This window comes from Sphingomonas sp., assembly GCF_013812825.1.
Lineage (GTDB): Bacteria > Pseudomonadota > Alphaproteobacteria > Sphingomonadales > Sphingomonadaceae > Sphingomicrobium.
The window spans coordinates 1-55,381 of the sequence record NZ_JACCSU010000027.1; the positions used below are offsets into that span (position 1 = coordinate 1).

The following is a 55,381-nucleotide window of genomic DNA, read 5'->3' on the forward strand; positions in this document are numbered from 1 at the left end:
CCCGCGGAGCCTCGCTCAACCCCCCCTCCGTCAGCACTTCGTGCTGCCACCTCCCCGTCCCGGGGAGGAGACTCCGGTCACGCCGCCTCGCGCTCGGGGGCCAAGTAGCTCACTAATTGCGACAGCCGCTCGCGCAGCTGGTGGCGCGGGACCACCATGTCGATCATCCCGTGGGCGAGCAGATATTCGGCGCGCTGGAAGCCGTCGGGAAGCTTTTCGCGGATGGTCTGCTCGATCACCCGCTGGCCGGCGAAGCCGATCAGCGCGCCCGGCTCGGCAAGCTGGACGTCGCCGAGCATCGCATAGGAAGCGGTGACTCCGCCGGTCGTCGGGTCGGTGAGGACGACGATGTACGGCAGGCCGGCCTCGCGCAGCTCGGCCAAGGCCACGGTCGTTCGCGGCATCTGCATCAGCGACAATATGCCTTCCTGCATGCGGGCCCCGCCGGCGGCGGTGAACAGCAGGTACGGGCATTTGCCGGCAATCGCGGCGTGCACTCCGGCGACGAACGCGGCGCCGACCGCGATGCCCATCGAACCGCCCATGAAGGCGAAATCCTGGACTCCGATGATCACCGGATGGTCGTCCAATGTCCCGCGCGCGTTGAGCAAGGCGTCGCGTTCATTGGTCGCTGCGCGGGCCGCCTTCAGCCGGTCGGTGTAGCGCTTGCTGTCCTTGAACCGCAGCGGGTCCTCGCGGACTTCGGGCGCCGGCAGCAGTTCGTAGCGTCCCTGGTCGAACAGATGCTCGAACCTGGCCTTGGCTCCGATCCGGTCGTGGTGGTCGCAGCGCGGGCAGACCCGAAGATTGTCCTCCCACTCCTTGAGGAAGACCATCGTCCCGCACTTGCCGCACTTGTGCCAGAGATTGTCGGTCGACTGCCGCTTGGGCAGGAATGGGATGCCTTTCCGGACCCGGCTCAGCCAGCTCATTGACGTCCTCGTTCCATAGCGCGGTTCCGCTAGGCGCAAGCGCCCGTCCTTACAAGGTGGCGGCGATGCTCCGGACTGCGGCGGACGGATCGTTCGCCTCGGTGATCGGGCGGCCGATGACGAGGATCGAGGCTCCGTCGTCGATCGCTGAGCGCGGGGTGACGATTCGCTTCTGGTCGGCGGAGTTAATCGCGTCTGGCCGGACTCCGGGAACGACGAAAAAGCCGGCGGGCCACGCCTTGCGCGCGGCCGCGACTTCCTCGCCCGAGCAGACGATGCCATCGAGGCCGGCGCTTTGCGCGAGCGCGGCGAGGCGCGCGACCTGTTCGGCCGGGCCGTCCCCGACTCCCGCGGCCGCGAGGTCCTTGTCGTCGAGGCTGGTGAGGACAGTGACCGCGACGACCTTGGTGTCGGGCGAAGCGGCGGCCTTGGCGTGTTCGAGCATCGCTTGGCCGCCGCCGGCATGGACGGTCAGGATCGCCGGCTCGAGCGGACGCAGCACCTGGACGGCCCTGGCGACGGTGTTGGGTATGTCATGCAGCTTCAGATCGAGGAAGATGGGCAGCCCGAATTCGCCGAGCTCGGTCACTCCGGATGGACCGTTGGCGGCGAAAAACTCGAGGCCGAGCTTGATTCCGCCGGCTACTCCGCGAACCGCGCGCGCAATCTCGCGCGCACGGGCAAGGTCGGCCGTGTCGATGGCGACGAAGATCGGGCTCATATCGCCGGGGATTCGTCCGCTGGCACGGGCGCCCGGTTCGTCGCAGGCGCGGTCTGCTGCCGTTCCTGCGCTTCGACGCGGCGCCGAAGCGTCCACAACCGCGCTCTTTCGATCAGGAAGGTGGGCAGGAATCCCAGCAGGAACATCGCCAGCAGCAGAACCGGGATCTTGATGTCGACCTGAATGTCGCCCCACAGGTTCAAGGGGACGTCGGTCCAGTTGCGGCTGGCGAACAAAGCGATGAGCACGGCGAGAAGCACCCAGAACAGGGTCTTCAGAAATTGCATCGGCATGGCTCCCGTGGCGCGCCTTTAGGCGAGCAGCGCTGCAATGGCCAGCGGCGGAGGCATTCGTCGTGCTCCAGCCGCCGTTCATCGCAGCTTGCACGGCACAGCGTTGAGCCGACCCAGCCTTGACTCCACAAGAGGTGCGGGGTGGGAGGTCGCTTGGAAAAGCAGCACAAGATCGGTCTTGGCGCATTCGCGCTGCTGCTCGGCGCGGTCTATTTGGCGGTGCCGTCGCAGCCGACGGCTCCCGCCGAGCCCGTTGCGACCGCCCAAGCCAATCGTCATCTGGCAGCGGTCACCCCGTCCGCCCGCCGCGACATCGATTATGCGGCGCTCGACGCACGGCTGAAGCGGATGGCCGAGAAGCCGGCGGTCGTCGGTCTCGCGGTCGGGGTCGTCGAGAATGGCCGAATCACGTTCCTCAGCGGCTATGGCGAGACTCTGGCCGGCTCGGGCGAAAAGGTCACTCCGGACACGGTGTTCCGCTGGGCGTCCGTGTCCAAGGGCGTCGCCGCGACGATGATCGCCAAGCTCGCCGAGGAGGACAAGCTCAGCTTCAATTCGCCGCTGGCGAAATACGCGAGCATCAGGCTGCCGGGCGGCGCCGAGTCGCGGGCGACCATCGGCGATCTGCTGAGCCACCGGCTCGGCCTTTACCGCAACGCCTACGACAACAAGCTCGAGGAAGGGCAGGACACGCGCTTCCTTCGCCAGACGCTCGGGCACCTCAATTTGATCTGCCCGCCCGGCACGTGCTGGAGCTACCAGAATGTCGCCTACGACGGCTCGTCGGAGATCGTCGAGCGGGTCACCGGCAAGCCATTTCGCGAAGCGGTCCGCGAGAAATTGTTCAATCCCATTGGAATGACCAGCGCCAGCGTCACCCGCGAGGGGCTGGTCAGCGCCAAAAGCTGGGCCCGGCCGCATAATGCGGGGCGCAAACCGCTCGAAGTCCTAGACACCTATTACCGGGTGCCGGCCGCCGGCGGAGTCAACAGCAACATCAAGGACCTGGCGCTGTGGATGCTCGCCCAGATGGGGCAGATGCCCGACGTCCTGTCGCCCCAGCTCTTGCACACGATCCACGCGCCGCTGGTCAAGACTCCCGGCGAGCGGCGGCGGTTGCGCAAGTTCCTCGAACGGCTCGGCCAGGCCGATTACGGATACGGCTGGCGGAGCTATGATTATGCCGGCCACCGGATCGTCGGCCACCGCGGCGGAGTCAGCGGCTACCGCTCGCTGATCCTGTTCGACCCGGACCGCAAGAGCGGGGTCGTGGCGATGTGGAACAGCAACACCAACCAGCCCGGCGGCCTCGAGTTCGAGGTGATGGACATGCTCTATCGGCTGCCATTCCGCGACTGGATGGAGCTCGGCAACGGGGCGCCTGGGGCGGCTCCCGACAATGACGACGAAGCCGCCAAGGACAGCGCGGCGATCGCGGCGGCGAGGACGACCGGAGCGCGCGGCTCAGCGTCTTTCCGTTCATCCCGCTGAATACAGGAACTTGTGTCCAGCGCGGCGGGTTCTGCCGGCACTGACCAGGAGAGCCCCAATGCCAGAATCGACCAAGCAGGACGCGATCGCACTGCTCAAGCAGGACCACCGCACCGTCGAGGAATTGTTCGCCCAGTTCGAGAAAGCGAGCGGCGGGGGCCGCAAGCAAAAGCTCGCCGAGCAGATCTGCCTCGAGCTGTCGGTCCACGCGACCATCGAGGAAGAGATTTTCTATCCGGCCTGCGAGGGCAAGGTCGAACAGGAGCTCCTGAAGGAAGCCTATGTCGAGCATGACGGAGCCAAGATGCTGATCGCCGAGATCCAGGCCGGCGACGGGCGGAGCGACGACTTTTTCGACGCCAAGGTCAAGGTGCTCCAGGAGCAGATCGAGCACCACGTCGAGGAAGAAGAGAAGCGCATGGAGGGCGTGTTCAGCCAGGCGCGCAAGGCCGGCCTCGACATGGACGGGCTCGGCGAGCAGCTGGCACAGCGCAAGGCCGAGCTGACTGAAACCTACAAGGCGACGGGCGTTCCCAAGCCCGAGCTGACGACGATGAACGAGACGCTCTGAACCGACAAAGCCGCCGATGACGACTAGCAGCTTCTGGTATGAGGACGTCGGGCTCGAAAAGAGGCCGCCGCTCGCTGCCGATGCGCAATGCGACCTGGTCGTCGTCGGCTCGGGGATCGCGGGAATGTCGAGCGCCTATGAGGCGGCGCGGTTCGGCTGGCGGGTGATTGTCATCGACCGCGCCGAGACCATCGGCGGAGTCATGACCCCGCGCACGACGGCGCACCTGGCCACCGAGCTCGACGATTATTATTATTATCTGATCAAGGCGCGCAGCGAGGACGACGCGCGACTCTATCACGAGAGCCAGGTCGCGGCGGTCAACCGAATCGAGACGATCTGCCGCGACGAGGGCATTGATGCCGACTTCGCCCGGCTCGAGGGCATCCTGGTCCCCGCCGAGCCGGCGCACATGCGCGACCTTCAGCAGGAATATGATGCGTGCCGAGCGATCGGGGTCGATGTCGAGTGGCTCGACCAGGCGCCGATCCCGCTGCCCGACGGAACGCGGGCGCTGCGCTTCCCCAACCAGGGCCGGTTCCACCCGCTCAAATATATTCGCGGGCTAATCGCCGCGGTCGAGGGCCGCGGTGGGAAAATCCACGGCGGCACCGTCTATGTCGACCATCAAGAGGAGGACGGCGGAGTCACCATCGAGACCGAGGCCGGCCATAAGATCCGCGCCAGGGCCGCGCTCTTCGCGACCAATTCGCCGGTCAACGACAAGGTGACCATCCACACCAAGCTGGTCCCCGACCGCACTTACGTGATCGCGGGGCCGGTGCCCAAGGGCTCGGTGCCCGACCTGCTGATCTGGGACACGCTCGAAGCCTATCATTACGTGCGCCTGCAGCCGCTCGGCGAGACGGAGGACCTGCTGATCGTCGGCGGCGAGGACCACCGAAGCGGCATGGCCAACGACATGGACGAGCGTTTCGCCCATCTCGAGACGTGGACGCGCGAGCGCTTCCCGTCATTCCAGGGTGCGCGTTATCGCTGGTCGGGCCAGGTGATGGAGCCGGTCGACTTCATGCCGTACACCGGCCGCAACCCCGGCAACCGCAACATCTACGTCCACACCGGCGACAGCGGCCAGGGGATGACCAACGGGGTCGCCGGAGCAATCAATTTCGCTGCCTTGCTGTTCGAGCAGAAGGCGCATTTTGCCGAGCTGTTGGACCCGGCGCGCAAGCCGGTGGCCGGCACCAGCCTTGCCGATTTCGTCAGCGGCCGCGCCGAGGACGTCGCCAATCTGTCGGAATATCTGACCGGCGGCGACGTCGCGTCCGTGGACGAGCTGAAACCGGGCGAGGGCGCGATCATCCGCCGTGGGACCGCCAAGATCGCCGCGTTCCGGCAGGACGACGGGACGGTCATCGAGCGTTCGGCGGTGTGCACCCACGTCGGCTGCATCGTCCACTGGAACGGGCTCGAGAAATGCTGGGACTGCCCGTGCCACGGCTCGCAGTTCCAGCCGGACGGGCAGGTGATCAACGGCCCGGCGATCCGCCCGCTTGCCGAGGCCGACTGATCGAGCCATCCCTGCTGCCCGGCAGGGGGACCTGAAAACAGGCCGGCAAGGCCGTGACAATCCGGTCAAAGCTGGGTGAATGGGCCGCTAACCAATCCTTTAGGTGATCTCGGCTAGAATGCGCTCGAACAAGTGAGAGTTGGATTGTGGGCCGAAGTCCTGGGCAAGTTCCGCGGAGACACCGCATCGAAGTGGCGCACGACGCGACTCTGGTGCTGTCCGACGGCTCCGAGCATTCGGTGAAAATCACCGACGTCTCCGCCGGCGGATTCCGCCTGCAGACCGACGAGACCATGCCGATCGGCGAGCATGTGTACCTGCGCGTACCCCATTACGGCGACTTTCCGGCGCAGATCCGCTGGGCGCTCGGCACTGACGCCGGCGGCCTGTTCCTCCAGCCCGTCGAGCTGCCGACCGGCTGACGGCGTTGCAGATTGCCGGGCGCTGCTCCAAGCTGACGGCCAATGCACTCCATTCGAGAAGTCGTGATCGTCGGTGGCGGCACCGCCGGCTGGATGGCCGCGGCGGCCTTGTCGCGCTTCCTCGGCAACGCCGGCACCCGCATCACCGTCGTCGAGTCGGACGAGATCGGCACCGTCGGGGTCGGCGAGGCGACCATCCCGCCGCTGATCGCCTACAACAGCATGCTCGGGATCAACGAGGACGAGTTCCTCGCGGCGACCCAGGGGACGTTCAAGCTCGGCATCGAGTTCGTCGATTGGGGCGACATCGGCGAGCGTTATTTCCACCCGTTCGGAGCGCACGGACAGGACGTCCGCGGAGTCAGTTTCCACCAGCTCTATCTGCGCGAGCGCAAGCGTCGCGAGCTTCCCGATATCGCCGAATGGTCGATGAGCGCGGTGGCCGCGGCGCTCGGCCGTTACGCCCGTCCCGGGCCGGATGCGCGCCTGCCGCTGTCGCAACTGTTCTACGCGTTCCATTTCGATGCCGGGCTCTACGCCCTGTTCCTGCGCAATTACGCGGAGCGCGGCGGGGTCCGCCGGATCGAAGGCAAAATCGTCGACACCCGGCTCGACGGCGCCTGCGGCCATGTCGAATCCGTTACCCTGGCCGACGGCACGACCATCGCCGGCGAGCTGTTCGTCGACTGTTCCGGCTTTCGCGGGCTGCTGATCGAGCAGGCGCTGGCGACCGGCTACGAGGACTGGACCAAATGGCTGCCGTGCGACCGGGCGATCGCCGTCCCGACGGCCTATCAGGGACAGCCCGACCCCTTCACGCGCTCGACGGCCCGCCCGGGCGGCTGGCAATGGCGGATCCCGCTGCAGCACCGAATGGGCAATGGCCTCGTCTATTCGAGCGAGCACCTGGCCGACGATGACGCGGCGCGTCTTCTGCTCGACAATCTCGAAGGCGAGCGGCTCGCCGAGCCCCGGCGACTGTCCTTCACCACCGGCCGGCGCAAGCTCGCCTGGAACCGCAACGTGGTGTCGCTGGGGCTGTCGAGTGGGTTTGTGGAGCCGCTCGAATCGACCAGCATCCATTTGATCCAGAGCGGCATCGCCAAGCTCATCGCCCTGTTCCCCGACCGCCGCTTCAACCCGATCGAGCGCGACGAGTACAACCGCCAGATGCAGGACGTGTTCGAGGATGTCCGCGACTTCATCATCCTCCATTACAAGGCCACTCGGCGCGAGGATTCCGGGCTGTGGAAATATTGCGCGGCGATGAACCTTCCCGACAGCCTCGAGTGGAAGATGGAACTGTGGCGCTCGAAGGGACGCCTGTTCCGCGAGGGCAAGGAGCTGTTCGCGACCGCCAGCTGGGTCGCGGTCATGCTCGGCCAGGGCATCGTTCCCGACGAGCACGAGCCGGCCGCGGACGGGCTCGAGGAGGAGCTGGTCGCCGACGCGCTCGACAAGATGCGATTGAGCTATCGGCGAATGGCCGAGCATATGCCGACCCACGGCGAGTTCATCGCCCGGTCGTGCGCAGCGCGATCTCTGGAGAAGCCGTAGCGCCGCGCTCCCGGGCCGCACTCAGGCTCGCCGTTGCACCGGCTCGGCGAGGATGTCTCCGCGCCTGGGAACGGAAGCGCTCGTCCGGCGCTAGTTCACCGAAGGAGATGGAAGATGTTCAGAAAACTGCTTTTTGCCGGTGGAATGGCCTACCTATGGCGCAAGTTCAGGGGTGGCTCGCGGTCGGACGATAACTCGATGATCGGCAGCCGCCGCGGCGGGCTGCGCTTCTAACAACCGGACAATTGGAAAACGGCCGCCGGCGCGCTAGCGCCGACGGCCGTTGCTTTTTGGGGTCAAGAAGTCAGGCGCCGATCAACACCGGTGTGCCGACCCCGGTCACCGTGAAGAGCTTCGCGGCGAATTTGGCCGGCAGCCGAATGCAGCCGTGGCTCGCGGGATGCCCCGGATTGTGCCCGGCGTGAAGCGCGATTCCGAAGCGGTCGATGCGCTGCATGAAGGGCATCGGCGCATTGTCGTACTTGCGGCTCCGGTGCATCTGCTTCTTCTCGAGCACGTTGAAAATGCCGGTCGGCGTCGGGTTCCTGTTGGTTCCGGTCGAGATCGTCGTCACGGCCACCAACGTCTCGCCCCGATAGAGGAAGGCGAGCTGATCGGAGAGGCTGACCACGACCCGTTCGGCGCCCGCGCTTTTCGGCACGTCGCGCCACAGATAGTTGCCGGGCTTCAGCCGCTTCGGGCCGAATCCCTCGATCATGTCGGCGCGGGCGATCGCCGCGGCGCTCGCCGCGGTCATCTTCGCCTCGTAGGTTTCGATCGCAGCCGCGGCGGGAGTAGAAGGAACTCCGAGGGCGAGCGCACCCGATGCGGCCAGCGCAAACGCTAGCTTCTTCATTTCACAGGCTCTTTTTCCTATTGACTTTTGCTGCATTAATGCACGCGACCCGAGTCGGGTTCCGTGAGTCGCGGTGGTTTCGGAGCCCTCGAGCGTCACCGAGGCCCTTTGTGTCGACCGAATCGGGGACGCTTACACGCGAGCGACTTCGTTCAGTCCGTGCTGACGAAGCTGTCGAGCACCTTCTTCCTTCCCGAGTGCTCGAAGTCGATTTCGAGCTTGTTGCCTTCTTGTCCGACGATGGTGCCGTAGCCGAACTTGCCGTGGAACACGCGCTGGCCGAGGCTCAAATCGTCGCGGCCCTTGTTGCCGAGGCTGACGGCCGACGCTCGGGCTTCGATGATGCGCTCCGGTTGACCACTGAAGTTCCCGCTGGATGCCGCGCGCTGCCAGCCGGGGCCGCGGGTCTGGCTGCGCTGCGGGCGGAGCGCGGCGACATGGGCGAAGGGGTCCGAGCGTTCGCTCCATTGCGCTCGCCAAAGGCTCTCCCCGCCGGTCATCGTCGTCTCTTCCTCGATATGCTCTTTTGGGAGCTCGGCGAGGAAGCGGCTGGGAAGCGAGCTCGTCCACTGGCCGTAGATTCGGCGGTTGGCGGCGTGGAGGATCGTCGCCTGCCGCCGGGCGCGGGTGATCGCGACATAGGCGAGGCGGCGCTCCTCCTCGAGTGAGGCGAGGCCGCCTTCGTCCATCGAGCGCTGCGAGGGGAACACGCCTTCCTCCCAGCCGGGCAGGAACAGGCGGTCGAACTCGAGCCCCTTGGCGGCGTGGATGGTCATGATCGTGACCTTCTCGCCCGCCCGCGCCTCGTCGTTGTCCATCACCAGGCTGACGTGCTCGAGGAACGCCCCGAGGCTTTCATATTCCTCCATCGCGCGCGCGAGCTCGGCGAGATTCTCGAGCCGGCCGGCCGCCTCGGCGGTGCGGTCGGCCTGGAGCATCGCCGTGTAGCCGCTCTCGTCGAGCAGGATCCGGGCGAGCTCGGGGTGGGGCAGCTTGCTCGCCTGGTCGCGCCAGCGGGCGATGTCGGCGACGAAATTGCCGAGCGAGCGGCGCGCCTGCGGGGTCAGCTCGTCGCTGTCGAGCATTTGCGCGGCGGCGAGCAGCAGCGGCTGCCGGCTCGCTCGCGCGAACGCGTGGATTCGGGCGACCGCCTTGTCGCCGAGGCCGCGCTTGGGCTGGTTGACGATGCGCTCGAACGCCAGATCGTCGGCCGGCTGGGCAATCAGCCGCAAGTAGGCGAGCGCGTCACGGATTTCGGCCCGCTCGTAGAAACGGAAGCCGCCGATGATCTGGTAGGGCAGGCCGATGGCGATGAAGCGCTCCTCGAACTCGCGGGTCTGGAACTGGGCGCGGACGAGGATCGCGACGTCGTCGAGCGACCCGCCCCCGCGCTGGTAGCCTTCGATCTCCTCGCCGACCCGGCGCGCTTCCTCGGGCCCGTCCCACACTCCGATCACCTTTACCGGCTCGCCGTCGCCGACATTGGTCCACAGCGTCTTGCCGAGCCGGCCGGCGTTGTGGGCGATCAGTCCGGCCGCGGCCGCGAGGATGTGGCTGGTCGAGCGGTAGTTCTGCTCGAGCCGGATGATCGCCGCGCCGGGGAAATCGCGGTCGAAGCGCAGGATGTTGGCGACCTCGGCGCCGCGCCACGAATAGATCGACTGGTCGTCGTCGCCGACGCAGCACAGGTTGCGGCGCGGGTCGGCGAGCAGCTTCAGCCACTCGTACTGCGCCTGGTTGGTGTCCTGATACTCGTCGACCAGGATGTATTTGAAGCGCTCGCGGTAGGCGGCGAGCACGTCGGCGTGGCGGCGCAGGATCACCAGCATGTGGAGCAGAAGGTCGCCGAAATCGCAGGCATTCAAGGTTTTCAGCCGTTCCTGGTAGGCCGCGTAGAGCTCGGCGCCGCGGCCGTTGGCGAAGATCTCGGACTCGCCGGGCTCGACTTGCGACGATGTCCAGCCGCGGTTCTTCCAGCGGTCGATCAACCCGGCCAGCTGGCGCGCCGGCCAGCGCTTCTCGTCGAGATTGGCCGCCTGGATCAGCTGCTTGAGGACGCGCAGCTGGTCGTCGGTATCGAGGATGGTCAAGTTGGACTTGAGGCCGACCAGCTCGGCGTGGCTGCGCAGCATCCGTGCCGCGACCGAGTGGAAGGTGCCGAGCCACGGCATGCCCTCGATCGCTCCGCCCGAGATCGCCGACACTCGCCCGCGCATTTCGCGCGCGGCCTTGTTGGTGAAGGTGACGGCGAGAATCTGGCTCGGCCAGGCGAGCCGCGTGGCGATGATGTGCGCGAGCCGGGCGGTGAGGGCGGCGGTCTTGCCGGTGCCGGCCCCGGCCAGCACCAGCACCGGGCCTTCAGTGGTCAGGACCGCTTCGCGCTGGGGCGGGTTGAGGCCGGCCAGATAGGGCGGTTCCGGAGCTGCGGCGGGAGATTCAGGCACTTGCGAGGAGGTAGGGGCGAGCGCCGATGGAGGCAATGGCGCCCCCGATTCGCGCAAAAGGGCGTGGGTTCCTGCTGTTGTTCCCGATATCCCCGTTATCCACAGGCTCGAGCCTCGATTATTCGCTTTGCGCGACTCGTGGCGCAGTGCATTGATCATCGCGTGATCGGGACGGCGGTCGCGGTCTCACCGGACGGTCTTCGGGCAAGAAAGTGCGGCAGTGACCTAAGTTCCGATCTCTGCCGGCAGGCAATGGGAAAGGTCTTCGGACCGGACCCGAGGCCAGGCCGGGAAGAGGCGCCGGAAGAGATGATCTTCCTTTTGCGCGACGCGGCTCCAACACTCTTCGGAGTGGGACGAGCAAAGCGGGACGCAGAAGTGATCATCCCAAGAAGGGCCGTGGAACATCGGAGTTGCTTTGCCTTCGGGCAAGGCATGAGCGGACCCAGGCCGAGCTTCCTTCGGGAAGCGAAGTTTGGGAAAGCGAGGCTCTCACGAGCCGCTGCGGTGGGAAGCGACGCCTGAGCTGGTGAGCCAGGATCGAGAGACGGTGAGGCTTCGGCCGATCTGGTTGCGAACACCGGCATATCCGTGCTCGGCGCAGTGGGGGCTGGCAGCAATGCCGGCCCCCATTTCTATGTGCGCAACGCGGCTAACCCACCTCGGGCCGGAACAGCTCGCTTGCGGCCAGCGCCGAAACAGCCCACGATGAGCAAGCTTGTGTGCTTGGCTGGAGAGGCCTGCATTGCTCCCTCTGTTGCTACAAATCGCGGCGAGTTCGGCAGCCGCCGTCACTGACGCTCAAAGCGAGGCTCGGCTTCTCAATCTCGGTGAGCTCATCACTTCGGATGATTACCCGGCCATTGCAATTGACCAGGAGCAGCAGGGTACCGCAACCGTTCGGCTGAGGGTCGACCGCAACGGCTATGTAGAGACATGCAAGGTGGTCGAATCGTCCGGTTCGCGAGCGCTCGATGAACAGACCTGCGCGGTCTACAGGGCGCGCGCTCAGTTTGAACCCGCACGCGACGCTCGGGGGCGGGCGCAAGCATCAAATTACACGCAAAGAGTAACCTGGAGGCTCGAGGGTGATCCGGCGATCCCGATGCCACGTCAACCCTGGATGACCCGCAGCACGCTTGCGGTCACCGCTGAAGGAAGTTTTGTAGATTGCAAGATCGAAGCGACCGGTTTGTCCGGCCCTCCCGACGTCTGCGAAACGCTCATGGCCCTCGGGAAGGGCGACGATAGCGAGCCGACCAAGCGCGAAGCGATCGCGAGCTTCTTGATATCCGATACGTATTTTTACCCCCTTTCGGCAGGCAAAGCGCCAACCCCGCCCCGACTGAGCGACGCAAATCAAGTGGGGCAGCAAGTCAGTGAAGTCACCATCGATCCGACGGGCCGCGTTAGCGACTGCAAGGGCGTTCGATACTCCGGCGCTGCCGGTCCCGAACGGGATGCATGCATCATGTTGAGAAGCGTGCGGTTTGCGCCAGCAAGCGGGGGCGCGAGCCTGACCGCCACAATCGTGTTGACAGGCTACGTGCGGACCAACAGCGTCACCTGATCAGGGGACGCCGCTGCCGGAGCCTTTGACGAACTGGAGGGTGATGGGGGCCGTCACGCGGCGAGGCCGCGCTTCCTAGCTTGATACCGCCAGGGCGGCGGTGCGTGCGCTCCGCCGCCCGTTCGCGCCTGAATACAACCGGGGCGGCGGTGCTTGCGCTCCGCCGCGCTTCCACGCCTGACAGACAACCGGGGCGGCGGTGCTTGCGCTCCGCCGCCCCGTGCCCCGCCCCCACGTAGCGGGCGGGGTGGTGCAGGTTTTAGGCTTCGTGCCCGTGCTTGAGGGCGCTGACCTGGTCGTGGCCCTTGCGGACCGACTGATAGGCGTTCTCGACCACCGCCCGGGTCTCGCCCGACAGGGAGCCTTCGCTGAGAGCGGTTTCGAACTTCTCCTTGAGATAGTCCTCGCCGCGCTCGGTCTCGTTGATCACGGCCTTTTCGTCGCGGCCGGTGACCGCCGCCTTGAGGTCGAGCCAGCGCTGATGGGTCTTGCCAAGGACGCTGCCGTCGTCCTCCGGATTGCCGCCGAGCCGGCGAACCTCGGCGCGAAGGTCCTCGACGACCCGCTGGCGCTCCCGCGCATTGTCGCGGAACAGCTGCTGGAGCCTCGAATTGTCGAGATTCGCGGCCGAATCCTCATAGCCGGTGACGCTGTCGATGAGTGTCGCGATCAAGGTGTTGAGGGTCGAGATTTCATCCTGGCGGGTGTTGTCGGTCATGGCAAATCGCTCCTGTTCACGTTGAGGTCGTGCGGTAGCAACGCTCGAGCCGCCGAGCCGATGCCTCAGCCGTCGAAATCGCTCGGTGACGGGCCGCTATTCGCGGTCATTCTGTCGACTTCTTCGAGCCGAAAGAGGGCGACGCCGCACGGGGACGATCCTCAAGAAGCGCGAGGATCCTCAATCCACATCGGATTCTTCCTTGCGGTCCACCTGGTGGCGGTGAGTCCATAGCCGCCAGACGTATCCGGCGGCGAGCACCACCAGCACCGCGTTGGACGCCGGACCGACCATCTGCTCGACCGCGGTGACATCGTTCTGCAGCCTGTAGCCGGCGCCGGCGAGGATCGCCGTCCAGCCCGCGGTGCCGACCAGGGAGGCGATGAAAAAGCTCTTGAAGCGCATCCGCAGCAATCCGGCCGGAACCGAGACCAGCGAGCGGACGGTCGGCAGCAGCCGGCCGAAGAAGACGAAGAAAGTCCCGTGCCTGGCGAACCATCGCTCGGCTCGCTCGACCTCGGGCCAGCTGATCGTCAGCCAGCGTCCGTAATGCATGATCAGCGGCTTGAGGCGATGCACTCCAAGAGCGCGGGCGGCGAGGTACCAGACGGTGTTGCCGAGCATTGCTCCGGCCGTGCCCGACGCGACCACCGGCACGAATCCGAGCTTGCCCTTGGCGGCGGCCATGCCGGCGATCGGCATGATTACCTCGGACGGGATCGGCGGGAAGATCGTCTCGAGGAACATCAGGAAGGCGACACCGAGATAGCCCGATTGCTCGATCAGCCGGATCACCCAGTCGCTCATGGCTCAATCCCGACCGCGTTCGGCCAGACGGCGCTCGACCGCCGCCCAGAACAGCCCGGGCGTATCACTGCCGTTCAGTGCATCGATGGCGACGATTCCGGTGGGCGAGGTGACGTTGATTTCCGTCAGCCATTTCGCGCCGATGACGTCGAGGCCGACGAACAGCAGGCCGCGCTTCCTGGCTTCGGGGCCAATCGCGGCGCAAATTTCCTCTTCGCGTGCCGTAAGCTGCGTCTTCGCCGCCTTGCCGCCGACCGCGAGGTTGGAGCGAATCTCGCCTTCTCCGGGAAGACGGTTGATCGCGCCCGCGACTTGGCCGTCGATCAGGACGATGCGCTTGTCGCCCTCGGCGATCTCCGGGAGAAAAGCCTGCACGACATGCGGTTCGCGATAGGCGCTGTTGAACAGTTCAATGAGGGAGGCGAGGTTCTGCGCCTCGCGGCCGATCCGGAAAATCGACCCACCGGCGAAGCCGTGCAGCGGCTTGACGACGATTTCGCCATGCTCGGCGAGGAATTTCCGGGTCAGTGACAGCGACCGGGTAATCAGGGTCGGCGGCATGAATTGCGCGAAGTCGAGCACCCACAGCTTCTCGGGTGCATTGCGGACGCTGGCCGGATCATTGACCACCAGCGTGTCGCCCTGGATGCGCTCGAGCAAATGGGTCGCCGAGATATAGCCGAGGTCGAAGGGTGGGTCCTGGCGCATCAGAACGACGTCGACGTCCCGGCCGAGATCGACGATTTCCGGCTCGCCAAAGCGGTAATGGCCGCCGGCAACGGGCTGGACCGTCACCGGGCGCGCCGTCGTCCGCAGGCGCCCGTCCGAGTAGCTCAAGCCCTCGGGCGCGTAATGGTAGAGTGCATGCCCGATCTGCTGCGCCTTGAGCATGATCGCGAAGGTCGAATCACCGACGATGTTGATCGCCTCGAGCGGGTCCATCTGAACTGCGACGCGAAGCGACATGGCCGCGCGCCTAGGCGAGCCGCCCGTCTTTGTCACGCCAAGGCTTTGTCACCCTTGCCAGACGTCGGCGAGGTGGCGCGGCCAGCGGCGCGGAACGATGAAGATGGCGTCGATCCGAAGCTCGTCGCCGTCGCGCATGTAGCGCGGGGCGAGCCGCTCCGCGGCGACGACGACCCGGCGCAACCGGTAGGCATCGAGCGAGAATGCCGCCGCGTCCTGGGTCGCTCGCGCCTTGACCTCGACGAACGCCAGGGTGCGGCCGCGCCGGGCGATGATGTCGACCTCGCCGCCGCGCACCCGGGCTCGGCGGGCCATGATCCGCCAGCCGTGCAGCCGGAGCCAGAAGGCAGCGATGGTCTCCGCGCCGCGGCCGCGCCTTTCGGCCGCAAGACGGCTCACCTGGCGGCCAATTGCAGAGCCCGCGCGTAGGCGCGTTTCCGGGGCACCCCGAGCCGCTCGGCAACCTCGGCCGCGGCGCGCGACGGCGACAGCCGGGCGAGCGCCTCGCCGAGCGCCGAATCGAGGTCGGACTGGCTTGCGCCTTCGGCCGCGGCGGGCGGGCCGACGACGATGACGATTTCGCCCCTGGGCGGCGCAGCGGCGTAGCGTTGCGCGAGCTCGGCCAGGGTTCCGGTCACGCATTCCTCGTGCAATTTGCTGATCTCGCGCGCGACCGCGGCCTCGCGAGCGCCGAGCTGGGCAGCCAGTGCCTCCAGGGTGGCGCCGAGGCGAGGCCCGCTCTCATAGATGACCAGCGTCGCCCGGACGCCCGCGACCTCGGCGATGGCGTCGCCGCGTGCCTTGGCCTTCGGCGGCAGGAACCCGAGGAACAGGAAGCGGTCGGTTGGAAGGCCGGCGAGCGTCAGCGCCGCGATCGCCGCGCAGGGACCTGGGACCGTGTGCACTGCATGGCCGGCGGCGCGGGCCGCGCGAACCAGCTTGTAGCCCGGGTCGGAGATCAGCGGCGTCCCGGCATCGCTGATCAGGGCGATCGCCTCGCCGCCGAGCCTGGCGACGATCGCCTCGCGCTCGGCTTCGCTCGTATGGTCTTGATAGACGGCCATCGGAGCCCTAGCGCCGGCGTGCGCGAGCAGCTTCGCGCTGACCCTCTTGTCCTCGGCGAGAATGCGGTCGGCGCGGCGCAATGTCTCGGCGGCGCGCGGCGACAAATCGGCAAGATTGCCGATCGGAGTGGCGACTACATACAGGCCGGGGGGCAGGCGCTCGTCCATAGGTTTTGCGCGAACAATCGCATCATCGTTGCCGGGGCTGCAAGCAAGCCATTGCCTGGCCACTGGAAATTGCTCTTTCCAAACGCTGAAAAAAGGCGCATTCTCTTGGAATTATCGGGTCTTAGGGGTCCCGGCAGATGGTCACAGCGTTCACCGCAATCATCCTCGCCGCGCTCGTCCAGAGCGCCGCCATCAACAGCCAGCGCGACAATTATCTCGGCTGCCTCGACAAGGCCGTTGCAGCCGCGACGGCGCAGAAGACCCCCTCGGCTGCGTTCGAGGCCCATCTTCGGCAGAGCTGTGCGGACGCCGAGGCGAAGTTCGAGGCCGCCCTCATCGCCTTCGACCTCAAGAACAAGGTGCCGCGCAAGCAGGCGCAGGCCGACGCGCAGGTCCAGGTCGACGATTTCATCTCCAACCTGGTCGGCCGCTACCGGGTGGTGACCCCCTCGCAATAGCGCTTCAGGCCAGCGCGACCTCGGCAAGGATCCGGTCGAGCACCAGCCGGCCAGCCGCAGTTGTCGCGATTCGCTCGCCGCTGCGGACAAGATGGCCGCTTCGGATCAGGCGATCCACTGCCCTCCAGTCGACGATCGAGTCGAGACCGAAGCGGTTCGCGATGGCGCCCGCGTCAATGCCTTCGGCCAGCCGCAGCCCCATCACCAAAGCCTCGTCGGCCGCCTCTGTGGAGGTCAGCGGCTCCTCGTCCGCGATTCCATGGCCGTTGCGGGCAATTGCGGAGAGGAAATTCTCGGGCTTGCGGTGGCGCGCCGTGCGCTGGCCCAGCCGGCGGCCGTGCGCGCCGGGGCCGACTCCGGAATAATCGCCGTAGCGCCAGTAAGTGAGGTTGTGGCGGCTTTCCTCGCCCGGCCGCGCGTGGTTGCTGATCTCATAGGCGGGAAGACCGGCTGCCAAGGTGCGCTCGGCGGTCAGCTCGTAGAGTGCAGCCGCACGCTCGCAATCGAGAGCTTCGAGCTGGCCGGCGGCGGCGAGCGCGGCGAAGCGGGTGCCCGGCTCGATGGTCAGCTGGTACAGCGACAGATGGCCGGTGCCGAGCGCCAGCGCCCGGTCGAGCGCCATGCGCCACCAGGTCTCGGTGTCGCCGGGCAGCGCGTAGATCAAATCGACGCTGACGCGCGCGAAGTGCTTGCGGGCGATGTCCAGCGCGTCCAGCCCCTCGTCGGCCGAGTGGGCGCGGCCAAGGAAGGCGAGGCGCTCATCGTCGAAGCTCTGCAGGCCGAGCGACAGGCGGTTGACGCCCGCCACCGCGAGATCCGCGAACCGCGCCGCCTCGACCGAATTGGGGTTGGCCTCGAGCGTGATCTCGAGGTCCTCCGTCGCCGGCCAATGCTCCCGCGCGGCGGTGATCAATGCCGCGACCGTGCTCGGCTCCATCAGCGAGGGCGTGCCGCCGCCGAAGAAGATCGAGGTCAGCCGGCGGCCGGGAAGCTGGCGCGCTTCGTGGGCGAGGTCGGCGAGCAAGGCGTCGTGCCATTGGTCCTGGTCGACGACCGAACGAACGTGGCTGTTGAAGTCGCAATAGGGGCATTTGCTGACGCAGAAAGGCCAGTGGACGTAGAGGGCGAGGGGATCGGGCTCCTCAGCCCGTTCGCCTCGAGCGAAGTCGAGAGGCGTTTCGCACAATCGGTCGGATCCCTCGACTTCGCTCGGGACGAACGCGGTCATTTCCTGAGCGCCGCCACGAATTTCTTGAACGCGCGCGCTCGGTGGCTGATGCGGTGCTTTTGGGCCGGGTCCATCTCGCCGAAGGTCTGCTCATGGCCGGCGGGGACGAACATCGGGTCGTAGCCGAAGCCCTGGTCGCCGCGCGGCGGCCAGACGAGCGCTCCGTCGACCCGGCCCTCGAAGCCTTCGATCTGGCCGTCGTTGGGCCAGGCGAGCGACAAGGCACAGGCGAAATGGGCGTCGCGGCTGGCATCCGGCCCGGCCTCCTCGAGTCTCGTCCAGACGCGTTCCATCGCTCGCATCCAGTCGCGACTGCCAGCCTCGTCCTCGGCCCAGCGCGCCGAGAAGATGCCGGGAAGGCCGTGCAATGCGTCGACAGCGAGGCCGCTGTCGTCGGCGAGCGCCGGAAGCCCGGACAAATCGGCCGCCTCGCGCGCCTTCAGGTCGGCATTGTCGAGGAAGGTGTTGCCGATCTCCTCGGGCTCGGGAAGGCCGAGCTCCTCGGCGCCGACGCAGCCGATGCCGAGCGGTCCGATCAGCTCGGCGATCTCGCGCAGCTTGCCGGGGTTGTGGGTGGCGATGACCAGCCGCTCGCCGATCGGCCTCATCGCGCCGCAGCCTTCAATTGCGCCTCGAAAATCTCCGTGCAGCCGATGCGGGCGAGACGCAGCAGCCGGAGCAGGCCTTCCTCGTCGTAGCATTCGCCCTCGGCGGTGACTTGGGCTTCGACGATCGAGCCGTCGGCGGTCAGCACGAAATTGCCGTCGCAGCCGGCGCCGCTGTCCTCGATGTAGTCGAGGTCGAGCACCGCGGTGCCATTGTGGATTCCGCAGCTGACCGCCGCGACCTGGGTCCGGATCGGGTCGGCGGCGATGCTTTTGGCGGCGAGCAGCTTGTCGACGGCAATGCGCAGCGCGACCCAGGCGCCCGAGATGGCCGCGGTGCGAGTGCCGCCATCGGCCTGGATGACATCGCAATCGACGATCACCTGGCGCTCGCCGAGCTTGGGGAGGTCGACCACGGCGCGCAGGCTTCGGCCGATCAGCCGCTGGATCTCCTGGGTCCGGCCCGACTGCTTGCCCTTGGCCGCCTCGCGGTTGCCGCGAGTGTGGGTGGCGCGCGGAAGCATTCCATATTCGGCCGTGACCCAACCCTGGCCCTTGCCGCGCAGGAACGGCGGCACCTTCTCCTCGACCGAAGCGGTGACCAGCACGCGCGTCTCGCCGAAGCTCACCAGGCACGAGCCTTCGGCGTGGCGCGTGAAGCCGGGCTCGAAGGCAAGCTCGCGCATCTGGTCGGGGGCGCGTCCGCTGGGGCGCATTCAGGACTCCTTGAACTCGGGTTGAGCGGCGCTCACTAGACCGGGCGGCGGGGCAATCCTAGATGCGGCTGGCAATGACCCAGCCCATCACCGAGCTCAGCGACCGAATGCGCTCGATCTTCGGCCTGGTGGTCGAGGCTTATCTCGAGCGCGGCCAGCCGGTTGGCTCGAAAGCGCTGGCCGGGAGCGTCAGCCTGTCGCCGGCCTCGATCCGTGGCGTGATGCAGGAGCTCGAGGAGCGCGGGTTGCTGACCCACCCGCACACGTCGGCGGGGCGGATCCCGACCGAAACCGGGCTGAGGCTGTTCGTCGACGGGATCATGCAGGCGTCACTCCCCGACGAGCGCGAGCGGGCGGCGATCGAGGCGCAGATCGCGCGCGACCAGCCGATCGAGCAGGCGCTTGCGGCCGCGTCGGCGGCGCTGTCCGGCCTGTCGTCCTGCGCCGGCGTGGTGATGGCTCCCAAGCAGGAGCTGCACCTGAAGCAATTGAGCTTCGTCGCCTTGTCGCCCGGGCGCGCTCTGGCGGTGCTGGTCGGCGCCGACGGAAGCGTCGAGAACCGCATCGTCACGCTCGATGCCGCGACCGACCCGGCGGCGCTCAACGAGGTCGCCAATTTCGTCAATGCCCGGCTGTCGGGCATGACTCTCGCCGAGGCGGAGGCGCGGCTGCGGGCCGAGATCGGCCAGCGCAAGGAAGCGCTCGACCGCGCCGCTGCCGAACTGATCGCCTCGGGGCTCGCGGCGTGGAGCGAGGACCATGCGCGGCGCCCGGTGCTGATCGTCCGCGGCCAGGCGAACTTGATCGACGAGCGCGCCGGCGAGGACCTGGAACGGGTGCGGCGGCTGCTCGACGAGCTCGAGGACCGCCAGGAAATCGCCCGTTTGCTCGAAGGCGCGCGCGACGCGCCCGGCTGCCGGATCTTCATCGGATCGGAGAACAGGATGTTCGCTCTGTCGGGCTCGTCGGTGATCGCCGCGCCCTATCGCGGGAGCCAGGGACAGGTGGTGGGAGTTGTCGGAGTGATCGGGCCGACCCGGTTGAACTATGCGCGGGTGGTCCCCATGGTGGATTTCACGGCCAAGGCGCTGACGAGATTGATGGCATGACGGATGGTATGACGAACGAGGATAAGCTGCAGGATTCCGAGCAGGCCGAGCGCGAGAAGGTGGCGGCCGAAGCCGAGGAAATCCGCAAGGAAACCGCCGAAGCGGCCCCCGAGCTTGCCGAGCACGACCGGATTGCGGAGCTCGAAAAGGCGCTCGAGGACGCGACCAGCAAGGCGCTCTATGCGGCCGCCGAGACGCAGAACGTGCGCCGCCGGCTCGAGGCCGAGAAGGTGCAGGCCGCGGCCTATGCGTCGAGCGCGTTCGCGCGCGACATGCTGGCGATCAAGGACCATCTCGACCGGGCGCTGGCCGCGGTTTCGGACGAGCTTCGCGACGACAATGTGGCGAGCAACTTCCTCGCGGGAATCGAGGCGACCGCGCGCGAGCTCGAAGCCGCGTTCGCCCGGCAGGGCATCGTCCGGATCCAGTCGATCGGCGAGAAGCTCGACCCGCACCGCCACCAGGCGATGATCGAGGTCGCCAGCGACAGCGCCGAGCCGGGGACCATCGTCGACGAGATGCAGGCCGGCTACATGCTCAAGGATCGGCTGCTTCGGCCGGCGCTGGTCGGAGTGGCGAAAGCACCCGAGTGATGCGCGGCGCCGCGGCGCTCGCCTGCCTGCTGGCGGCCGGAGCGTGCACCCAGGGCCAGGATCAGCGGCGCGAGCAGCGTCAGTCGGCGTCGGCCAAGGCTGCCAGCGCCGAGCAGCCGACATTGCCGGTCCTGCTGCGCTACCTGCCGCCGGAGCGGGGCGGGCCCGAGGCTTACCCGGAAGCGATTGTCAGCGGCGTCCTCGATCTTTCCGGACCGTGCGTGCGGCTCCAGGACGGGCACGGCCGAGTGACGACCGTGGTCAGCGCCCCCGGCGCGTATCTGCGGCAGGACGCCGCCGGGCTCTACATCCAGTCGGGCAGGGAACGCCTGCGGCACGGCTCGTCGGTCACCGGCGGCGGCGGCTGGTTCGACAATCTGCCGGCCGGTCCGGGGACGCTCGATCGGCCGATCCCCGCCCAATGCCGTTCGGGACCCTATGTGGTGGTCACCGACATCCAGCGCTACGACCCGTCCGACGATCCGCCGCCGCGCTCACCGCCACCGCCCGGGCCCTAAGCGCGAGCCGACCAGCGGTCAGAACGGGAAATACATCTGGATGGCGATGACTCCGACCACCCAGGTGATGAGGTTGAGCGGGATCCCGACCTTGACGAAGTCGAGGTAGTTGTAGCCGCCCATCTGGTAGACGATGACGTTGGTCTGGTAGCCGAAGGGAGTCGCGAAGGCCGCGCTGCCCGCCAGCATGATCGCGACGAGGAACGGGCGCGGACTGACGGCGAACGCTTCGGCCATCGACACGGCGATCGGAGTGAAGAGCACCGCCACGGTCGCGTTCGACAGGATTTCCGTGGCGAACAAGGTCGTTCCGTAGAGGATGACCAGCGCGAGCAGCGGGCTCATCCCGTCCATCGAGCCAAGCAGCAGGGCGGTCGCGGAACCAGCCAGGCCGGTTTCATCCAGAGCGATTCCGAGCACCACCATTCCGGCGATCAGCATCAGCACTTCGGGCCGAAGGCCGCTGTAGGCTTCGGTGGCGGTGATCACCCTGAGCAGGATCAGCAGCACCGCTCCGGCAAAGGCGCAAGCGGCGATCGGCGCGACGTTCAAGGCCGCCAGCGTGACCACCCCGACGAACACCAGCGAGGACGTCAGCGCCGCCCATGGCCGCAGCTCGACCTGCTTGGCGAACGGCTCCGCAGAACCGATCAGTCCACCGGCAAGCCCCGGCTCGCGGAAATTCTCGGCGGCGTGAGCGGCTTCGCTTGCGCTGGCTTTCGGCTCGCCATTGCCGGCCTTGACCAGCCGGGTGCTGAACAGCAGCAGGTAGAGACCGCCGGCGGCGGCGACCATCAGCCCGGCGGGCGTGATCTCGAAGATTCCGAACCGCGGCTGGCCGGCCACCATCGCCATGTCGTTGACCAGCAGGTTGGTGGATGTTCCGATGAGCGTGCAGCAGCCGCCCAGAACCGCCGCGTAGGATAGCGGGATCAGATAGCATTTTGGCGAGCGCCCAAGCGAATTGGCGACATCCCGAACGACGGGTGCGCTGAGCACGACGATCGGCGTGTTGTTGAGGAACGCCGAGGCGCCGCCGGCGAGGCCGATCAGGATCCACAGTCCCGCCGTACCGATCCGCTTGCACAAGGCGACCACCTTGCGAATGGCGGTATCGAGAAGCCCGGAAAGCTCCATCGCGTAGGCAATGACGAACAGCGAGGCGAGCGCGATGATGGCTGGGCTGGCGAACGCCGACTGCACTTCGACCGGACGGACGACGCCGGTCATGAGCAGGAACGCCGCGCCGGCCAGCGCAACGACGTCGGACCTCACCTTGTCCCAGATCAGCGCAGTGACGACGGCGGCGAGGACCAGCAGGGTGAGCGCCTGTTCGAAGGTCATCGGCTCAATTTCCGCTCCTGCGTCGCCTTCGCTTCCTATGGGCACTTTTGCAGTAGGGGCCAAGCGCCATGAGGCTCGCGCAACAGCGGAGCTGTGCTATGCGTGCTGCCAATGGAAAATCTGCGGACCCATCCGCTGCGGTTTGCGAGGTTGCACCTCGTGGCGGCGCTGACAATGCTTTGCGCTTGCCAGCCCGAGGCGCAGGACCCCGGCAATTTGCACAATGCCGAGGAGCCGACGCTCAACGCTTCCGTGGTGCCTCGGCCACAACCCGCACTGGATCGCGCCGCGATCTTTGCGGCGGTCGCGCGGGCGGCCAGCGCGGAAGCCGCCGGCACCGATCACTCCGAAGCTCAGCGGGAGCTCGACGGCCGGCAGTTCGAGATCCGGATCCGGTTCGGCTGCAAAGGCCCGTCGACCGAGCTCCGCGAGGAGTGGCTGGGCTGGTCCTTCGACCGCGAGAAAGGCACCTTGAGAGTGCGGGCGATGCCCACCCTTTCGGCGGAGGAGCAACTGGTCAAGGCGCTCGGCGGCGACCAGTTCGAGGCGGTCGAAGGCTTCTGGATCCCGCGACCGTGGCTGCTCGAGGCCGCGTGCCCCGCCACGGCCGCGGTCAGTTCCGCGCCCGCCGAGCCGGCCGCGGACGCCGCCTCCAAGGAAACAGGCGCGCAGCCGGCGACGACGCCCGCCGCCGCGGCCGAAAGCCAGCAGATCACCGAACCGGTGCCCAAATGGCCACGGATCGGAATCGCGCAATTCTTTACCGAAACCGATCCCCGAACGGGGCGGCGCTCGATGCGCCCGTACGAGGCGGTCAAGACGCTCGGCCCCGAGCAGCCGATCGGCTCCCAGGGCTTCAACCTCGTGCTGTCGGGCCGCTTGAAAGCGCTTCCGGACAAGCGAGTCATCGCCTGCGTCGCCAAGGGAGCGGACAGCCCGCCGGAATGCATCGTTTCGGTCGATTTCGATCGAGTGTGGATCGAGAAACCGGCCGATCGGGAGATTCTCGCCGAATGGGGCGGCGGGTGACACGCTCAAGCTAGGCGAGCGGCTCAGTCGCCAATGAGATTGACCTCCGGCTCGATCGTCTCGCCGCCCACTTCGAACTCTAGGAGCCAAATCGCTGCGATCAGAGCCACGGTCGCCAAGGTACTGGCAATCGACACCGTTCGGACACTCGTGACTTTGACCGATTTTACTTTGTGCGTGTGGAGCGTCGAGAACACCGCGCAGGCGCGCCGCTCGGCCGCGACGAAGATCATGATGGCGATGAGCAGGAAACCGCTTGCAATGAGTTTCGCGACCCATGCGGGCTCGAGACGGGCGAACAAGGCGTTGAACGCGAGACCGATGCCGATCCCCGCGTAACCGGTCCGCAGCCAGCCGGCGAAGGTCCGCTCGTTGGCGAGCACCGTTCGGTCTTCGGCGAAATCCGTCCGGGTCCGCGCGAGCTCGGTCTTGTCTCCGTCCGCCATTCACCAAGAACGCGGCGGCGGCGGAACCGTTCAGCGAGGCAAACGCGTGCCCGCTCAGTGAACCTCGCGCTTGTGGGTCTCGGCCTTGGTGGCGAGGCTGAAGCGCGGCTCGGCGGGCACCCGATCGAACAGCCTCGCGGCGGCGTAGCGGCCGACCTCGGGCCCGTGCTTGAAGCCGTGACCCGAGCCGCCGCCGACCAGCAGCACGTTCGAAAGCCGCGGGTGTAAATCGATCAGGAAGTCACCGTTCGAGCTGTTCTCATACTGGCAGACGCGGGCTTCGGTCAGCGGCGCGTTGCGCAGCAGCGGGAAGCGGCGGTCGCGGAAGGCGACGACGTCCGCCAGCGCGGCTTCCGAATGACGCCGGTCCTGCGCGTCGGGATCGACCGCTGCCCCATGCGCATCATGGGCGAACTTGACCCCGCGGCTCTCGAGGTCCGGGAAGCCGTAGTAGATGTCGCCGCCGTTGAAGTCCGCCCAGCCCGGCATCGCGCCGGGCAGGAAGCGGCGGTCGCCGGCCGGCGGCGCGAAGAAGAACACTTCCTGCCGAGTCGGCTGGATTCGCCCACCGACGACATCGGGGAAGATTTTCGGCAGCCACGGACCCAGCGCGAAGACGAACGCATCCGCCTCCAGGCTGCCGCTCGACAAGCGGATCGAGCGCAGCTTGCCGCCCGACTGCCGCGGACCATGCGCGGCCTCGTGGCGGTAGTCGCCGCCCGAGCGAACGAACTGCCGCACCAGGGTCTGCACCGACCGCCGAGCCATCAGCGCTCCGAACCCCGGTTCGAACAGCCCCATTCGAATCCCGGCGAAATCGATCATCGGGAAGCGCCGAGCCATCTCGGCCGGCGTCAGCAGCTGGCTCGGCAGCCCCAGCCGCCGGTGCGCGGCGATGCTGTCGTGGGCGTACGGCTCATCGGTCGGGAAGAAGAACAGCACCCCGTGGGGGACGAAGATCGGCAGGCCCGACGCGCCGCTCAGCGCCTTCCACTGCGGCAGCGAATCCGTCGACATGCGGGTGTAGATGTCGTCCTTGCCGTAGGCCGCGCGGGTCATGCGCGACTCCCCGCCCGACGAGGCGCGACTGTGCGCCGGCCCGTGCGCGTCGAGCAGGGTCACGCGATGGCCCAGCTGCTGGAGATGATGGGCGGTCCACGCGCCGAACACGCCGGCGCCGATCACCGCGATATGGCTTTTGGAGCCGAGCGGCGCGGCCTTGAGGATGGCGGGCGACAAAGCGGCGCCGCCCGCCCCGGAAAGGAGCGAGCGGCGAGTCAGTTTCATCGTCGGCCGGTCAGCCCCGCTGGCCGGAGGCGGGCGGCGGCGGCGGCGGCGGTGGCGGGCACATGTCCGTCGCCAGGATCACCGATCCGTCCGGGCAGGTCTGCGTCGCCGCAGGCGCGGGCGGCAGCGGCGGGGGCGGCGGCGGAGCCATCGCAACGGCGCGGGGCGCGAGGAACGCCTGGCGCAATGTCAGGCCGATCGTGCGCGGAGTGCCGACGTTGTAGCCGAGCCGAGCTCGTCCGCCGCGCTCGCGGTCGAGCGACAGCTTCGGGTTCTTGTCGAACAGATTGTTGACGTAGCCAACGATCTCGAGCCCGCTGTCCCACTTCACTCCGCCCGACAGATTGAACAAATTGAAGGAGGGCAGCTTGAGAGAGCCGAAGTCCCGCGTGGCGTTCCCAAAGGCACCGGTGTTGGGGTCGTAGAAGAGGAAGTTGAAGACGCTGGCACCCGGCTCCTGATCGGCAGGCTGGGTGTAGCGGCTACCGACGTGCTGGAAGCTGCTCGAGACATACCACTCGCTGCTGTGGCTGAGCCGCTGTCCATAGGTCGCGGTGGCAGCCATCTGGAACTTGGGCACGGTGGGCAGCCGATTACCGTTACGGATGCCGGTCGTGCTCGCCAGCGGTTCGGGAAGCGTGGTATCGAATTCGGCTTCGATCAGGCTGCCCGCCACCGACAGATCGAGACCCGGGATGGGGCTCGCGGCGAACTCGGCTTCGATGCCCTTGGTGTGCGCCTTGTCGACGTTGAAGACGATGCGCGACGAGCAGCTTCCCGCGTCGAGCGTCACCTGGAGGTCCTTGATCCGGGTGTAGAAGGCGGCGGCGTTAAACGTCATTCCCGCGAACTGGTGTTTCACTCCGGCTTCGTAGTTCCACAAGGTTTCATCGTCATAGCTTTGGAAACCGCCGAACAATGCCTCGTCCTCGTCGGTGCACAGCGGCAGGTTGAGCGGATCGTTGACGCCGCCGAGGCGGAAGCCCTTGGCCGCCTGGAGGTTGACGCTGAGGTTTCGGTTCGGCTCGTAAGTGGCAATGACTCGAGGCGAGAAGCCGTTGGACTTGGTCTTGTCGCCGATGCGGGTGTCCACGTTCGAGAAGACGCCGCCGGAGATGAAGTCGCGTTTCTCCTTGAAGTCGTAATAACGCCCGCCAGCGGTCAGCTTGAACTGGCCAAAGTCGTAGCTGGCTTCGCCGAACGCCGCCTTCTGGTTGATGTCGTATGGAAGATCGGCGTTGTAAGGCGAGTTCAGCGGGAATCCGTTCGAAACCGCGGCTGAAACGCCCGCTCCGAGCGCGGCGTCGATGAACGCATCGTAACCCGGAGTCGGCAAACGCTGGGCATATTTGCGCTTGATGTCGGTGTAGAAGGCTCCGAGGACCCACTGAAGCGGTCCCGCTCCGGTCGATCCCAGCCGAAGCTCCTGAGTCCACTGCTTGAGTGTGGTCGTGTCGCGCAGGTTCGACGGCAGGTTCGCGATATCGGGATCGACGCCGCAACATCCGACCAGCGGAGAGATGCCGACCGAGCCGGTCAGGGCCGAGGCATCGCGGCTGACGAGGATATCCCGGTCGATGTAGCTGGTGATCGAGGTTAGCTCGACTGCGCCAAAGCCAATGCTGCCGGTCAGGTCGGCGAGCAGCGTGTCGTCCTTGAACTTCTCGCGCAGCTTCAAATACTGCTTGCGCTTGCCGACTTCGGGCTCGCTGGTGAACGAGGTGTAGAAGTTATAATGCTCCTCGCGGTTGAAGCCGTCGGCGCGGATCTGCTGGTAGACCACCCGCGGGGTGATCTTGACGTCGGGCGCCGGCTCGAACAGCAATGCGACGCGGCCGCCGATACGGCTGCCGTCGTTGATGTTCTTGCCGCTGGCCGGGCCGATCGCGTCGATGAACCCCCCGTAACGTTGCCCATAGCCGACCAGCCGGGTCGCGGCGCTTGATCCAAGCGGTACGTTGATAGCGCCCTTCAGGTGGTAGCCGATATCGCCCTCGTCGACGGTGTTGATATTGGCTTCGACGAGGCCTTCGGTGCCCTCGAGATTCGGCTGGTTGGTGATGTAGCGGAGCGTTCCGCCGACCGAACCGGAGCCGAACAGCGTCCCTTGCGGGCCGCGCAGTGTCTCCACCCGGTTCAGATCGAACAGGTCGAAATCGGGCGTGAACAGCGACAGCGAAACCACGCTCTCGTCGAGGTAGATGCCGACCTGCTCCTTGACGCCGGGCTGGTCGCGGACGATCTGACCGGCCGAGACGCCGCGGACCGAAACCTGGCTCTGGCCGGGGCCGAGATTCTGGACGGTGAGGCCGGCGACGTTGCGGCTGATTTCCTCGATCGTCGAGGCATTCGAGCGCTGGATGTCCTCCTGGGTCTGGGCGTTGATCGAGAAGGGGACGTCCTGGACCCGCGACGCGCGCTTGGTGGCGGTGACGATGATCTCGTCGCCGGCGGTCTGCGCATCTTGAGGGGCGTTCGCCGCCTGGGCCTCGTCTTCCTCGGTGGTCTGGGCAAAGCTCGGCGAGGCGATGGCGATCGCCGCGGTGCCGATCAGTAGAAGGGCGGAAGCGCGCATGGTGAATTCCCCTGTTGAGGCCGCGTAACAAGCTGTGTCTGACTCATTCGCGGAATCGACGGAAGGGGCAGTGCGCGCGCTCCGCACTTTCGAGCTGCCCCTGTGGCAGTTCGGTGACAGCGTTGCGCGGGGTTCAGGCGAACGGCAGGAGCGTTCGTGGCGGCACCGAAGCAAGCCGGAATCCGCGCTCGGCGAGAAACGCGTGGCGGACGATTTCCGCTTGCTGCTCGAGGCCGTAGCGGTCGAACGAACGACCGTCCTCGATCATGTAGGAATAACGGCAAAACGGATGGCGCATCAGCGGCAGATAGAAGCGGCCGCGGGTCTGCGACTGCCAGACGTGGGTCATCTCGTGGATGAACAGGCCCTGGCGGTGGAGCGGCTCGGCGGAGAAATCCTCCGACCACAGGTTGCCGTGGGGATGGAAGTGGATGTTGCCGGTCGGCGCCATCGCCGTGCTCCGCGGCTGGAACGGCCACCACTTGCGCCTGACCATCCGGACCTTCGAATAGTTGATCGCATCGCCGAACATCGATCGGGCGAGGGCGATTTCGCCGGCTGTCAGGGGACGGGCGCCGCGCATGGCCGGTGACACTTAGGACGGTCTCGCCAGTCGGCAAGTCTGGCGCACTTTCGGCCACTTGCCCGGCGCGGGCGGCATCGCTAGGGCAGCGTCAAAGCAAATGGAGGAATGCAAGCATGAGCGAGACTCCCGAGCGGGTGAAGAAGATCGTCGTTGAACATCTCGGTGTCGACGCGGAGAAGGTCACCGAGGAAGCCAGCTTCATCGACGACCTGGGCGCCGACAGCCTCGACATCGTCGAGCTGGTGATGGCGTTCGAGGAAGAGTTCGGGGTCGAGATCCCGGACGACGCCGCCGAGAAGATCACGACCGTCAAGGACGCGATCGATTATATCGACCAGAACAAGAGCTGATCGGGGCCGCTGCCGCCGGCAGATAACGCCTGAGATGCGGCGCGACGGCTTCCCGAACCAATCGGGAGGCCGTTTGTTTTTGGCAACAACATGGAGTGTTCAATGCGCCGTGTCGTGGTGACTGGTCTGGGCCTGGTGACGCCGCTCGGTGGCGACGTCGAGACCAGCTGGAAGAACATCCTGGCGGGCAAGAGCGGCGCCGGGCCGATCACCCGGTTCGACGCCAGCGACCAGAAGTGCCGGATCGCCTGCGAGGTCAAGCCGGCCGACCATGAATATGGCTTCGACCCGAACATTCGCGTGGACCACAAGGTCCAGCGCCAGGTCGACCCGTTCATCGTCTACGGAATTGATGCCGCCGCGCAGGCGCTCGAGGACGCCGGCCTCACCGATATGACCGAGGAGGAGCGCTTCCGCACCGGCGTGTCGATCGGCTCGGGGATCGGCGGCCTGCCCGGCATCGAAAAGGAATCGGTCGTCCTGCATGAAAAAGGGCCCGGCCGGGTCAGCCCGCATTTCGTCCACGGACGACTGATCAACCTCATCTCCGGGCAGGTTTCGATCAAGTTCGGGCTGATGGGCCCGAACCATGCGGTGGTGACCGCCTGCTCGACCGGCGCGCACTCCATCGGCGACGCCGGGCGAATGATTGCGCTCGGCGATGCCGAGGTGATGGTCGCGGGCGGCGCCGAGAGCGCGCTCTGCCCGCTCGGCATTGCCGGCTTCGCGCAGGCTCGGGCGCTGTCGACGCAGTTCAACGATCAGCCGGAGAAGGCCAGTCGCCCGTACGACAAGGACCGCGACGGCTTCGTCATGGGCGAGGGCGCCGGTGTCGTCATCCTCGAGGAATACGAGCACGCGAAGGCGCGCGGCGCGAACATTTACGCCGAGCTGGTCGGCTATGGAATGTCCGGCGACGCCTATCACGTGACGGCCCCGCACCCGGAAGGCGCCGGCGGCTACCGGGCGATGGAAGCGGCGATGCAACGCTCGGGGCTCGATCTCGAGGACATCGACTATATCAATGCCCACGGCACCTCGACCCCGCTTGGCGACGAGCTGGAGCTCGGGGCGGTGCGCAAGCTGTTCGGCAACCATGTCGGCGGGCTGTCGATGAGCTCGACCAAGTCCGCGATCGGTCATTTGCTCGGCGGCGCCGGAGCGGTCGAGAGCATCTTCTGCATCCTCGCGATGCGCGACCAGATCGTCCCGCCGACCCTCAATCTCGACAATCCAAGCGATGGCTGCGCCGGGGTCGACCTGGTGCCGCACAAGGCCAAGGAACGGTCGGTCAAGGCGGTGCTCAACAACAGCTTCGGTTTTGGCGGCACCAACGCCAGCCTGGTCATGAAGGCGGTGTGAAGAAGCTTTCGGCACTGGCCGTCCTGGCTCTTTTCGCCGCGCTGATCGCCATCTGGTTCCTGTGGTGGAGTCCCGGCCCCAAGCCGGGGCCGCACACCGTCATCGTCGAGGAGGGATCGAGCGTCGCCTCGGTCGCCCGCCAGCTCGAGACGCAGGGCGCGATCCCGGGCAGCGCGACCATCTATCGGATGATGGCGCGGCTATTCGGCTCGGGCGATCCGATCCAGGCCGGGGAGTTCGAGATCCCCAAGGGGACCAGCGGCGCGGCGGTGCTCGACCAGCTCCAGCACGGCCGCCCGGTGCAGCGGCTGATCACCGTCACGGAAGGGATGCCGTCGATCATTGTCCAGGAAAGGCTGGCTGCGAACCCCTTTCTCACCGGCCCGGCGCCACTGCCGCCCGAAGGCTCCGTTCTGCCCGACAGCTACGGCTACAAGCGCGGCGAGACCCGCGCCGCGGTCGTTCAGCGGATGCAGGCGGCGATGACCCGGACGCTCGATGCGCTGTGGGCAAAGCGCAAGCCGGCCTGCCCGGTGAGCACCAAGGAGGAAACGGTGATCCTCGCCTCGATCGTCGAGAAGGAAACCGGCAAGCCGTCGGAGCGGCGGATGGTCGCCGGGGTCTATTGCAATCGGTTGAGGATCGGCATGAAGCTCGATGCCGATCCGACGGTCATCTACCCGATCACCAAGGGCAAGCCGCTCGGCCGGCGCATCCTGCGCTCCGAGCTCAACGCCGACACCGGCTACAACACCTACAGGAAGCCGGGCCTGCCCGCCGGGCCGATCGCCAACCCGGGCCGCGAAAGCATCGCCGCGGTGCTCGATCCGGCGCCGACCAAGGCGATCTATTTCGTCGCCGACGGGACGGGCGGCCATGTGTTCGCCGAGACCTTCGCCGAGCATCGCGCGAACGTCGAGAAATGGTTCGCGATCCGCCGCGCCCGCGGCGAGATGTAGCCGGGGATCAAGCGGGAACCGCGCCGCTCGGCGATGCCGCCGCTTGTCCGCCAGACTGCTAGTGGTCGAGACTTTCCGCCCGCACGTAGCCGACGCGGCGCTGCTTGCCGCCGTAGCCCCAGGCCCAGCCGAGGCTGTTGTCGAGCATCGCGAATGAGTCGCCGGCCTCGAGCTCGATCAGCGCCTCGGCCTCGTCGCCGGGCCCCGCTCGAAGCGTCGCCGCGCTGGTCACGATCCGGTCGAGCGGTTCGGCATAATGGGAGGCAATGACCTCATGGGCGAGCGCGACGTCGGCCAGGTCGCGCCGGTAGGCGTTGTGAGCAGGGTCGGGCGGGTTCGACGGTCCGGTGAGCGCGAAGCCCTCAGCGCTGGTGGGCGAAGGCCGCGGTCCCGATGATCGGCCGGTGGGCCGCCGCGGCCCCGTCGCCGCCCTCGCGGAGGTTGCGCTTGAAGCCTTCAAGGAAATCTGCCCCGTTGCTGGTCCGGACGACGAACACGTTGCGGCGATCGTCTTGGTCGCGTTCGCGCCGCAGATAGCCGAGTGCGCCGAGCGTGTTCAAGGCGCGAGTGACGACGGGTTTGGACACTCCGAGGATCTTGGCGAGGCCGCGGACGGTGTGCGGGCCAGGGGTCAAATAAACGAGCATCAACAGGGCCATCTGGCGATTGGTGAGATCCGGCTCGCCGGATCGGACATAGGCGATCAGCGCCTTCATCCAGCCGGTTAGCGAAACCTCGCTCATTGTCGATTGTCTCCGTGGCGTCGCGTGCTTGCCGATTAAACCGGTAAGGGGGCGAAATGTTGCAGCCAAGCGACCGGAAAATCGGGAAAAATACGCGGATCGTCAGAAAGCCGCGACCGGATCAGCGGTTGGGGTAGCGCCGGGACAGCAGCTCAAACGCGGCCCGCAGGCCGAGCGCATCGCCGCCTTTGGGGCGGCCGGGCTTGGCCTTCGGCCGCCAGGCGAAGGTGTCGAGATGCGCCCAGGCCGTCTCCTTGGGGACGAAACGCCGAAGGAACAGCGCCGCGGTGACGCAGCCGGCCAATTGCGAGCCGGTCGCATTGGCGATGTCGGCGATGTCGCTCTTGAGCATGTCCTCGTAGCCATCCCACAGCGGCATCCGCCACAGCGGGTCCTCGACCTCCTTGCCGGCGGCCTCGAGGCCCTCGAGCAGATCGTCGCGATTGGCGAACAGGGCCGGCAAGTCGGGGCCCAGCGCGACCCGCGCGGCTCCGGTCAGGGTCGCGAAGTCGATGATCAGCTCGGGCCGGTCCTCGGCCGCCCGGGCGAGTGCGTCGGCGAGGATCAGGCGCCCTTCGGCATCGGTATTGTCGATCTCGACATGAAGGCCCTGCCGCGACTTGACGATGTCGCCGGGGCGAAGCGCGGCGGCTGAAACCGCATTCTCGACCGCCGGAATGAGCAAATGGAGCCGCACCGGCAGCCGCTCGGCGGCGGCGAGGTTGAACAGGGCCAGCGCGTGGGCGGCTCCGCCCATGTCCTTCTTCATCAGCCGCATTCCGCTGGCGTTCTTGAGGTCGAGGCCGCCGCTGTCGAAGCAAACGCCCTTGCCGACGATCGCCACGCGCGGATGGCCGGGGTCGCCCCATTCGGCTTCGATCAGCCGCGGCGCCCGCTCGCGGGAGGCGGCCGCTCCGACGGCCAGGACCAGCGGATAGCCCTGCTCCAGCGCGTCGCCCGACGTGACCCGCACCTCGGCGTCCACGGCAGAAACCTGGTCGCGGACCGACTGCTCGAGCTCGGCCGGGCCGAGGTCGCCGGCCGGAATGTTGACGAGGTCGCGGACCAGCGCCGTCGCCTCTGCAAGGCGAACGATCGGGTCGATCCGCGCCGCCTCGCCGGTGACGAGGACCCGCGGGCCCGGGTCGGGAGCCTTCTTGTTGCGATAGGCGTCGAGGCGGTGCTGGGCGAGCAGCCAGCCGAGCGCCGCCTTGCCGGGCTCGCCCTGCGCCAGGCGATATTCCCCTGCCGGAAGCGTCTCCGGCAGCTTGGCCAGGCACCAGGGCGACAGCGACGCGACATTGGCGACCGCGGTCACGACCTCGAACTCGCCGTCGCGCGGCAGGATCACGCTCGCATAGCCGGTCTTGCCGTCGAAGCGGTGCGCTTCGAGCAGCGCCCGGTCGGCGGCGCTGCGGCCCTTCGCCCAGTCGGCGAAGCTTGTCTTGTCGACGAGGTGGACGGCGCGGGCCTTCTGGCCGCGCTCGGCGACGAGCAGCGATGCGAATTGCGTCATGCCCGCCCCTTAGCGGACGACAGAGGCCAGGCAACACCGGGCATTTTCCGCAGAACCGCAATGTCGAGCCCGGCAAGTGCGTTCAGATATTCCTCAAGGTCGATGAGGTCGAGGCAAGCGCGCGCGCCGCGCTCGGTGAGTTGGTTTCGAGCAAAGCGCCGTGCCAGCAATATCGCTGGCATGCACGGGATGAGTGGCCCGTGTCCGGAGCGAGCGATCATATAGAACCGTTCCCGCCGGCTTTTCCCATCGTGTCCGAGCCCGCAAAACTCCGCGTGGAAGCCGCTAGTGCTTGTGCCCAGCGCATCGAACAAGAAAGACCAGCGCAGAAGGGTCTCGGCATGAGGTGCGAGCGAGTGGATGACTCCAATACGCACCAGCCAGCTGAGCAGCCAGGTTGAGAGATGAAGCAGCTTGATCTCGTGGCCGGCGCCGAAGCGCATGGTCCGGAGCGTTGGGTAGCGCCGCGGAAAGATGTCAAGATCGGGAATGTCGCAGTATCCAAAGAGGCGCAATCCTAATTGCGGATATTGTTTCGCATGGAGGCCTTGCCACCCGTAAACCCGCGTCCAGCGGCCGTCGCGAAGCGTCGTGAATTGCTTGCCGACATAACTCAGAACGGCCGATGCCGTTGCTAGTCCGCGGTTAGTCTGCTGAGCAGCGGTGATGCCGTAATCCATCCTCTCGAGCAGTTGGAATCTCGGCAAGGCGTCGTCGACAACTGCCGCGGTCAGGCAGGGCACCGAACTTGCGCCGCTCACGACCAGCACGTCGGCGCCGCGGGCCGGGGTGTCGAGCGCACCGATTCCGCAAACGAACGCGCGGGCGTCGGCAAGATCGGCATAGTGGCAACGCCGCGCGATGGCCGCTTCCGCCACTCGGTAATTCTGTGATTGGAACGGGCCGGTGGTGTGAATCACCATGTCGGGCTGGATGCGGGCAAAAAAAACGCGTCGTCGAGGTCTGCGTCGATGTCGATCTGAACGCCTTGCGCTGCATTTGTGGACGGGAGGTTCGCGGCAAAGGCGTCCGCTTTCGCCTTCGAGCGCCCGCCGATCAGTAGAATGATGTCGGGATCGTCGGCGAGCGCTCGGGCAATCGTTCCCCCGAAGTTACCGTAGCCTCCGATGATCAGGACACGTTTCACCCTGCCGGCTTCAGCACCATCAGGAAGAAGATGATGACCAATGCAGTGAAGGCGGGCCACCCGAGGAGAAACCAGGCGCGGTACAGGCGTCGATAGCGACGCTCGTCAAGCGGCTCGCCGATCCCTTGGAGTTCCAACAAATGCTTCATCCGCATCTGGATGGCGACGACTGGAATCCAGCAGAGCCCGGCCAGCAAATAAAGGCCGTAGGACGCCACAAGCCACGGCAAATTCCAAGGAATGCCGGAACGCCAAATGAGCCACGCGCCGGTCACCGGCTGGATAATTACGGCTGGGGTGGTGAACAACCAATCGGCCATGACCGTGGTACGCGCGGCGGCGAGCCGGCCTTGCTCGTTGCCTGGCACATGAGCTCTAAAAAAGAAAAACGCCGTGCCCAGCCCGGTTCCGAACAGAATGGCCGAGCTCAGGATGTGGATCGTCTTGACGACCGCGTAGCCGTCCATCCTAGGTGACCGGCACCCCGTAGAGGTCGTGCTCGTCGCTGTCCTCGATGCGCACGGGGACGATGTCGCCGGGGTTCAGCCCTGCCGAGTCGCGAAGATGGACTTCGCCGTCGATCTCGGGCGCGTCGGCCTTCGAGCGGCCGGACGCTCCGCCGGTTTCCTTGTCGACCGAATCAATCAACACTTCCAAGGACTTGCCGATTTTGGATCGCAGCTTTTCGGCGCTGATCCGGGCGGATAATTCCATGATCCGATCGAACCGCTGCTGTTTGACCTCGTCCGGCACCGGGTCGGGAAGCGCGTTGGCCGCCGCTCCCTCGACCGGCTCGAAGCGGAAGGCGCCGACGCGGTCGAGCTGGGCGACCTCGAGCCAGTCGAGGAGATACTGGAAATCCTCTTCGGTCTCGCCGGGGAAGCCGACCACGAACGACGAGCGGAGGGCGATTTCCGGGCAAATCGAGCGCCATTCGACAATCCGCTGGAGCACCCGGGCGTCGTTGGCCGGGCGGCGCATCGAGCGCAGGATCTTCGGGCTCGCATGCTGGAACGGGATGTCGAGATAGGGGAGGACCAGCCCTTCGGCCATCAGCGGGATCACCCGGTCGACGTGCGGGTAGGGGTAGACGTAGTGCAGCCGCACCCAGACTCCGAGCTGCCCAAGTTCGCGCGCCAGGTCGGTCATGTGGGCGCGGACCTCACGGCCCTTCCACGGCCAGGCCGAGTGGCGCAGGTCGACTCCATAGGCCGACGTGTCCTGGCTGATTACCAGCAGCTCGCGGGTTCCGGCCGCGACCAGTTTCTCCGCCTCGCGGAGGATCGCATCGGGCCGCCGGCTGACCAGCTCGCCGCGCAGCGAGGGGATGATGCAGAACGCGCAGCGGTGGTTGCAGCCCTCGGAAATCTTCACATAGCTGTAGTGGCGCGGAGTCAGCTTGAGCCCCGGCCCGAGGTTGGCGGCGGGCACCAGGTCGAGGAACGCGTTCGGCACCGGCGGAGCGGCCTCGTGGACCGCGGCGACCACTTCGTCATATTGCTGCGGCCCGGTCACCGCGAGCACGCCCGGGAACCGCGAGCGGATGACGTCCGCGTCCTTGCCCATGCAGCCGGTGACGACGACCCGGCCGTTCTCGGCGATCGCCTCTCCAATGGCTTCCAGGCTCTCGGCCTTGGCGCTGTCGAGGAAGCCGCAGGTGTTGACCAGCACCACGTCGGCCCCGGCATAATCGGGAGACATGTCGTAGCCGTCGGCGCGCAGCTTGGTCATGATCCGCTCGCTGTCGACCAGCGCCTTGGGGCAGCCGAGCGAAACCAGGCCCACGCGCGGGGCTCGAGGAAGAGTCATGAGAGTCATCGGAAGGGCCGCGCCTGTAGCCGGATTTTGGGGCAAAAGCGAGGCCTTTGCCTCGCCCAAAACGAAGTGAGCCGAAGAACTTAGACGCTGCTGTCCGCGGTTTCGCGTCGCCGGTGGCTGGCCTTGTCGGCGAACGCTGCTAAGAGGCGCGCGCTTCAAAGCGGCGGGAGTAAGGAATGCACATCGCGATGATTGGCACCGGCTATGTCGGGCTGGTGTCCGGCGCCTGCTTCGCCGACTTCGGCCACCAGGTGACCTGCGTCGACAAGGATTCCGACAAGATCGATGCGCTCAATGCCGGCCGGATGCCGATTTGGGAGCCGGGGCTCGAGGAGCTGGTCAAGGCCAACGCGGAGCGCGGCCGCCTGCGCTTCACGACCGACCTTGCGGGCGGGCTCGACGAGGCCGAAGCCGTGTTCATCGCCGTCGGGACGCCCGCCAGGCGCGGCGATGGCCATGCCGACCTCACCTACGTCTATGACGCTGTTCGCGAGCTTGCCCGAACCGTCGACCGGCCAGCGCCGGTCATCGTCGTCAAGTCGACCGTCCCGGTCGGCACCGGCGACCGGATCATCGAAATCCTCGCCGAGGAGGGCATCGAGGACGCTTCGGTGGCCTCCAACCCGGAATTCCTGCGCGAGGGCGCCGCGATCCGCGATTTCAAGATCCCCGACCGGATCGTCGTCGGCGCCGAGGACGAGCGGGCGCGGACGGTGCTGCGCGAGGTCTATCGGCCGTTGTTCCTCAACCAGGCGCCGATCCTGTTCACCGGCCGCCGCACCGCCGAGCTGACCAAATATGCGGCCAATGCCTTTTTGGCGGTCAAGATCAGCTTCATCAACGAGGTCGCCGACCTGTGCGAAGCGGTCGGCGCGGATGTTCAAGATGTCGCAAGGGGGATCGGCCTCGATAACCGCATCGGCCCCAAGTTCCTGCACGCCGGGCCCGGATACGGCGGCAGCTGCTTTCCAAAGGACACGGTGGCCTTGCTCCGGACCGCCGATGCGGCCGGCGTCGACCAGCGGATCGTCCGCACGGTGGTCGACGTCAACGACCGCCGCAAGGAATCGATGGCGGCGCGGGTCGCGCAAGCGCTCGGCGGAAGCGGAGCCGATGGCCTCCGGGGCAAGCGCATCGCCGTGCTCGGGCTGGCGTTCAAGCCCAACACCGACGACATGCGCGAGGCTCCGTCGCTGCCGCTGATCGAGGGCCTGCTCAAGGGAGGGGCTGAGGTCGCGGCGTTCGACCCGGTTGCGGTCGAGCAGGCGCAGCCATTGCTGCCCGACGTCGAGTTCGCCGCCGACGCCCACGCCGCCGCCGAGGGCGCCGACGCGCTGGTCATCGTCACCGAATGGGACGAGTTCCGGGCGCTCGACCTCGCCGACCTCGCTTCGGCGATGCGCGGCAACGTGCTGGTCGACCTGCGCAACGTCTACGACAGCGCCGAGGCCGAATCCGCCGGTCTCGCCTATTTCGGCATCGGCCGCGGTCAGCTGAACCGAAAGCCGACGGTACCCGGATGAGCGGCATTGGCCGGATTATCGTCATTGGGCTCGGCTATGTCGGCCTGCCGCTTGCCGTGGCGCTGGCGCGCAAGTTCGAGGTCATCGGCTTCGACGTCGATTCGCAGCGCATTTCCCAGCTTCGCTCGGGCCACGATCGCACCCGCGAGGCCGACCCCGAAGAGCTCAAGCGCACCAGCCTGACGTTTAGCGATTCGAGCGAGGACTGCCGCGGCGCCGACATCTACATCGTCACGGTTCCAACCCCGGTCGACCGCGACAACCAGCCCGACCTTCGCGCCGTCATCGCCGCGACCCGGATGATCGCCGAGGCGATCGACCCCGCCCGGCGGCCGACGATCGTCTACGAAAGCACCGTCTATCCGGGGGTCACCGAGGACGTCTGCGGGCGCGAGCTCGAGCGCTCCGGCGATCTCAAGCGCGGCCGCGATTTCCGCCTCGGCTATTCGCCGGAGCGGATCAATCCGGGCGACCGGACCCATTCGATCGACCGGATCACCAAGGTCATCGCCGGCGAGGACGGCGAGGTGACCGACCAGATGGAGCAGATGTACGGGGCGATCACCAGCGGCGGAGTGTTCCGGGCCGCGTCGATCAAGGCGGCCGAGGCGGCCAAGGCGATCGAGAACGCCCAGCGCGACATCAATATCGCCTTCATGAACGAAGTCGCCCAGATCTTCTCGAAAATCGAGGTGTCGGTCTGGGACGTGCTCGCCGCGGCGCGCACCAAATGGAATTTCCTGCCGTTCGAGCCGGGCCTGGTCGGCGGCCACTGCATCAGCGTCGACCCTTATTATCTCAGCCACCTCGCGCAGCAGGTCGGCCATCACCCCGAGGTCATCCTGTCGGGACGCTCGACCAACGACCGGATGGGCGAGTGGGTCGCCGATGCTCTCCACGAACGATTGGCGGGCAAGCCGGGGCGGGCGCTGGTGCTCGGTCTGACGTTCAAGGAGGACGTTCCCGACCTTCGCAACAGCCGCGTCTTCGACCTCGTGCACCGATTGCGGGAGCTCGGCCACGACGTCGATGTCGCCGACCCGCTCGCCGATCCGGGCGAGCTCGAGCGCGAGCATGGCCTCAAAGTCGTCAATCCGGACGGGGTGCGCTATAGTCTCGTCGTCGGCGCGGTCCCGCATGCCGATTATCGATCGCTTTCGGCCCCGGACCTGGAGGCGATGCTCGAGCAGGATGGGATGCTGGCCGATCTGAAGGGCATGTGGCGCGACCGGCAGCTGGGCCCGGGAATCGACCGCTGGTCGCTGTGATTTTCCGCTGGGGCCTTTGAACGAATGCGTCACGAGCCGGCCACGAGGCTGATGAAGCAGCCGCTGTTCACTCGGCGGCGGTTCCAGTTTGCAAGCGCGCTTGTGATCGGCGCGCTGCTGCCGTTCGCCGTGCGCGGCACCGTCCTGCCCGGCCTGTTCGCCGAGCCGGCGGGCATCAATGCGCTGATCGGCAACAGCGTCGCCATCGCCATCGCCTTCTGGATGCGGCTGTCGATCGAGACCTATCCCGGAATCCGCTCGGCCTACGTGATCTTGCCGACCTCGCTGACCGGTCACGGGGTGATCGTCGTCGCCCTCCTCCTGACCCGCTTGCCGTACGACCGGCTGGCGCTCGGCCTCGGCTTCGCGCTCCACGTCTTGTGGCTGTATGTGCTGTATTTCTATGCCCAGCGAACGATCCAGCAGCGGATCGCGATCGTCCCGTTCGGCGAGGTCTCGCGCCTCAACCAGATCGGCAATATCGAGTGGCAGACGCTGGCCCGGCCGCGGCTCGAGGACACCGCCGGCTGCCACGCGATCGTCGCCGACTTCGCCACCGACCTGCCCGACGAGTGGGAGGCGTTCCTCGCCGACGCCGCGCTTGCCGGCCGAATCGTCTACCAGGTCAAGCAATTGTCCGAATCGCTCACCGGACGGGTCCAGCTCGACCATCTTTCGGAGAACAGCTTCGGCTCGCTGCTCCCGGCGCGCGGCTATTTTCACTTAAAAGCGCTCGGCGATTTCCTGGTCGCGGTCGCGATGCTTCCGCTGGCGCTGCCGCTGATGGCGGTGGCGGCGCTGGCGATCCGGGCCGAAGGGCCGGGGCCGATCCTGTTCCGCCAGGCGCGCATCGGCCATGCCGGCCGACGCATGACGGTGTACAAATTCCGCACCATGCGTGCCGTGTCGGCCGGTGACGAGCGCCGCGCCGCGATGACCGGCAAGGACGACGAACGAATCACCCGGGTCGGAGCGTTCCTGCGCCGCACGCGGATCGACGAGCTGCCGCAGATCTTCAACATCCTCAAATGGCAGATGAGCTGGATCGGCCCGCGCCCCGAAGCCGAGGTGCTGTCGATCTGGTACACCAGCGAGCTGCCCTTCTACCGCTACCGCCACGTCGTGAAGCCGGGGATTTCGGGCTGGGCGCAGGTCAACCAGGGCCACGTCGCCGAGGTCGAGGAGGTCCACCACAAGCTCCAGTACGACTTCTACTACATCAAATATTTCTCGCCCTGGCTCGACCTGCTGATCGTGTTCCGGACGATCAAGACGGTGCTGACCGGGTTCGGCTCGCGCTAGGCATTGGCCCGCACCGCCGGCGGCCGCAGACTTATCCACAGCTTTTTGAAGCGAACCCCGAGTCGGGCCGAAAAAAGTGCTTGCGCGGGCCGGCCGGGCGGCTAGGGTGGCGTCGTGCTTTAGACCTTCGGGTCTGAAGCATGGGAACCCCGCCGGGTCAAACCGGTGGGGTTTACCATTTCTGGGCCCCCCCGCGCCAAGTGCGCTGGCTGCCGTCGCCCCTTTCCCTCACCCGCAGCGGGAGCCCATTGCAACGGCAACGGGATTCGGGCTCGCGCGCGGCAATCCACCGCCGCGGCGCTGGGCTGTAGGAAAATGGGTGCTTTTGGACTGCACTCAGTTAGGATGCCGAGCTTCTGATCGGAGGACAGCTCCATGTATTCGAACGTCCGCGAACTGGTAGCAGCAGGAACTCTTCCGACGGACGATGCTGCCATCGCTGAACTGCTCACCAATTCTGATTGCACGTACCTCTTTCAGGAAGGTGATTGTTGGGATTTCAAAGAGTCGTGGCCCTTCTCATATTCCGACAACTACTTTTATGGCCTGGCGCGCCTAGTTTGCGCCTTCGCTAATTCGGATGGCGGCATCATCATCTTTGGAGTGGATGACAAGACAAGGAAGGGTGGTCGGACTAAGGTCATACCCAATCTCGATAAGTTTGAGTTGGCGCTAAAACAGTTGACAGGCGCCGTTCCGGATTTGGAGCTCCGTCGGTTCTCAAACGCCGACTGCGGAAATGTGGACGTGCTCCTGGTGAAACGGAAGGGTGCATTCGACCCACCCTTCAGGTTCGTTCGCGACGCAGGCACTTACAAGTCGAACACGTTCTGGGTTCGGCAAGGCTCGGCCATTGCGGACGCTGAGGCGAGTGACATTCCGAATTTGTACTTGAGGCAGGTCACTGAAGATGAGGTCGTCCGCCAGCCCATCGGACAGCTGCCTCCGAGTCAATCAAACGTACGCGAGTTTGTTGGCCGAATGCCAACAATCGATTCTGTATTCCAATGGATGTCAATGAGCGATGAGCCTCGAGCCTTCCTTTATGGCAAGGGCGGCTCTGGTAAGTCGACCATAGCGCAAGAGGTGTTCAAGCAGATTCGATCAAACGGTGGTGCATTCAAACTAGGGGGCGAAAGCTTGATCGATCAGGTGATCTTCCTCAGTGCCAAACGGCAGTATCTGGATGTAGAGAAGCAAAGCGTTGCTAGCTTTCTCGGCAATGATTTCACGGATGAGGCCGGTCTTTACCGTGGTATTCTTCTGCTAGGTGGCGTGGCGGACAGTAACATTGATGATGAACCGATCGAAAAATTGAAGCCAGCTATCCAGCAATTTTTCAATGAAACGGCGTGTTTTATCGTAATAGACGATATCGATACGTTAACAACGGCTGGCGAAGAAGGGGGATTCGATTTTCTATACCGCGTTGCTGTTCGTTCTCCCAAGATTTCAAAGTTTCTGTACACGCTCAGGAACCGGCCGACGCAGTCACTCAGAAGCTCAATCGAAGTTCCAGGTATGACAGGCGATGAACTGCGTAGCTTTGTCGAAACTTGTGCGGAACAGTTTAAAGTTCCAAAGCCGAGTCAAGCATTCATTGAGGGTCCGCTCTCGGAAGTTTCCGAAGGCCGCCCGCTGGTTGTCGAGAGCATAATTCTCCTTCGCCGACAGTCTGGGTCCTATGAACGAGCACTTGCAATGTTCGAAAGGGGGAGCGGTGATGATGTGCGTTCGTACGTCTTTCAAAGGGAGTGGGAGGCCATTCCAAAGCAGAGCCGCGGCAAAGAGGTGCTTGGCTGTCTAGCACTTTATGGACGGCCAATGAGCTTTGGAGACATTGCAGCAGTTTCCCGTCTTGAAGAATCGAAAGTTAAAGACGCGATTGCCGCAATTCAGGAGATGTTCCTCATCAGTGAAGAGGACGATCAAGATACTCTGTTCTCGCTCGGCGCTTTAACCAAAACGTTTATTCATACGCAAGTCGAGAGCTTAGACATGTTCGCAACTATCAAGGCGCGAGTGGATCATTTCAAACGCTCAGCTTACCCAGAATCTCCCGTATTAGCCAAAATCAATCGGGAGCTAAGAAAGGCGGAATACTCGGCGCGTAATGGTGACGAAGAACTCTTGGACGATTTGATATGGAAGCTTAATTCTGATCGGTTTCCACCTGACATCGTCGAAAACCCTCGCTTCGTTGCGATGCGAGGATACGCGGCTACCCTTAAATCACGACCAAATCTTGCGGCAGTTCGGGCTGATTTTAGGAATGCTGTCGAAATGGGATATAGACCGCCTTTAGATGACATAAAGCGATGGTTCCTTTCTGAGGCGGCATCTGATTCTGCGTATAAAAACACGCTTGAAATCGAGCAGTTGATTACATCGGACAAGAGATATCCACTGTCGGAGCGATCCGAGCTAAGGATGATGCGCGGCGTGTTCTTGTATAACTTCGCCAAGGCGAATATTCTTACCGATCAGTTTAGAGCGGTCGATCTACTCAAAGAATCCCTTGAAGCTCACATGCGGGCTTACGCAGGGCTCCTCCGCTCTAAATCGGCGTTGGCATCTCGAAGCGAGAAACTTGCCCAGAATACGGCTTATTTGTTCGGTCAACGTGCGGCCAAGCTCGACACGGGTGATCTTTTCATTGACACAGCATTGGCATTCATCAGGGATCACGAGATAACGTTGGATCCGTTGGCTGAACCAATGGTCCATTTTCTTCAGCTGCAGTTCCAACGTAATTCACATGCGCTCGATATTCTCAATCGGCTATTCTCCAAGGCAGATCTGCTGATCAAAGAACTCCAGAAGAGCTCGAATTTTGCATGGGGTAGCAACAAACAAATGCTCATGGAGCAGCTTCAAGCATTCAGAGTTGCCGCAAAATCCACAATCGAAGCTTTGAGAAAGGCCCAGAGGCAGCACGCATGAATGCGGTCGTCTAGAACAGAGCTTTCGACTTCCGGAAATTTGTGGCTGTTAGCCCAAAGGGGTAGCGATTCACGCGTCAATCGCGCCTTCATCCACCGCTGCGGCCGAGTTCTGGATGAACTCGAAGCGCTTGGCCGGGTCGCGGCCCATCAGGCGCTCGACGAGGTCCTTGACCGGCTGGCGGTCCTGATATTCGTCCGGCAGAGTAACCTTGAGCAGCGAGCGGGTCGCCGGGTCCATGGTCGTCGCTTTGAGCTGCTGCGGCATCATTTCGCCGAGGCCCTTGAAGCGCGACACGTCGACCTTTTTTCCTTTGAACTCCGTCGCTTCCAGCTCGGCGCGGTGGGCGTCGTCGCGCGCGTAAAGCGTCTTGGCGCCGGCGGTCAGCCGGTACAGCGGCGGCTGGGCGAGGAACAAATGCCCGCGCCGGACCAGCTCGGGCATTTCCTGGAAGAAGAAGGTCATCAGCAAGGTGGCGATGTGGGCGCCGTCGACGTCGGCGTCGGTCATGATGATGATCCGCTCGTAGCGCAAAGCGTCCTCGGCGAACTGGTCGCGGGCGCCGCAGCCCAGCGCCTGGATGAGGTCGGCGATCTCGCTGTTTGCACGGATCTTGTCCGCCGTTGCCGATGCGACATTCAGGATCTTGCCGCGGATCGGCAGGATCGCCTGGGTCTTGCGGTCGCGCGCCTGCTTGGCCGAGCCGCCGGCGCTGTCGCCCTCGACGATGAACAGCTCGGTGCCTTCGGGCGCGTCGTTGGCGCAATCGGTCAGCTTGCCGGGCAACCGCAGCTTGCGGCCGCTGGTCGCGGTCTTGCGCTTGACCTCGCGCTCGGCGCGGCGCCGGAGCCGCTCGTCCATGCGCTCGATGATCGAGCCCAGGAGCGCCCGGCCGCGGTCCATGTTGTCGGCCAGGAAATGGTCGAAATGGTCGCGCACCGCGGCTTCGACGAAGCGCGCCGCCTCCAGGCTGGTCAGGCGGTCCTTGGTCTGGCTCTGGAAATGGGGCGAGCGGATGAACACCGACAGCATCAGCTCGATGCCGTTCATCACGTCGTCGGCGGTGATGTCCTTGGAGCGCTTGTTGCCGATGAGCTCGCCGAACGCGCGCATGCCCTTGGTGAGCGCGGCCCGAAGCCCGGCCTCATGGGTGCCGCCGTCGGGGGTCGGGATGGTGTTGCAATAATAGCTTTGCGAGCCGTCCGAATAGAGCGGCCAGGCGACCGCCCATTCGGCCGAGCCCTGGTCGTTCGGAAACGCCTGGCGCCCGGTGAACGGCTGGCCGGTGACGCACGGGCGCTCGCCGAGCTGTTCGGCGAGATGGTCGGCGAGCCCGCCGGGAAACTGGAACACGGCCTGCTCGGGCACGCCATTGGGTTCATCTGGAGCGGAGGCAAGCGCCGGATCGCAGCGCCAGCGGATCTCGACTCCGGCGAACAGATAGGCCTTCGAGCGGGCCAGGCGGTGGATCCGCGCCGGGTCGAATCGGGCGTCGGCGCCGAAGATCTCGGGGTCGGGGACGAAGCTGACCAGCGTTCCGCGGCGGTTGGGGGCCGGGCCGACGGTTTCGAGCCTGGTCACCGCAAGGCCGCGCTCGAAGCGCTGGCGATAGAGCGTCTTGTCGCGCGCCACCTCGACCAGAGTCTCGCTCGACAGAGCGTTGACGACGCTCACTCCAACGCCGTGCAGGCCGCCGCTGGTCGAATAGGCGTTGCTGTCGAACTTGCCGCCCGAATGAAGCGTCGTCAGGATCACCTCGAGCGCCGACTGGCGTGGATATTTGGGGTGCGGGTCGACCGGGATGCCGCGGCCGTTGTCGGTCACCGTCAGCCGGTTGCCGGCCTCGAGCGAAACCTCGATCCGGCTCGCATGGCCGGCGACCGCCTCGTCCATCGCATTGTCGATGACCTCGGCGGCAAGATGGTGGAGCGCCCGGGCATCGGTGCCGCCGATGTACATGCCGGGCCGGCGGCGGACCGGTTCGAGGCCTTCCAGCACCTCGATCGACGAGGCGTCGTAGCTGTCGGGCGCGGCCGATGCCGCGGAGGAGAACAGGTCGGCCATCGGGCACTGCTATAGGGTGCGGATTCGAGCCGTGCCAAGCGGCTTGGCCAAGCAGTATGGAGCGCTCAGCGGCGGCGGCTCGCCGAATGTTTCTCGAAAAGCGCGTCCAACCCGTAGCGGCCCGGGCCGCGAAGACGGCGCTAGCGCGCCATCGCCGCCTCGATTTCGGCGACGGTGCGCGGGATGGAACGGCTCAAATGCTCATTGCCCGAGGGGGTGACCAGATATTCGTCCTCGATCCGAATGCCGAAATCGCGCTCCGGCAAATAAATGCCGGGCTCGATCGTCAGCACCGCGCCGGCCGGCAGCGGCTGCGCGTAGTCGCCGACGTCGTGGACGTCGAGGCCGACGAAATGCCCGAGGCCGTGCCAGAAATCGTCGCGGTGGCCGGCGGCTTCGATGACGTTGGTCGCGGCTCGGGTCAGGTCCTCATAGACCGCACCGGCGCGAAGCTGGCGGGCGGCTGCCTCCTGGGCGCGCAGGACCGTTTCGTAGACCCGGCGCTGGTCCGGCCTGAAGCGGCCGTCGACCGGGAAGGTGCGGGTGATGTCGGCCGCATAAAAATCGAACTCCGCGCCGATGTCGGCCAGGACCAGGTCGCCGGAGCGGAGCTCATTGTCGCCGCCCATGTAGTGCAGCACCGCGCTGTTGCGGGCCACTCCGACGATCGAGGGAAAGGCGAGGCGCCTTGCTCCAGCGGCCCGGAATTCGCTCTCGATGATGGTCTTGAGCTCGAACTCGCGCATCCCGGGACGGGCGGCCCGCATCGCCGCGCGCATGCCGCGCTCGGTTGCGGCAATCGCGCGGCGCATCAGCTCCAGCTCGCGCGGCTCCTTGACCAGCCGCATCGCGTGAACGAGGCCGTGGTTGTTGACGATCCGGGTGCCCGGCACGCGCGCCACGACGCGGCCGTACAGGTCGAGCTCGCGCGGCACGGCGGCGTCTGGGCTGGCCAGCGGCCCGATGTAGCGCATTTCTCCGGCCCGCGCGGCGATCTGCGCAAGAGTCGTGCCGAGCGCCCCGATCCGGCTGATTTTCTCAAAGCCGGTCCGCGCCCTGAGCTCGCTGCCGAGCAGCAGTCGGGTGCCCTCCCAGCGGTCGTGTTCCGGGTTGACGGTCGGCAGGAACAGGAACTCGCGGTAGGTCCGTTCGCCGGGCGCCAGCAGCAAGGCGGCGCCGCCCTCGTCGACGAGACCGGTCAGGTAGGTAAAATCGCTGCTGCTGCCGGGCCGGTCGATGGGCGCGGTGGTGGCGCCGAGGTCGACGCTCGGAGGACCATGGACGACCGCCACACCGCCCTTCATCCGCTCCATCAGCCGGCGGCGGCGCTCGCGATAAACCTCCGGCCCGAACGGACGCGTGCCGGCCGGATAGCCGTAGCGGCGCGGAGCCTGCGGCTGCGCCAGGCTGCGGCTCGAGGCCAGGCCCGCGGCGGCGGCCGAGGCGATGAAAGTCCGGCGGTTGAGCATCTGGCTTCCTCGAAAAATCGACGAGTCAGACTAAAGCTGCGGCGGGTCGGCGCAAGCCTCGGCCAGACCCCTTGAAATCTGCCGTCCGGAACCCAGATTTTTGGCTGCCGGGCGCCTGATGGGTCCGGTGACGGGACGGTTGAGGCCGTTCGACGGCTTCTCCTCCCGCCCTTGCTCAACATGAGGAGGACAAGACATGCGTAGCGCATTCGACTTCGCGCCGTTCCGGCGCTCCACCGTCGGCTTCGACCGGCTGTTCGACATGCTCGAGAACAGCTCGATGGGCCAGGCCGGCGAGAATTACCCGCCGTTCGACCTGATCAAGCTCGGCGACAATGATTATCGCATCGAGCTGGCGGTCGCCGGCTTCAAGCCCGACGAGATCGACATCACTGCCCAGCAGAACGTGCTGATCGTCACCGGGCGCAGGAATGAAGAGAGCCAGGACGGCAATTCCCCTGGGGCGTCCGACTACATCTACCGGGGCATCGCGAATCGTTCGTTCGAGCGCCGTTTCGCGCTCGCCGACCACATCCAGGTCCGCGGCGCCGACCTCAAGGACGGGCTGCTGGCGATCGAGCTGGTCCGCGAGATCCCCGAGGCGATGAAGCCCAAGAAGATCAACATCGGCAGCCGCGCCGGTGCCGAGTCCGGCGAGCGGCGCGAGCGTTCCGCGATCGGCGGCGGCGACCGGCAGCAGCCGGCGGCCGAGCAGACGGTCGACGCCGAGGCACAGCACGCCTGACGCGCGGCCGGCTTGCAGCTGAAAGAAGGCCCCGGGAGCGATCCCGGGGCCTATTTTTCGAGGCGCTGGCGAATGCCCGCTTTCGACCCAAGGCGGACATTGCAGCTAATGCCTAAACCAACCGGTTTCTGCCTATGTGTTGGAGCCCGCCGAACTCCCTTACACATAGCATACAACTTCGAACTCGATCCCGTCATGATCGTCGAAATAGAAGCGCCGGCCAGGTTCATACGCCTCGTGGGAATGCGGCTCGTATCCGGCCTCGCGCACCCTCCCCTCGGTTACATCGAGGTCCTCGACGACCACTCCGACATGGTTCAACCGCCCCTTCACCTGGCTCGGCGCATCCAGCGCGGGCCTGTATGCGGCGATATAAGCGTCGTCGGTGCCCACGTGGACGGTATATCCGCCATTCTTTGCCGGCCCCTTCCAGCGAATGCGCCAGCCAAACATTTCGCAGATCCGTTCGGCGGTCCTGTCAGGATCGCTGACCGTGATATTGACATGCTCCAGGGCACTACTCGCCATCGCCTGTCTCCTCCTCTTTGGCGCGCCTCTCCGGCTTGATTTTCAAATCGTAATTCCTCAACCTAAGTTGAGGTCAAGCTATTTATGGGGATGCGATGCAATCGTCCGATCTGCTGCCGATTGGGCAGTTGGCGGCGCGAACCGGCCTGTCGGTATCGGCTATCCGCTTTTACGAGGCGAAGGGCCTGGTCAGTGCTCTTCGTAACAAGGGCGGTCAGAGGCGCTTCCTGCGAGCTGACATAAGGCGTCTCTCATTCATCCGGATTGCGCAGCAGCTCGGCTTCACGATAGGCGAGATCCAGAAACAGCTCAGCACGCTCCCGCAGGGACGCACGCCAACACGGAAAGACTGGTCGCGGATCAGCCGCGGATTTCGGCGCACTCTCGACGCTAGGATCAATGGGCTGACCCGAATGCGCGACCGACTCGACGGCTGCATTGGTTGCGGCTGTCTTTCGCTTCGGAATTGCGCACTTTACAATCCCGACGACCGCCTTCGGAGCCGCGGCCCTGGTCCCCGCCTGCTGCTGGGTGACCCGTCCACCGGCCCGGAAGGATAGTGCCTCCTAAACCATGTCGACCTGGCACGCGGCACAATGTCCGCTTTCGACCCACTGCGGACATTTCACTATTAGCCGGTAATTGACTTTCGCGGCTCGGCCGACCGTGCAAGCGGTGCCCCCTCAGCAGCCCGCGCCGTGCACACAGCTTCCCCTCTGGATGCGTTCGATTTGCTGCCGGTCGAGCTGGCGCTGATTTTCCCATTCGGCGGCGCTCATGCACACCTTGTACGATTTGAAGATGCTGCCGCTGTGTTCGACGTATCGGCAGACGGTTCGGTTGGCGTTCCGTGAGTCGGCCTTCTCCTTGGCCTCCCATTCGGACTTCGCCAGGCACAGCGGATAGGGTTTTGCCTCGGGCTCCGAACTGACGACGTGCTTGCAGATCTTGCCCGGCCCGGGGGTCGAGCTGTCAGCCGATTGCGCCTGCGGCTGTATCGCGGGCCCGGCCTGCCCGGCGGCCGCAAAGACAGCAGCTTCGTGAAAAAGGGTCGCGATCGCGAACAAGTAAACCGACTTGACCATCTGCGCCTCCGTCGTCGCCCAAATTACCGCCTTTTGCCCGCAAGGACAAGCAATCGCCTGCGCGCAGCGGCGCTCGACCCATTGCGGACATCGCGGAGCCGGTTCAGGTGCGCGCCTTTGCCGCCTCTTGAGTGCAGTCGTACGGCAGGTCGGGATCGGAGCAGAAGTCCGGCCACTTGCCGGTTTCCTGCAGGAAGGGGTCGCCGCCCCCGTCAGCCGGGATGCTGCGTCGAATCCGTGGCCCGCGCAACACTGGGACCAAGTTTATCCAACAATGCGGAAGGATGGTTTTGAACGTCTGGTTTCGACCATTGCGAGCCAATCCGCCAAGCGATGACAATGACACCTGCGGGAACCGGCAAAGCTCGATCGTGCCTTAGCAGGCCGACTTGAGCGCCTGTCCGAGCGCCGATGAACGGCATGTCCGCTTTCGGCCCATTGCAGACATTAGCGACTTGGGTCCGCTTCGACGCGGAGCGAGGAAAGCCAACGACCAGGTTGACCCCCGCTGGCGATGCGATACGCGACCGAGACTCTTCCGCGAGGTCGCCATGAGTATAGTCCGTAATTCGTTGCTTCCGCTCTTGCTGATCGCATCCTTGCTCCAAGCGCAGCTCGCTTCGGCTCAGCGCCCGCAAAAACCGGTCCTCCATGGGCGTCACTGGGTCGCGATCACCGGCAAGCCGATGGCGGCGACCACGGGTGCCATGATGTTCCAGAAGGGCGGCAATGCGGTCGACGCAGCCGCAGCAATGCTCGCGGCCACCTCCACGATGTGGGATGTCCTGTCGTGGGGCGGCGAAACACAGGCGCTGATTTACAACCCGAAAACCAAGAAGGTGATCGGGCTAAACGCGCTCGGCGTGGCGCCGAGTGGCGCGACGGCTCAATATTATCGGTCCAAGGGCATGCGCTACCCGCCGGAGCATGGGCCGCTGGCGGCAGTGACGCCGGGGACTCCCGGGGGGCTCATGCTGATGCTCGCCGAATATGGTCGGCTGAGCCTCAGGGACGTTCTCGAGCCGTCCATCCAAATGGCGGACGGCTATCCGATCGAAAAGGACACGGCGGACCGGATCGAGCGCGACAAGGCGCTCATCAAGCAATGGCCGTATTCGCGAGCGGTCTTCCTGACCCACCCCGGCCGCTCGCGGGAGGCCCCCGATCCAGGCGAGATCTTCCGCCAGCCGGACCTGGCGGCGATGCTGCGCAAGCTTGTGCAGGCTGAACAGCACGCTCTGGCCGAAGGAAAAAGTCGCAGAGACGCGATCATGGCGGCTTACGATCGCTTCTACCGTGGCGACATCGCGCAGGAGCTGGTGCGCTCAACGCGCGAGCAGGGCGGACTGATTGCCCTTGGAGACCTCGCGACGTGGCGCCCGCGGCTCGAAGAGCCGGTCAGCGTCACCTACAAGGGGATCGAGGTCTACAAGCTGCGCGAATGGACGCAGGGTCCGGCCATGCTCCAGGCGCTCAACATCCTCGAGCCGCTCGATCTCAAGAGTATGGGCTACAACAGCGCGAGATACGTGCACACGGTGTACCAGGCGATGAGCCTCGCCTTTGCCGATCGGGACTTCTACTACGGTGACATCTATGCCGGGCCGAAGGAGCCGATCCGCGGTCTGCTGTCGAAAGACTATGCCCGCGCTCGCGCCAAGCTGATCAGGCCCGATCGGAACGATCCTGAGATTGGTCCAGGCGACCCTTACCCCTACCAGGGCGGTCGCAATCCCTTTCGCTCGTTGCTGCAGAACTGGCACCGCACGGGCACTGGCGCCGAGGAGCGCTCCGCCCCACCATCTGCACTGCTCAAGTTCAAGGAAACGTTCCGCGCCGGTACGACGACCATCGAAGCCGCGGATGCCGAAGGCTGGGTGGTTTCAATTACGCCGAGCGGCGGCTGGGTGCCGGCGGTCATCGCCGGCCGCACGGGCGTGGGGCTCAGCCAGCGTGCGCAGAGCTTCGTCACCGACCCTGGCGAGAACCCGTTCAACGTCATCGCGCCAGGCAGGCAGCCGCGCGTAACCTTGACGCCGACCATGGCGCTGAAGAGCGGGCAGCCTTTCCTGTCTTTCGCGGTGCAGGGCGGCGACACCCAAGACCAGAACCTGCTGCAGTACTTCCTCAACGTGGTCGAGTTCGGGATGAACGTTCAGCAGGCGGCGGAGGCTGCCAACTTCAACTCCTACCAAATGCGGGCGTCGTTCGGCGATCACGAGTCGCAGCCCGGGCGCCTGTTGCTGAACGACCAAACGCCTGCCTGGGTCAGGGACGAACTGAAGAAGATGGGCTATACGCTGACGTTCGGGGAGCGGACGTCGGGCCCGATCAATGCAATCTTTTTCGACCGTGAACATGGCAGCTTTTGGGGCGGCTCGAGCAACCATGGCGATGATTACGGCGTGGTCTGGTAGGCAGGGCGTCGTCCGCTTTTCCACCCGTTCGAGACATCGTCGCTCTAGGGCCGCTCCCTGGAAGAATGGACCACCGGCAAAAGCTCGGTGACGACCAAACGAGCGGGAAAGGCCGATGAGCTCGCGGCGTCCTGCTCTTGCCGGCTCCGCTGTGCTGCCGCTGAGCTGTGCTTAGTCCTTGGGCGTCCAGAAGACGTGCGTGATCCTCTTTTGGCCTGGAGCGAGCACCTTCTCGAAGGTGTCCGGCCGGCCATGCGCGTCGTGATCGATCGCTCGTCCCCACTCGGATGGGCTCAGCCCGGGTGACTCCGAATTGATCCGCTGTGCTGCCGGCTTGCCCACTTCGCGGGCGCCAAAATCCGTCGCCGTCGCGGACGTGCTGTCGGCGTGGTTATAAATCGCGTCGATCTGGTCATAGTCGTGCCGGTTCGTCGACACGTTGCTGGGTCCGTAATCGAAGTCGTTGTACACTCCGCCTTCGGGCGCGCTCGTATAATCCATGCAGGTGCCGAGGTTGTAGTTGCTGAAATTCTCATCCTGATGGTCGAGACCGAAATCGTGCGCGATCTCCTGGCAGGCGACGAGCCTTCGCCACGCGGGCGTGTTGTACCTGGTCATGCTGAAATAGGTGTCGTTGAGCTGCGTCGTCCCCTGGACGATGTGCCCGCCCGAAATCCAGATCGTGGCGATTCCGAGCCAGCCTCGCTGACCGTAAGCGTCGTTGCAAACGAGGATTTCACCGGGGATCGGGCTGCAGCGCTTGAGGTTGACGCCCGTCACGTCCTGCTGCGTGAACGACAGTTTGCGCGATTTCTCCCAATCGGCGATCCCCAGGTTCAGAGGCGTTCGCCATTCCGACGTGATGGCCTGGTTGACCGTCAATTCGACGGTGCCGTCGCTTGCCCAGTGATAGCCGCCCCAGCTGTGGTCGGCGCTTGCCGGCCCGGCGGCGAGAACCGTCGATGCAACCAACATTTTGGCGAACGTTTTCATCGGGCTTTCCCCTCATCAGGCATGCAGGATGTTGGCAGACAACTCCTTTCCCGCAGGCGAGTCAATCAGGGCGACGCCAGGCAATTTGGTCAAGTGGCCCGGCTCGAAACGGCCGAGTGTCCGCTTTCCACCCAAACGAGACATTCAGGAACGTTCCAAGGGGAGCCGTTCGCGAGTGCGGCTGCTCTTGCGAGCAATGCCTGCCGCTCCTTGGGTCCGATCCAGCGGCCGGCAAATACCACCGCGTGGATCTTGTCCACGTTCGCAATGCTTTCGAGCGGGTTGGCATCGAGCAGGACAATGTCAGCAGGTGAGCCGGCGGTGAGGGCTGCGGTCGCCTCGACACCTGGTACATAGTGGGACACGTAGCGAGCTGGGTTCACGGTGGCGGCGGCCAGAGCCGCTCTGACGGGTATCCCTGCCGCTACTAACGCCAGCATCTCATCATGAACGGATGGGCCCGGGGCAACAAAGGTTGAGCCGGGGCTGCCGGTGTCACTACCCGTCATCAGCGGCACCCCGGCGTCATGAAGGTCCTTCAAATTCTTGAATAGTGCGGCTTCTACGCCTGGCTGGGCCGGTGCAGAGGCCACTGGTCCCGGCAGAGCCACAGTCTTGGCCCCACCGCGAGCCCATGTGGCTCTTGACGCTATCCGCAGAGGAAACCGCCGCTGGGCGTGAATCATGCCCGAATAATTTGTCGCAATGGAAGTCTTGAGCCGCCCGAGCGTGCGCAGCGTTTCTGCATAATATCGTTCGTCCAGCGTGCTCCTCAGCGTCGCAAAGAAGTTGTAGGCCCGCTCCGGATCACCGCCGATCTCGGCCCTAACTTGCGGGTCTCTGGAAAAGGCCAAGTAGCGGGCTCTGTTTGTCGAGGTGCTCCGATAAAGATCAACCAGATGGTCGATACTGCTCATGCCTGCGAGAGCAGCTTCCGCCCAACCTGAAACGATCCATCCGCTGACACCCATTCCAAGGCGGCGAGCCGCATCCACAACCGTTCGGCCCCACTTTTCGAAGGGAAAGCCGGAAGTGACGCGCACGTAGTTCGCTCCGGCCGCTGCAAGATCCACGACGGCGGAGCGAGCGTCTGCCTCGTTCGACACAGGCAATTGGTTCGGCCGAACGGGAACCACACCCGGCACCGCAAGTGTTTTCCCGCTCCAGACGAGACGGGGCGCCAGGATCTCGCCGCGTTCCACCTTGCGAACGAGAGCTGCCGTTTCCGCCAAAGGTCCGTCTGATCCTCTGTCGCGGGTGCCAACAACACCGTTTGCAAGCATCAACTCGAAGGCGCCGGGCCAAGAACTGTTACGAGCATTGAAAACCTCGGAGCCCATGTCCCAGAACCCCGGCGTTGCATACCGACCGGCGCCATCGATGCGCCGGAAGCCTCTCGGCACCCTCAGGCGTGCGTTGCTGCCCACCGCAGTGATGTGCCCGTCGATTATCAAGATGGTCTGCTGAGGCAGCGTCTCACCTCGCTCAACATCAACGATGGTGACGTTCGTCAGCGCGAAGTCTTCGTGAGCCGGGACAGACGCGCCAGCACTCGACCCGGCGAGGAACAGAAGCAGTGATAGCAGGCGGATCATCAATACGTCCCCGACAAAGCTGCATGGCCTTACCTGCTGTTCGTAACGCATCTCTAGTGAGTTCGGTGCGGTAGGTGCGAATGTCCGCTTTCCACCCAAAGCCCACAGGTCGGACGGCGCGTGGCTGAGGCCGAGCCGCCGTGCGGCTGTCGCTCTCTCTTCGCGTTGCTCCCGCGTTGCTGCGCTCGGGCGCTTTAGCGGACTCGGGGCCCGCCGAACGGGAGCGGCGGCGGCGGGCGGCGGTCGCGGCGTGGAAGCTGCGCCTGGTAGGCGACCCCGCAATGCTCGACGCAATAGGGGAAGCCCGGGTTCGCTGGCTGCCCACAGAAATGGAAGTCGGGCTCGCCGGGGTGACCCAGCGGCCACTTGCAGATCCGGTCGTTGAGATCGAGCAGGCTGGTCTTGTCGGCGACCTGGGCGCTCGGCTTGGCCGGGACCAGCCGGCGCGGCGGGGCTGGCGGGATCGGCGCCTGGGTGTCGCCCGGGCCCTGACGAACGAAGCCGCCCGGCCCGATCGAACGATATTGGATGCCGTCGGGATGGACCCGCTGCGGCGTCCGCCCGGGACGCGCGGCGTCGCCCTCGTCCGCGGTGGCCGGGACCTGGCGCCGGGCGGACGTTTCCGCCCGCGCCTGCTTGGCGGCGGGAGCGGGAGCTTTCTTCTCCTTTTCCTCACCGGGCTTGACCGGCGACGGGCGAGCGTCGAGCCCGAGGCGGTGGGCCTTGCCGATCACCGCGTTTCGGCTGACTCCGCCAAGCTCGTCGGCGATCTGGCTGGCGGTCGCTCCGTCGGCCCACATTTTCTTGAGCCGCTCGATGCGCTCGTCGGTCCAGGACATAGAAATCAATACTCCAGTGCGGTCGAACGCCTCAGCTTGCGGCGGGTGTCGTCAGCCGATAGGCCAGCGACCGGTGAACGGCCAACCCCCCAAAGCCCGGGCGCAAAGCG

At 65.6% G+C, this 55,381-nt stretch carries 53 protein-coding genes; 21 read left to right on the forward strand and 32 right to left on the reverse strand.

Going from position 1 to position 55,381, the window contains the following annotated elements:
* Positions 1-77 precede the first annotated feature (77 nt).
* Genes accD through H0T81_RS03470 form a run of 3 tightly spaced genes read right to left on the reverse strand, consistent with a single transcriptional unit; the run spans position 78 to position 1,946 of the window.
* Entirely contained in the window at positions 78-932 is an 855-nt protein-coding gene (gene accD / locus H0T81_RS03460) for an acetyl-CoA carboxylase, carboxyltransferase subunit beta (protein ID WP_294009828.1), read from the reverse strand.
* 49 nt (positions 933-981) lie between these two features.
* Complete coding sequence (gene pyrF, locus H0T81_RS03465) at positions 982-1,653, reverse strand: orotidine-5'-phosphate decarboxylase (RefSeq protein ID WP_294009831.1); 672 nt, start codon at positions 1,651-1,653, stop codon at positions 982-984.
* A complete protein-coding gene (locus H0T81_RS03470) occupies positions 1,650-1,946 on the reverse strand; it encodes a hypothetical protein (protein WP_294009834.1) in 297 nt (98 codons plus the stop codon). Before H0T81_RS03470 ends, pyrF begins: the two co-directional genes overlap by 4 nt.
* 153 nt (positions 1,947-2,099) lie before the next feature.
* On the opposite strand from H0T81_RS03470, the gene H0T81_RS03475 reads away from it, so the two are divergent.
* From H0T81_RS03475 to H0T81_RS03495, 5 genes are all read left to right on the forward strand, one after another.
* Complete coding sequence (locus H0T81_RS03475; RefSeq protein WP_294009837.1) at positions 2,100-3,437, forward strand: serine hydrolase domain-containing protein; 1,338 nt, start codon at positions 2,100-2,102, stop codon at positions 3,435-3,437.
* Positions 3,438-3,495: 58 nt separating this feature from the next.
* Positions 3,496-4,008 (forward strand): hemerythrin domain-containing protein, encoded by a 513-nt coding sequence (locus tag H0T81_RS03480; RefSeq protein ID WP_294009839.1) that lies wholly within the window; start codon positions 3,496-3,498, stop codon positions 4,006-4,008.
* Between the two features lie 16 nt (positions 4,009-4,024).
* Entirely contained in the window at positions 4,025-5,539 is a 1,515-nt protein-coding gene (locus H0T81_RS03485) for an FAD-dependent oxidoreductase (protein ID WP_294009842.1), read from the forward strand.
* A gap of 146 nt (positions 5,540-5,685) precedes the next feature.
* Entirely contained in the window at positions 5,686-5,961 is a 276-nt protein-coding gene (locus H0T81_RS03490) for a PilZ domain-containing protein (protein WP_294009845.1), read from the forward strand.
* A 42-nt stretch (positions 5,962-6,003) separates the two neighbouring features.
* Positions 6,004-7,518: a tryptophan halogenase family protein gene (locus tag H0T81_RS03495; protein ID WP_294009848.1), complete on the forward strand. Its 1,515-nt coding sequence runs from the start codon at positions 6,004-6,006 to the stop codon at positions 7,516-7,518.
* Between the two features lie 304 nt (positions 7,519-7,822).
* Here the strand turns inward: H0T81_RS03495 and H0T81_RS03500 are convergent, their stop codons facing one another.
* Positions 7,823-8,374, reverse strand: a complete 552-nt coding sequence (locus H0T81_RS03500; protein WP_294009850.1) for a L,D-transpeptidase family protein — start codon at positions 8,372-8,374, stop codon at positions 7,823-7,825.
* A gap of 152 nt (positions 8,375-8,526) precedes the next feature.
* On the reverse strand, positions 8,527-10,818 hold the full coding sequence (locus tag H0T81_RS03505) for a UvrD-helicase domain-containing protein (RefSeq protein WP_294009853.1): 2,292 nt from the start codon (positions 10,816-10,818) through the stop codon (positions 8,527-8,529).
* A gap of 745 nt (positions 10,819-11,563) precedes the next feature.
* Here H0T81_RS03505 and H0T81_RS03510 point away from each other — a divergent pair.
* A complete protein-coding gene (locus H0T81_RS03510; RefSeq protein WP_294009856.1) occupies positions 11,564-12,388 on the forward strand; it encodes a TonB family protein in 825 nt (274 codons plus the stop codon).
* Between the two features lie 259 nt (positions 12,389-12,647).
* Here the strand turns inward: H0T81_RS03510 and H0T81_RS03515 are convergent, their stop codons facing one another.
* The 5 genes from H0T81_RS03515 to rsmI form a co-directional block, all read right to left on the reverse strand.
* Positions 12,648-13,106, reverse strand: coding sequence for a PA2169 family four-helix-bundle protein (locus H0T81_RS03515; RefSeq protein ID WP_294009858.1), 459 nt, complete (start codon positions 13,104-13,106; stop codon positions 12,648-12,650).
* A gap of 180 nt (positions 13,107-13,286) precedes the next feature.
* Positions 13,287-13,913: a DedA family protein gene (locus tag H0T81_RS03520; protein WP_294009861.1), complete on the reverse strand. Its 627-nt coding sequence runs from the start codon at positions 13,911-13,913 to the stop codon at positions 13,287-13,289.
* A 3-nt stretch (positions 13,914-13,916) separates the two neighbouring features.
* Positions 13,917-14,879 carry a glutathione synthase gene (gene gshB / locus H0T81_RS03525; protein ID WP_294009865.1) on the reverse strand — a complete coding sequence of 321 codons (963 nt, stop codon included), beginning with the start codon at positions 14,877-14,879 and terminating at the stop codon, positions 13,917-13,919.
* Positions 14,880-14,927: 48 nt separating this feature from the next.
* Positions 14,928-15,278 carry a YraN family protein gene (locus H0T81_RS03530; RefSeq protein ID WP_294009868.1) on the reverse strand — a complete coding sequence of 117 codons (351 nt, stop codon included), beginning with the start codon at positions 15,276-15,278 and terminating at the stop codon, positions 14,928-14,930.
* Positions 15,275-16,111, reverse strand: coding sequence for a 16S rRNA (cytidine(1402)-2'-O)-methyltransferase (rsmI, locus tag H0T81_RS03535; protein WP_294009871.1), 837 nt, complete (start codon positions 16,109-16,111; stop codon positions 15,275-15,277). The genes H0T81_RS03530 and rsmI overlap by 4 nt, the downstream gene beginning before the upstream one ends.
* Positions 16,112-16,248: 137 nt before the next feature.
* On the opposite strand from rsmI, the gene H0T81_RS03540 reads away from it, so the two are divergent.
* Positions 16,249-16,569, forward strand: a complete 321-nt coding sequence (locus H0T81_RS03540; protein ID WP_294009873.1) for a hypothetical protein — start codon at positions 16,249-16,251, stop codon at positions 16,567-16,569.
* A gap of 4 nt (positions 16,570-16,573) precedes the next feature.
* Here the strand turns inward: H0T81_RS03540 and hemW are convergent, their stop codons facing one another.
* The 3 genes from hemW to rph are packed head-to-tail and all read right to left on the reverse strand — an operon-like array spanning position 16,574 to position 19,118.
* Positions 16,574-17,797 (reverse strand): radical SAM family heme chaperone HemW, encoded by a 1,224-nt coding sequence (gene hemW, locus H0T81_RS03545; protein ID WP_294009876.1) that lies wholly within the window; start codon positions 17,795-17,797, stop codon positions 16,574-16,576.
* Positions 17,794-18,405, reverse strand: coding sequence for an RdgB/HAM1 family non-canonical purine NTP pyrophosphatase (gene rdgB / locus H0T81_RS03550; RefSeq protein WP_294009879.1), 612 nt, complete (start codon positions 18,403-18,405; stop codon positions 17,794-17,796). The genes hemW and rdgB overlap by 4 nt, the downstream gene beginning before the upstream one ends.
* Complete coding sequence (gene rph / locus H0T81_RS03555; RefSeq protein ID WP_294009881.1) at positions 18,402-19,118, reverse strand: ribonuclease PH; 717 nt, start codon at positions 19,116-19,118, stop codon at positions 18,402-18,404. The genes rdgB and rph overlap by 4 nt, the downstream gene beginning before the upstream one ends.
* A 74-nt stretch (positions 19,119-19,192) precedes the next feature.
* On the opposite strand from rph, the gene hrcA reads away from it, so the two are divergent.
* Genes hrcA through H0T81_RS03570 form a run of 3 tightly spaced genes read left to right on the forward strand, consistent with a single transcriptional unit; the run spans position 19,193 to position 21,338 of the window.
* Positions 19,193-20,227 (forward strand): heat-inducible transcriptional repressor HrcA, encoded by a 1,035-nt coding sequence (hrcA, locus tag H0T81_RS03560; protein WP_294009882.1) that lies wholly within the window; start codon positions 19,193-19,195, stop codon positions 20,225-20,227.
* An 8-nt stretch (positions 20,228-20,235) separates the two neighbouring features.
* On the forward strand, positions 20,236-20,820 hold the full coding sequence (gene grpE / locus H0T81_RS03565) for a nucleotide exchange factor GrpE (RefSeq protein WP_294009885.1): 585 nt from the start codon (positions 20,236-20,238) through the stop codon (positions 20,818-20,820).
* A complete protein-coding gene (locus H0T81_RS03570) occupies positions 20,820-21,338 on the forward strand; it encodes a hypothetical protein (RefSeq protein WP_294009888.1) in 519 nt (172 codons plus the stop codon). Before grpE ends, H0T81_RS03570 begins: the two co-directional genes overlap by 1 nt.
* Positions 21,339-21,356: 18 nt before the next feature.
* Here H0T81_RS03570 and H0T81_RS03575 read toward each other — a convergent pair whose 3' ends face one another.
* Positions 21,357-22,682, reverse strand: coding sequence for an SLC13 family permease (locus H0T81_RS03575; RefSeq protein ID WP_294009890.1), 1,326 nt, complete (start codon positions 22,680-22,682; stop codon positions 21,357-21,359).
* Positions 22,683-22,841: 159 nt separating this feature from the next.
* Between H0T81_RS03575 and H0T81_RS03580 the strand changes: the two genes are divergently transcribed.
* Positions 22,842-23,711 carry a hypothetical protein gene (locus H0T81_RS03580; RefSeq protein WP_294009892.1) on the forward strand — a complete coding sequence of 290 codons (870 nt, stop codon included), beginning with the start codon at positions 22,842-22,844 and terminating at the stop codon, positions 23,709-23,711.
* A gap of 23 nt (positions 23,712-23,734) precedes the next feature.
* On the opposite strand, the gene H0T81_RS03585 is transcribed toward H0T81_RS03580, so the two are convergent.
* The 4 genes from H0T81_RS03585 to H0T81_RS03600 all read right to left on the reverse strand — a co-directional run bounded on the left by H0T81_RS03585 (position 23,735) and on the right by H0T81_RS03600 (position 28,602).
* A complete protein-coding gene (locus H0T81_RS03585) occupies positions 23,735-24,157 on the reverse strand; it encodes a DUF202 domain-containing protein (RefSeq protein WP_294009895.1) in 423 nt (140 codons plus the stop codon).
* Between the two features lie 54 nt (positions 24,158-24,211).
* Positions 24,212-25,444: an FAD-dependent oxidoreductase gene (locus H0T81_RS03590; RefSeq protein ID WP_294009898.1), complete on the reverse strand. Its 1,233-nt coding sequence runs from the start codon at positions 25,442-25,444 to the stop codon at positions 24,212-24,214.
* A 10-nt stretch (positions 25,445-25,454) separates the two neighbouring features.
* Positions 25,455-28,019 (reverse strand): TonB-dependent receptor, encoded by a 2,565-nt coding sequence (locus tag H0T81_RS03595; protein ID WP_294009900.1) that lies wholly within the window; start codon positions 28,017-28,019, stop codon positions 25,455-25,457.
* A 133-nt stretch (positions 28,020-28,152) separates the two neighbouring features.
* Positions 28,153-28,602 carry a vgr related protein gene (locus tag H0T81_RS03600; RefSeq protein WP_294009903.1) on the reverse strand — a complete coding sequence of 150 codons (450 nt, stop codon included), beginning with the start codon at positions 28,600-28,602 and terminating at the stop codon, positions 28,153-28,155.
* A 116-nt stretch (positions 28,603-28,718) separates the two neighbouring features.
* Between H0T81_RS03600 and H0T81_RS03605 the strand changes: the two genes are divergently transcribed.
* The 3 genes from H0T81_RS03605 (at position 28,719) to mltG (ending at position 31,276) form a co-directional block, all read left to right on the forward strand.
* Positions 28,719-28,955, forward strand: coding sequence for an acyl carrier protein (locus tag H0T81_RS03605; RefSeq protein WP_294009905.1), 237 nt, complete (start codon positions 28,719-28,721; stop codon positions 28,953-28,955).
* A 102-nt stretch (positions 28,956-29,057) separates the two neighbouring features.
* The gene (fabF, locus tag H0T81_RS03610) at positions 29,058-30,317 is read left to right on the forward strand and encodes a beta-ketoacyl-ACP synthase II (protein WP_294009908.1); all 1,260 of its coding nucleotides are present in this window, start codon (positions 29,058-29,060) and stop codon (positions 30,315-30,317) included.
* Complete coding sequence (gene mltG, locus H0T81_RS03615) at positions 30,314-31,276, forward strand: endolytic transglycosylase MltG (protein ID WP_294009910.1); 963 nt, start codon at positions 30,314-30,316, stop codon at positions 31,274-31,276. The genes fabF and mltG overlap by 4 nt, the downstream gene beginning before the upstream one ends.
* Before the next feature lie 58 nt (positions 31,277-31,334).
* Here mltG and H0T81_RS03620 read toward each other — a convergent pair whose 3' ends face one another.
* The 7 genes from H0T81_RS03620 to rimO form a co-directional block, all read right to left on the reverse strand.
* Positions 31,335-31,508 (reverse strand): hypothetical protein, encoded by a 174-nt coding sequence (locus H0T81_RS03620; protein ID WP_294009913.1) that lies wholly within the window; start codon positions 31,506-31,508, stop codon positions 31,335-31,337.
* Between the two features lie 130 nt (positions 31,509-31,638).
* The gene (locus H0T81_RS03625) at positions 31,639-32,019 is read right to left on the reverse strand and encodes a MarR family winged helix-turn-helix transcriptional regulator (RefSeq protein ID WP_294009916.1); all 381 of its coding nucleotides are present in this window, start codon (positions 32,017-32,019) and stop codon (positions 31,639-31,641) included.
* Between the two features lie 121 nt (positions 32,020-32,140).
* A complete protein-coding gene (locus H0T81_RS03630; protein WP_294009917.1) occupies positions 32,141-33,535 on the reverse strand; it encodes a leucyl aminopeptidase family protein in 1,395 nt (464 codons plus the stop codon).
* On the reverse strand, positions 33,532-34,458 hold the full coding sequence (locus tag H0T81_RS03635) for a hypothetical protein (RefSeq protein WP_294009920.1): 927 nt from the start codon (positions 34,456-34,458) through the stop codon (positions 33,532-33,534). The genes H0T81_RS03630 and H0T81_RS03635 overlap by 4 nt, the downstream gene beginning before the upstream one ends.
* Positions 34,452-34,682, reverse strand: a complete 231-nt coding sequence (locus H0T81_RS03640) for a hypothetical protein (protein WP_294009923.1) — start codon at positions 34,680-34,682, stop codon at positions 34,452-34,454. Before H0T81_RS03640 ends, H0T81_RS03635 begins: the two co-directional genes overlap by 7 nt.
* Complete coding sequence (locus tag H0T81_RS03645) at positions 34,679-35,149, reverse strand: DUF2269 domain-containing protein (RefSeq protein ID WP_294009926.1); 471 nt, start codon at positions 35,147-35,149, stop codon at positions 34,679-34,681. Before H0T81_RS03645 ends, H0T81_RS03640 begins: the two co-directional genes overlap by 4 nt.
* A 1-nt stretch (position 35,150) precedes the next feature.
* A complete protein-coding gene (gene rimO / locus H0T81_RS03650; protein ID WP_294009929.1) occupies positions 35,151-36,500 on the reverse strand; it encodes a 30S ribosomal protein S12 methylthiotransferase RimO in 1,350 nt (449 codons plus the stop codon).
* A 176-nt stretch (positions 36,501-36,676) separates the two neighbouring features.
* Between rimO and H0T81_RS03655 the strand changes: the two genes are divergently transcribed.
* The 4 genes from H0T81_RS03655 to H0T81_RS03670 all read left to right on the forward strand — a co-directional run bounded on the left by H0T81_RS03655 (position 36,677) and on the right by H0T81_RS03670 (position 43,536).
* Positions 36,677-38,023, forward strand: coding sequence for a UDP-glucose/GDP-mannose dehydrogenase family protein (locus H0T81_RS03655; RefSeq protein ID WP_294009932.1), 1,347 nt, complete (start codon positions 36,677-36,679; stop codon positions 38,021-38,023).
* Positions 38,020-39,291 carry a nucleotide sugar dehydrogenase gene (locus H0T81_RS03660; protein ID WP_294009935.1) on the forward strand — a complete coding sequence of 424 codons (1,272 nt, stop codon included), beginning with the start codon at positions 38,020-38,022 and terminating at the stop codon, positions 39,289-39,291. Before H0T81_RS03655 ends, H0T81_RS03660 begins: the two co-directional genes overlap by 4 nt.
* Positions 39,292-39,315: 24 nt before the next feature.
* Entirely contained in the window at positions 39,316-40,593 is a 1,278-nt protein-coding gene (locus H0T81_RS03665) for a sugar transferase (RefSeq protein ID WP_294009937.1), read from the forward strand.
* A 375-nt stretch (positions 40,594-40,968) separates the two neighbouring features.
* The gene (locus H0T81_RS03670; RefSeq protein WP_294009939.1) at positions 40,969-43,536 is read left to right on the forward strand and encodes an RNA-binding domain-containing protein; all 2,568 of its coding nucleotides are present in this window, start codon (positions 40,969-40,971) and stop codon (positions 43,534-43,536) included.
* A 69-nt stretch (positions 43,537-43,605) separates the two neighbouring features.
* Here H0T81_RS03670 and parE read toward each other — a convergent pair whose 3' ends face one another.
* Together parE and H0T81_RS03680 are read right to left on the reverse strand one after the other, a co-directional pair.
* Entirely contained in the window at positions 43,606-45,600 is a 1,995-nt protein-coding gene (parE, locus tag H0T81_RS03675; protein WP_294009941.1) for a DNA topoisomerase IV subunit B, read from the reverse strand.
* 140 nt (positions 45,601-45,740) lie between these two features.
* Positions 45,741-47,069, reverse strand: a complete 1,329-nt coding sequence (locus H0T81_RS03680; RefSeq protein ID WP_294009943.1) for an aminopeptidase P N-terminal domain-containing protein — start codon at positions 47,067-47,069, stop codon at positions 45,741-45,743.
* A gap of 196 nt (positions 47,070-47,265) precedes the next feature.
* Here H0T81_RS03680 and H0T81_RS03685 point away from each other — a divergent pair, with 196 nt between their 5' ends.
* Entirely contained in the window at positions 47,266-47,814 is a 549-nt protein-coding gene (locus H0T81_RS03685) for an Hsp20 family protein (RefSeq protein WP_294009946.1), read from the forward strand.
* A gap of 159 nt (positions 47,815-47,973) precedes the next feature.
* On the opposite strand, the gene H0T81_RS03690 is transcribed toward H0T81_RS03685, so the two are convergent.
* On the reverse strand, positions 47,974-48,342 hold the full coding sequence (locus tag H0T81_RS03690) for a VOC family protein (RefSeq protein WP_294009949.1): 369 nt from the start codon (positions 48,340-48,342) through the stop codon (positions 47,974-47,976).
* 95 nt (positions 48,343-48,437) lie between these two features.
* Here H0T81_RS03690 and soxR point away from each other — a divergent pair, with 95 nt between their 5' ends.
* On the forward strand, positions 48,438-48,902 hold the full coding sequence (gene soxR, locus H0T81_RS03695; RefSeq protein ID WP_294009951.1) for a redox-sensitive transcriptional activator SoxR: 465 nt from the start codon (positions 48,438-48,440) through the stop codon (positions 48,900-48,902).
* 123 nt (positions 48,903-49,025) lie between these two features.
* Here soxR and H0T81_RS03700 read toward each other — a convergent pair whose 3' ends face one another.
* Positions 49,026-49,427, reverse strand: coding sequence for a hypothetical protein (locus H0T81_RS03700; protein WP_294009953.1), 402 nt, complete (start codon positions 49,425-49,427; stop codon positions 49,026-49,028).
* A 584-nt stretch (positions 49,428-50,011) separates the two neighbouring features.
* Here H0T81_RS03700 and H0T81_RS03705 point away from each other — a divergent pair.
* Positions 50,012-51,844: a gamma-glutamyltransferase gene (locus H0T81_RS03705; RefSeq protein ID WP_294009956.1), complete on the forward strand. Its 1,833-nt coding sequence runs from the start codon at positions 50,012-50,014 to the stop codon at positions 51,842-51,844.
* Between the two features lie 171 nt (positions 51,845-52,015).
* On the opposite strand, the gene H0T81_RS03710 is transcribed toward H0T81_RS03705, so the two are convergent.
* From H0T81_RS03710 to H0T81_RS03720, 3 genes are all read right to left on the reverse strand, one after another.
* Positions 52,016-52,837: a hypothetical protein gene (locus H0T81_RS03710; RefSeq protein WP_294009959.1), complete on the reverse strand. Its 822-nt coding sequence runs from the start codon at positions 52,835-52,837 to the stop codon at positions 52,016-52,018.
* A gap of 89 nt (positions 52,838-52,926) precedes the next feature.
* Positions 52,927-54,483, reverse strand: coding sequence for an amidohydrolase family protein (locus tag H0T81_RS03715; protein WP_294009961.1), 1,557 nt, complete (start codon positions 54,481-54,483; stop codon positions 52,927-52,929).
* A gap of 143 nt (positions 54,484-54,626) precedes the next feature.
* The gene (locus H0T81_RS03720; RefSeq protein WP_294009964.1) at positions 54,627-55,271 is read right to left on the reverse strand and encodes a GcrA family cell cycle regulator; all 645 of its coding nucleotides are present in this window, start codon (positions 55,269-55,271) and stop codon (positions 54,627-54,629) included.
* Positions 55,272-55,381: the final 110 nt, after the last annotated feature.

What these genes read in the sequence shown, in the direction of transcription:
- H0T81_RS03680 (WP_294009943.1), bottom strand. Translation starts at nt 47,069, where the DNA reads ATGCTCAACCGCCGGACTTTCATCGCCTCGGCCGCCGCCGCGGGCCTG.
- pyrF (WP_294009831.1), bottom strand. Translation starts at nt 1,653, where the DNA reads ATGAGCCCGATCTTCGTCGCCATCGACACGGCCGACCTTGCCCGTGCG.
- rph (WP_294009881.1), bottom strand. Translation starts at nt 19,118, where the DNA reads ATGCGCCCCAGCGGACGCGCCCCCGACCAGATGCGCGAGCTTGCCTTC.
- H0T81_RS03480 (WP_294009839.1), top strand. Translation starts at nt 3,496, where the DNA reads ATGCCAGAATCGACCAAGCAGGACGCGATCGCACTGCTCAAGCAGGAC.
- H0T81_RS03645 (WP_294009926.1), bottom strand. Translation starts at nt 35,149, where the DNA reads ATGGACGGCTACGCGGTCGTCAAGACGATCCACATCCTGAGCTCGGCC.
- H0T81_RS03605 (WP_294009905.1), top strand. Translation starts at nt 28,719, where the DNA reads ATGAGCGAGACTCCCGAGCGGGTGAAGAAGATCGTCGTTGAACATCTC.
- H0T81_RS03690 (WP_294009949.1), bottom strand. Translation starts at nt 48,342, where the DNA reads ATGGCGAGTAGTGCCCTGGAGCATGTCAATATCACGGTCAGCGATCCT.
- gshB (WP_294009865.1), bottom strand. Translation starts at nt 14,879, where the DNA reads ATGTCGCTTCGCGTCGCAGTTCAGATGGACCCGCTCGAGGCGATCAAC.
- H0T81_RS03665 (WP_294009937.1), top strand. Translation starts at nt 39,316, where the DNA reads ATGCGTCACGAGCCGGCCACGAGGCTGATGAAGCAGCCGCTGTTCACT.
- H0T81_RS03520 (WP_294009861.1), bottom strand. Translation starts at nt 13,913, where the DNA reads ATGAGCGACTGGGTGATCCGGCTGATCGAGCAATCGGGCTATCTCGGT.
- H0T81_RS03685 (WP_294009946.1), top strand. Translation starts at nt 47,266, where the DNA reads ATGCGTAGCGCATTCGACTTCGCGCCGTTCCGGCGCTCCACCGTCGGC.
- hrcA (WP_294009882.1), top strand. Translation starts at nt 19,193, where the DNA reads ATGACCCAGCCCATCACCGAGCTCAGCGACCGAATGCGCTCGATCTTC.
- parE (WP_294009941.1), bottom strand. Translation starts at nt 45,600, where the DNA reads ATGGCCGACCTGTTCTCCTCCGCGGCATCGGCCGCGCCCGACAGCTAC.
- H0T81_RS03590 (WP_294009898.1), bottom strand. Translation starts at nt 25,444, where the DNA reads ATGAAACTGACTCGCCGCTCGCTCCTTTCCGGGGCGGGCGGCGCCGCT.
- H0T81_RS03585 (WP_294009895.1), bottom strand. Translation starts at nt 24,157, where the DNA reads ATGGCGGACGGAGACAAGACCGAGCTCGCGCGGACCCGGACGGATTTC.
- H0T81_RS03715 (WP_294009961.1), bottom strand. Translation starts at nt 54,483, where the DNA reads ATGCGTTACGAACAGCAGGTAAGGCCATGCAGCTTTGTCGGGGACGTA.
- H0T81_RS03470 (WP_294009834.1), bottom strand. Translation starts at nt 1,946, where the DNA reads ATGCCGATGCAATTTCTGAAGACCCTGTTCTGGGTGCTTCTCGCCGTG.
- H0T81_RS03625 (WP_294009916.1), bottom strand. Translation starts at nt 32,019, where the DNA reads ATGAGCGAGGTTTCGCTAACCGGCTGGATGAAGGCGCTGATCGCCTAT.
- H0T81_RS03540 (WP_294009873.1), top strand. Translation starts at nt 16,249, where the DNA reads ATGGTCACAGCGTTCACCGCAATCATCCTCGCCGCGCTCGTCCAGAGC.
- H0T81_RS03670 (WP_294009939.1), top strand. Translation starts at nt 40,969, where the DNA reads ATGTATTCGAACGTCCGCGAACTGGTAGCAGCAGGAACTCTTCCGACG.
- rdgB (WP_294009879.1), bottom strand. Translation starts at nt 18,405, where the DNA reads ATGAGGCCGATCGGCGAGCGGCTGGTCATCGCCACCCACAACCCCGGC.
- rimO (WP_294009929.1), bottom strand. Translation starts at nt 36,500, where the DNA reads ATGACTCTCATGACTCTTCCTCGAGCCCCGCGCGTGGGCCTGGTTTCG.
- H0T81_RS03595 (WP_294009900.1), bottom strand. Translation starts at nt 28,019, where the DNA reads ATGCGCGCTTCCGCCCTTCTACTGATCGGCACCGCGGCGATCGCCATC.
- H0T81_RS03720 (WP_294009964.1), bottom strand. Translation starts at nt 55,271, where the DNA reads ATGTCCTGGACCGACGAGCGCATCGAGCGGCTCAAGAAAATGTGGGCC.
- H0T81_RS03710 (WP_294009959.1), bottom strand. Translation starts at nt 52,837, where the DNA reads ATGAAAACGTTCGCCAAAATGTTGGTTGCATCGACGGTTCTCGCCGCC.
- H0T81_RS03700 (WP_294009953.1), bottom strand. Translation starts at nt 49,427, where the DNA reads ATGGTCAAGTCGGTTTACTTGTTCGCGATCGCGACCCTTTTTCACGAA.
- H0T81_RS03600 (WP_294009903.1), bottom strand. Translation starts at nt 28,602, where the DNA reads ATGCGCGGCGCCCGTCCCCTGACAGCCGGCGAAATCGCCCTCGCCCGA.
- H0T81_RS03485 (WP_294009842.1), top strand. Translation starts at nt 4,025, where the DNA reads ATGACGACTAGCAGCTTCTGGTATGAGGACGTCGGGCTCGAAAAGAGG.
- H0T81_RS03495 (WP_294009848.1), top strand. Translation starts at nt 6,004, where the DNA reads ATGCACTCCATTCGAGAAGTCGTGATCGTCGGTGGCGGCACCGCCGGC.
- rsmI (WP_294009871.1), bottom strand. Translation starts at nt 16,111, where the DNA reads ATGGACGAGCGCCTGCCCCCCGGCCTGTATGTAGTCGCCACTCCGATC.
- grpE (WP_294009885.1), top strand. Translation starts at nt 20,236, where the DNA reads ATGACGAACGAGGATAAGCTGCAGGATTCCGAGCAGGCCGAGCGCGAG.
- H0T81_RS03500 (WP_294009850.1), bottom strand. Translation starts at nt 8,374, where the DNA reads ATGAAGAAGCTAGCGTTTGCGCTGGCCGCATCGGGTGCGCTCGCCCTC.
- H0T81_RS03630 (WP_294009917.1), bottom strand. Translation starts at nt 33,535, where the DNA reads ATGACGCAATTCGCATCGCTGCTCGTCGCCGAGCGCGGCCAGAAGGCC.
- fabF (WP_294009908.1), top strand. Translation starts at nt 29,058, where the DNA reads ATGCGCCGTGTCGTGGTGACTGGTCTGGGCCTGGTGACGCCGCTCGGT.
- H0T81_RS03515 (WP_294009858.1), bottom strand. Translation starts at nt 13,106, where the DNA reads ATGACCGACAACACCCGCCAGGATGAAATCTCGACCCTCAACACCTTG.
- hemW (WP_294009876.1), bottom strand. Translation starts at nt 17,797, where the DNA reads ATGACCGCGTTCGTCCCGAGCGAAGTCGAGGGATCCGACCGATTGTGC.
- H0T81_RS03655 (WP_294009932.1), top strand. Translation starts at nt 36,677, where the DNA reads ATGCACATCGCGATGATTGGCACCGGCTATGTCGGGCTGGTGTCCGGC.
- accD (WP_294009828.1), bottom strand. Translation starts at nt 932, where the DNA reads ATGAGCTGGCTGAGCCGGGTCCGGAAAGGCATCCCATTCCTGCCCAAG.
- H0T81_RS03570 (WP_294009888.1), top strand. Translation starts at nt 20,820, where the DNA reads ATGCGCGGCGCCGCGGCGCTCGCCTGCCTGCTGGCGGCCGGAGCGTGC.
- H0T81_RS03575 (WP_294009890.1), bottom strand. Translation starts at nt 22,682, where the DNA reads ATGACCTTCGAACAGGCGCTCACCCTGCTGGTCCTCGCCGCCGTCGTC.
- soxR (WP_294009951.1), top strand. Translation starts at nt 48,438, where the DNA reads ATGCAATCGTCCGATCTGCTGCCGATTGGGCAGTTGGCGGCGCGAACC.
- H0T81_RS03660 (WP_294009935.1), top strand. Translation starts at nt 38,020, where the DNA reads ATGAGCGGCATTGGCCGGATTATCGTCATTGGGCTCGGCTATGTCGGC.
- H0T81_RS03635 (WP_294009920.1), bottom strand. Translation starts at nt 34,458, where the DNA reads ATGGTGATTCACACCACCGGCCCGTTCCAATCACAGAATTACCGAGTG.